Origin of the sequence: Pantoea sp. Cy-639 (assembly GCF_011752525.1) — a bacterium.
Classification (GTDB): Bacteria; Pseudomonadota; Gammaproteobacteria; order Pseudomonadales; family Pseudomonadaceae; genus Aquipseudomonas.
Genome location: NZ_VWXI01000004.1, coordinates 1 through 55,031 on the forward strand (window position 1 = coordinate 1; position 55,031 = coordinate 55,031).

Genomic DNA, 55,031 nt, shown 5'->3' on the forward strand with positions numbered 1-55,031 from the left:
GCAGCGGCGCAGTATATCTTGCCTCATCGACGACCTGATCGTTGGTTCCCGAGAGTAGTTAAGCAACGACCAGCAAAATATCCGACCCGAAAATGAAAATGCCAGTCAGCTTAACTGACTGGCATTAACCTGCGGGTCGCCTTTTTTGTGTCTTGTCGAGCGTGTCTGGCGGCAGGCCGTTCCTGCGCGCCAACCTCACTCGACCCGGGTCTCGCCGCTGTACACCAGGATTTCCCGGCAGCGCCGGCACAGGTAGCGTCGGCCCTGGCGCACCAGCTTGTGGCGCTGCGCGGTGAACGGGAAGTCGCTCTGCGGGCAGGGGCAGCGATAGATGTAGCGCGTGGCCACGCGCCGCTGCACGGCATAGTTGTGGCAGCGGTTCGGCGGCAGTTCGTAGACGCCGCGCATGATCAGTTGCCATTCCTCGCCATGGGCCTGGATGCGGTCGCCGAACAACTGGTGGGCAACCAGGTGGGCGACCTCGTGGGCCACCGTCTGGCGCAGGAAGTCGTCCTGGTTCTCGCGATACAGTTGCAGGTTGAAGCGCAGCAGGTTTTCGTGCAGGTGGGCGACGCCGGCCTTCTGGCCGCGCAGCTTGAAGCTGACTTGCGGGCGCGGGAAGGTGCGCTTGAAGAAGGTTTCGGCTTGCTGGTAACAGGTTTCGACGCGTTGTCTGAGCAGCTCGGGCATGGCGGGGTGGTTCTCCTGGCCCGGCATTATGCCGCAAGCACCGGGAGCCTGCCGAGCCGTCGGTCAGCGCCGCAACGAAACGACGAGGGGCTGCTTGGCAGCCCCTTGAAACACCAGTCAGTTGGTATACACCGGCCCCACGCCCAGCCCCCAGATGATCACCGTGGCGGCCATGATCGCCACCAGCACCACCAGGCCCACCGCCAGCACCGAGCTGGAGAACAGGAAGCCTTCGTCGGACGGGATGTTCATGAAGGTCGGCAAGCCGACATACAGCAGGTACACCGTGTAGCAGATCGCTGCCGTGCCGATCACCATGCCCAGCCACAGGTGCGGGTACAGCGCCGCCAGTCCGCCGACGAACAGCGGCGTGGCGGTGTAGGTGGCGAAGGCGATGCACTGCGCCATGCTCGGGGTGGCGTCGTAGGTGCGTGCCATCCAGTGGATGAAGGCGCCCATCACCGCCACGCCGGCGAGCATCGCCAGGTACGACATGATGCTCATCCAGATCGCGCTTTCCATGGTCAGCATCACTGCCGGCCGGTCGCCGATCACCCAGCCTACCTGGGTGGTGCCGATGAACGCCGAGATGGCGGGGATCGCCGCCAGGATCAGCGTGTGCGTCAGGTACATGTGGCTGATGGATTCTTCTTCGCCACGGATCTCGCGCCATTCCTGGTCGGGATGGGTGAACAGCCCCACAACGTGATGGATCATGCCGGTCTCTCCTATGGTCGTTGCCAAGCGCCCCCAGAGTGGAACGCCAGCGGCCCGAGGCCAGGACACCAATGCAAGCGGTAATGTGGCCTTATGTCGCAGTATAGGAAGCCGTACCTGGCAGAAAACCGGCTTTTTAGAGCAAATTGCGCTGTCAGGGAAACTGCTGATTCCCTTGAAGTCTTTATCGGAATCTCCTACTGCCTCGCGCGGTTTGTGGGTAAAATAGCCGGCTTTTGTCACACCTCGCGGATCCAAGCGCTATGGGCACCCTCTCGGTCAACCAGAACAAACTGCAAAAACGCCTGCGTCGTCTCGCCGGCGAAGCCATCACCGACTACAACATGATCGAGGATGGCGACAAGGTCATGGTCTGCCTGTCCGGCGGCAAGGACAGCTACACCATGCTCGACGTTCTGTTGCACCTGCAGAAGGTGGCGCCGATCAAGTTCGAGATCGTCGCGGTGAACATGGACCAGAAACAACCTGGCTTCCCCGAGCACGTGCTGCCGGCCTACCTCAAGGAACTGGGCGTCGAGTACCACATCGTCGAGAAGGACACCTACTCGGTGGTCAAGGAGCTGGTGCCCGAGGGCAAGACCACTTGCTCGCTGTGCTCGCGCCTGCGCCGTGGCACCCTGTACACCTTCGCCGACGAGATCGGCGCGACCAAGATGGCCCTGGGGCATCACCGCGACGACATCGTCGAGACCTTCTTCCTCAACATGTTCTTCAACGGCGCGCTCAAGGGCATGCCACCGAAGCTGCGCGCCGACGATGGCCGCAACGTGGTGATCCGTCCGCTGGCCTACTGCAGCGAGAAGGACATCCAGGCCTACTCGGACATGAAGGAATTCCCGATCATTCCGTGCAACCTGTGTGGTTCCCAGGAAAACCTGCAGCGCCAGGTGGTCAAGGACATGCTGGTCGAGTGGGAGCGCAAGCACCCGGGCCGCACCGAGAGCATCTTCCGTGCCCTGCAGAACGTTGCCCCGTCGCAGTTGGCCGACCGCAACCTGTTCGACTTCACCAGCCTGAAGATCGACGAGAGCGCTACCCCGCGCTTCCTCGACGTGCTGAACATCTGACCCCGTGCGCGATTATCAGTGGCTGTACGAGTACTGCCTGAACCGCTTCGGTTCGGCCCAGGCGCTCGAGGCCTTCCTGCCGCAGCCGCGCACCCCGGCGCAACTGCGCGAGATTCCCGACGACCGCTACCTGTCGACCCTGGCCCTGCGCGTGTTCCGCGCCGGGCTCAAGCACAGCCTGGTGGATGCCAAGTGGCCGGCGTTCGAGCAGGTGTTCTTCGGTTTCGATCCCGAGAAAGTGGTGCTGATGAGTGCCGAGCACCTGGAGCGCTTGATGCAGGACGAGCGCATCATCCGCCACCTGGGCAAGCTCAAGAGCGTGCCGCGCAACGCGCAGATGGTGCTGGACGTAGCCCGGGAGAAGGGCAGTTTCGGCGCGTTCATCGCCGACTGGCCAGAGACCGATATCGTCGGTTTGTGGAAGTACCTGGCCAAGCATGGCAACCAGCTTGGCGGCTTATCGGCGCCGCGCTTCCTGCGCATGGTCGGCAAGGATACGTTCATTCCGACCGATGACATGACGGCCGCGTTGATCGCGCAAAAGGTGATCGACAAGGCGCCGACCAGCCAGCGCGACCAGGCTCTGGTACAGCAGGCGTTCAACCAGTGGCATGCCGAGAGCGGGCGACCGCTGTGCCAGTTGTCGGTGATGCTGGCGCATACCGTCAACCATTGAGATTGCCGGGGCTGCCAAGCAGCCCCCGCTATTCAGCGCCCTTCGCCCGCCATGCGCCGGTCGAACTGGAAGCGCCAGCGCACGAACAGCAACCCGCTGACGAACAACCCCAGGCTCACCAGCACCTCGATCCAGCCGAACAGCGCCCGTGCCGGGTCGAACGCCGCCAGCACACCCTTGATGAAGTAGATGTTCACCACGAAGCAGGTCCAGGCATGCGCCCGGGCACTGCCCAGCAGCATGCCCGGCAGCAGCAGCAGCAGGGGGATCAGCTCGATGGCCAGGATCACCTCGACCCGTGCGCCATGCAGGTCGGCGAACCCCAGGTTGTTGACCACCAGCAGGGCGATCAGGCCGAAGAAGCAGGCCAGGCTCAGGGCGCGGGTGAAACGTACCCGTGGCGCGAGCCATTCGAGAGGCGGCAGGATCCTGGGCTTCTTAGCCACGCTGGTCCCCCAGGGCCTTGGCGGTGTTCGCCAGGCGTTGTCCCAGGGCCCGGCACAGGGCGATCTCGTGTTGGTCCAGTTCACGCTTGCCGTCGGCGCCGGCATGGTGGCTGGCACCATACGGCGTGCCGCCGCCGCGGGTCTCGAGCAGCGCCGACTCGCTGTAGGGCAGGCCGGTGACCAGCATGCCGTGGTGCATCAGCGGTAGCAGCATCGACAGCAGGGTGGTCTCTTGACCGCCGTGCAGGCTGGCGGTGGAGGTGAACACCGCCGCTGGCTTGCCTACCAGTTCGCCGCCCAGCCACAGGCTGCTGGTGCCGTCGAGGAAGTACTTGAGCGGCGCGGCCATGTTGCCGAAGCGGGTCGGGCTGCCCAGGGCCAGGCCTGCGCAGTGGCGCAGGTCGTCGAGGGTGGCGTACAGCGCGCCGCTGGCCGGGATGTCCGGGGCCACGGCTTCGCACTCGGTGGAAATCGCCGGCACGGTACGCAGGCGGGCCTCCAGGCCGGCCATCTCGACGCCGCGGGCGATATGCCGGGCCATCTCGCTGGTCGAGCCGTGGCGGCTGTAATACAGCACCAGGATGTAGGGCTCGTTCACGGCAGGATCTCCAGCACCTTCTCTGGCGGACGGCCAATCACCGCCTTGTCGCCGGCCACCAGGATCGGCCGTTCGATCAGCTTGGGGTGCTGGACCATGGCGTCGATCAGTTGGGCGTCGGTCAGGGCCGGGTTGGCCAGCTCGAGTGTCTTGTACTCGTCCTCGCCGCTGCGCAGCAACTGGCGCGGGGCGATACCCAGCTTGCCGAGCAGGCGCTCGAGGGTGGCGGCGTCCGGCGGGGTCTCGAGGTAGCGCACGATGGTCGGTGCCAGGCCGCGTGCCTCGAGCAGTTCCAGGGCGCCGCGGGATTTCGAGCAGCGCGGGTTATGATAGAGGGTCAGTTCGGTCATGGCGGGTCGCATCCAGCTGGGTGTGGCGGGTATTCTAACCGCAGCGACCGACTTCAATGCTTGAAAACTTCGAGAAGGATTGACCCATGGCAAGGCGTTTGGCAGCTGCACTGGCCATCACCGCGAGCCTGCTGCTCGGCGGCTGCGGTGCGGACTACGGCGTGGACCAGCACGGCAACACGGTGAAGGCCGAACAGATTGACGGGCACTGGCTGGTGCTCAATTACTGGGCCGAATGGTGCGGTCCGTGCCGGACCGAAATCCCCGAGCTCAATGCCGCGGCCAAGCAGTGGGAGGCCGAGGGCATCAAGGTGGTGGGCGTCAACTTCGACGGCCTGCAAGGGGCAGACCTGAAGGCTGCGGCCGATACGCTGGGCATCGGTTTCATCGTGCTGGCGCAGGATCCGGCCGAGCACTACGAGCTGCCACGCAGCGAGGCGTTGCCGGTGACCTACATCATCGATGACAAGGGCAAGGTGCGCGAGCAGTTGCTGGGCGAGCAGACGCTGGAAGGACTGCAGGCGAAGATCAAGGCGCTGAAAGGCGCTTGATGCTCGGGGGCCGTGCGCCGGCCCTTTCGCGACACAAGGCCGCTCCTGCAGGAGATCGCATTTCCCTGTAGGAGCGACCTTGTGTCGCGCAAGGGCTGCAAGGCAGCCCCGGCTGTCTTCAGCCTTCCTCAGGCCAGAAGCGCAGCGGCTTGCCTTCGGCCGGCCAGAAGCGGATCTGCTCGATCGGCGACACGTCCCAACGCTGCACGGTTTCCAGTGCTTGCAGGAAACGTTTCTCCTGGTCCATCAAGGCTGGTGCGCAGAGCTTGCGGGTCTTGCCGACCTTGCCGAAGCTCAGGCGCTCGCCGTCGAGGGTATACGGCGCGAACCAGTGGTTGCAGCCTGCGTTGCCGTAGGCGCGGCCATCGTTGGCCAGGGTCAGGGTCAGGTGGCTGTAGTCGATCAGCGGTCGTTCGCCGATCCACTCCAGCACATAGCTCTGCTCCTGTTGCAGCGGCGAAGGCTGCGCGGCGCAGCCCATCAGGCCGGTGGCGATCAGCACGCCGGTCAGCAGCGTCTTCACTTACGCACGCTCCCGGCACTGCGGGCACAGGTGCTTGTCGCCCTGGCTGGTCCAGCCCAGTTCCTGGATGCGCGCGCTGGCGGCCGGCGCCTGGCCCTTCTTGCCCAGCTTGGCATCGTTGGCGAACTCGAAGTCCAGCACGGCGTCGCAGTTGTCGCACTTGACCTGCCACTGGAGGATCTCCAGTTCGTTGAACACCGGGCCCTGGGCCACGGCGACCCACTGCCCGTGCGGGTTGATCAGGTGGCGCACGGTCTCCACGGTCAGGCGCATGGACAGGTCCTTGCTGCCCTTGAGGGTGACCAGCAGGACATCGCCTTTCTGGATCGAGCCGCCGTTGCCGGTGACCTGGTAGCGGCCCGGCACCAGTGCGCGGCATTCGATCAGGGTGTGTTGCGGATTGAATAGGGTGTAGCGGAAATCGTGTTCGACCATGGGTCCTCCAAATTGCCGCGTATCCTAGCACTAACCCGTGACCAGATTCTGCGGATTGCCTGCCGCCCAGCGGCTGATGTTGTCCAGCGTGGTGGCGGCGATGGCGTCCAGCGCCTCGCGGGTGAGGAACGCCTGGTGAGCGGTGACGATCACGTTGGGGAAGGTCAGCAGGCGCGCCAGCACGTCGTCCTGCAGCGGCTGGTCGGAACGGTCCTCGAAGAACAACTGCGCCTCTTCCTCGTAGACATCCAGCCCCAGGTAGCCGAGCTGGCCGCTCTTGAGCGCGTCGATCAGCGCCGGGGTGTCGACCAGCGCGCCGCGCCCGGTGTTGATCAGCATGGCGCCGGGTTGCATCTGCGCCAGGCTGGTGGCGTTGACCAGGTGCCGGGTGTATTCGGTTAGCGGGCAGTGCAGGCTGACGATCCGCGCCTCGCGCAGCAAGTCGGGCAATTCCAGGTAGCGGGCGCCGAGGGCGATCAGCTCTGGGTTGGGGCAGGGGTCATAGGCCAGCAACCGGCAGCCGAAGCCGGCCATGATACGGGCGAAGGCCATGCCGATCTGGCCGGTGCCGACCACCCCGACCGTCTTGCCGTGCAGGTCGAAGCCGGTCAGCCCATGCAGGGTGAAGTCGCCCTCGCGGGTGCGGTTGTAGGCCCGGTGCAGGCGTCGGTTGAGCGCGAGGATCAATGCCACGGCGTGCTCGGCGACGGCGTGGGGCGAATAGGCCGGCACGCGGGTCACCGCCAGGCCCAGGCGCTGGGCGGCGGCCAGGTCGACATGGTTGTAGCCGGCCGAGCGCAGGGCGATCAGGCGCGTGCCGCCGGCGGCCAGGCGCTCGAGTACCGTGGCGTCGAGTTCGTCGTTGATGAACGCGCAGACCACCTCGAAGCCATTGGCCAGGGCGGCGGTGTCGAGGGTCAGGCGGGTGGGCTGGTAGTGCAGCTCCAGGGCACTGTCCTGGGCGGCGCGGGCGAAGCTTTCCTGGTCGTAGTGCTGGCTGCTGAACAACAGGGCGCGCATGGTGGGCTCCTTGGGGGCGGTGCGATCAGTCTAGGTCGTCGCTGCTGGCGGGGGCTTGACCTGCGCTAACGCTATTGTGGGATGCCGGGCTTTGTGGGCACAGGGGCATGGGAGCAGGCTTGCCCCGCGATGGCGAGGCTTGCTTGCTGACGAGGTGATCAGGCGCTCTGGCGCGCTTGTTCGGCCAGCCGGTCGATGGCTGCGTCCAGTTCGTCGAGGGCGTGCAGCGCCTGCGGGTTGTCCTGCTTGAGCAGGGTTTCGCTGCGCTGGCAGGCCGCGCGCAACTGCGGTACCCCGCAATAGCGTGAAGCGCCGTTGAGGCGATGCACGCGCTCGATCAGCGCCGAGCGGTCATCGGCCTCCCGGGCGGCGCGGATGGCCTCGCGATCAGCCGCCAACGAGGCCAGCAGCATCGACAGCATATCCGCCGCCAGGTCCGCCTTGCCGGCGGCCAGGCGCAGGCCTTCCTCCGGATCGAGCACCTTCAGCGCGTTGTTCTCGGGCGCAGGCTCGGGGCTGCGCTCTGGTTGCGACGAACCCAGGCTCAGGCCGGTCCACTTCATCACCACCTGGGCCAGCTGGCGCTCGCTGATCGGCTTGGTCAGGTAGTCGTCCATGCCACTGTGCAGCAGGGCGCGCTTCTCGTTGGCCATGGCATGGGCGGTCAGGGCGACGATCGGCAGTGGCTGGCCGCTCTGGCTGCTCTCCCAGCGGCGAATCTGTTCGGTGCAGGCACGGCCATCCATGCCAGGCATCTGCACGTCCATCAGCACCAGGTCGAACGGTTCGTCCTGCACGGCCTGTACTGCCGCATAGCCGTTGTCTACCGCCAGCACCTCGGCACCCATGCCCTCGAGCAGGGTCTGCACCAGCAGCAGGTTGGCCGGGTTGTCGTCGACGCAGAGAATCTTCGGCACGCGCTGGCCATTGGCGTTGCGCGGCTCGCTCAAGGGACGGCGTGGCTGCACCAGCTCGAGCAGCAGGCGACGCAGTTTGCGGGTGCAGGTGGGCTTGGCCAGCAACTGGCTGTGAGCGTTGGGCAGGCACGGGTGGTAGAGCGGTTGTTCGGTGGTCGGACAGAGCACCACGCACTGGCAGCCGAGGCGTTCGAACTGTTGGTGGTACTCGCCGAGTTGCTCGGGCGTCAGGCTGCCCAGGTTGACGCCGACCACGGCAAACTCGAATGGCTGTCCGGCCAGGGCCGCGGCCTGCACACCTTGGAGCAACTGGTCGTAGGAGGAGAACAGGCTGACCGACAGGCCGCAATCCTCGAGCTGGTGCTCGAGGGCCTGGCGAGCCAGGTCGTGGCCGTCGACGATGGCCACGCGGCGCCCATGCAGTACCTGGGCTGGCTGCTCCTCGGCGTCATCATGGGCCTTGGGCAGGTTGAGGCTGATCCAGAACTGCGAGCCTTCCCCAGGAGTGCTGTCGACGCCGATCTCGCCGCCCATCTGCTCGATCAGGCGCTTGGAGATCACCAGTCCCAGGCCGGTCCCGCCGGGCTGGCGCGACAGCGAGTTATCGGCCTGGCTGAAGGCCTGGAACAAGGTGCGCACGTCTTGCGGCGAAAGACCGATACCGGTGTCCTGCACGCTGATCCGCAACTGGACGCTGTCTTCCTGTTCGTCCTCGAGCATGGCGCGCACGACGATGGTGCCTTCCCGGGTGAACTTGATGGCGTTGCTCACCAGGTTGGTGAGGATCTGCTTGAGTCGCAGAGGGTCGCCGACCAGCGACAGCGGGGTGTCGCGGTAGACCAGGCTGAGCAGCTCGAGCTGCTTGGCATGGGCGGCCGGCGCAAGGATGGTCAGGGTGTCCTGGATCAGGTCGCGCAGGTTGAACGGGATGCTGTCGAGCACCAGCTTGCCGGCTTCGATCTTGGAGAAGTCGAGGATCTCGTTGATGATCCCCAGCAAGTTGTCGGCGGACTTCTCGATGGTGCCGAGGTAGTCGAGCTGGCGCGGGGTGAGTTCGCTCTTCTGCAGCAGGTGGGTGAAACCGAGGATACCGTTGAGCGGGGTGCGGATCTCGTGGCTCATGTTGGCCAGGAACTCGGACTTGATGCGGCTGGCCTCCAGGGCCTCCTTGCGTGCCATGTCCAGCTCGATGTTCTGGATCTCGATGGTTTCCAGGTTCTGGCGCACATCCTCGGTGGCCTGGTCGATGCTGTGCTGCAGCTCTTCGTGGGCGCTGTGCAGGGTCTCGGCCATGCGGTTGATGCCCGAGGCCAGTTCGTCCAGCTCGTGGCTGCCCATGGCTGGCAGGCGCTCGTCGAGGTGGCCGTCCTTGAGCTGGTTGACCGTGTGCTTGATGCGGTTGATCGGGTCGTTGATGGTGCGGCTCATGCGCAGCGCCAGCAGGGCGGTCAGGCTCAGGCAGCAGAGGATCAGCAGCAGGCTGGTGAACAGGTTGCGGTAGCCGCGCAGCAGGGTGCCGTCATGGGACAGCTCGATCTCGACCCAGCCCAGCAGGCGCTCGGCTTCGGCGGGCACGGCATCGGTGGCGAGGTCGCGATGGTGGCCGAACACTGGCATCAGGTAGCGAGTGGCGTCGTTGCCGGTGCGTTGCAGCAACTGGGTGCCGGTACCTCCGCTGGGCGCCTGGTTGAGCATGCTCGGACCGGCATGGGCCAGGCGTGCACGATCAGCGCCGAGGAAGGCGACGGCGCGTACGTCCGATTGTTCCAGGGCCTGGGCGGCAATGCGCTCCAGCTGTGCCGGAGACTGGCGAGCCAGTGCCGGTGCGGCCAAGGGGGCCAACTGCTCGGCGATCATCTTGCCGCGTTGCATCAGTTGCGTGCGCAGTTCGTTCTGCTGCAACCAGGTGAAATAGCTTCCCAGCACCAGGGCCATCAGGCTGGCCGGCAGCAAGGCCAGCAACAGCACGCGGCTGCGGATTCCCAAACGATCGAGCACACCTGTCTCCTGTCATGTGCCAACGCGCAGTCGCGCTCCAGCGGGAACGTTACTCCGCGAGTGCGGGCAATGCACTCATTTGTATCTGTTTTTGCAAGCGGCGAGGGCGACACGGCAGGCGCCGGCTCGCACCAGCGGTGCGCGCGGTCGCTGCGACATCGGTCGTATCCTGGTTGCCTTGCCCGGAGCGCTTGCACAATAATCGCGCAACTGAGAATTGATGGCAGTTGCCAATGAATCCTGAAGCTATTCACGCCTCGAGCATCCTCGCCATCGAGGACGACCCGGTGCTCGGTGCTTATCTGCACGAAGAGCTGCAGCGCGGCGGTTTCCAGGTGACCTGGTGCCGCAATGGCCTGGAGGGATTGGAGGTCGCAGGCCGGCAGGTCTTCGACCTGGTGTTGATGGATATCCTGCTACCCGGCCTCAATGGCCTGGACGCCCTGACGCGGCTGCGTAGCCACAGCGCCACGCCAGTGATCCTGATGTCGGCCCTGGGCGCCGAGGCGGATCGGATCAGTGGCTTCCAGCGCGGCGCCGATGATTACCTGCCCAAGCCGTTCAGTGTCGCCGAACTGAAGGTGCGCATCGAGGCGATCCTGCGTCGGGTGGCGCTCGAGCGTTGTCGCCAGGCGCCGCGCGAGGATGCGTGCGGTGGCCTGCGCTTCGACGAGACGAGCAGCGACGTGTGCCTGGATGGCCGCTGGGCGGGGCTGACACCCAGCGAGTTCCGCCTGTTCGACACTCTCTATCGCAGCCAGGACGAAGTCCTGAGCAAGCCCTTCCTTTACCAGCAGGTACTGCAGCGTGGCTATTCGCGCCACGACCGCAGCCTGGACATGCATGTCAGCCAGATCCGCCGCAAGCTCAAGGCCATCGGCTACCACGAGCGGCAGGTGCGCACGGTCTGGGGCAAGGGGTATGTGTTCGGCGCGGGCGAGGCTGACTGACGCATGCTCGACCGCCATTCGCTGTTCTGGAAGCTGGCCATCCTGCTGGTGGGGTTCTGCCTGCTGATGATCGGCCTGAGCTACACCTGGGGCCGGCACATGGATACCCGCAATGCCTTTATCGCCGAACCGGCCCGGCAGGTGCTGCGTGGTTATGCCACCGAGGCCGAGCAAGCCTGGCGCAGCGGTGGGCGCGAGGGGGTCGATCGCTGGCTGGCCGGGATGCGCCAGCGCGAGCCTGGCTGGATCAATGTGCTCGATGGCGAGCTGCAACCGCTGGGCACTGGCGAGCTCGGCGCCGAGGCGCTCCAGCACCTGACGCGTTTGCGTGGGGTCGACTGGCCGATGAGTCTGCGCAGTGTCGGCCAGCCCTGGTTGCGCCTGCCGTTCCCGCAGGCGCCCGAGCAGGGCATGCTGGTGATCGAGCTGCCCGAGCGCTTCAATCCGGGCGAGTATCGGTTGCTCTGGCGAGTGGTGATCAACGGCATCATCCCCGGGCTGTTCACCCTGTTGCTGTGCGTGGGCCTCTACCGGATGCTCATCGTGCCCCTGAACCAGTTGCGCGAACAAGCCAATGCCTGGCGTGCCGACCAGCTTTCGGCGCGCCTGGACCCGCACACCACCCGGCGCCGGGACGAGCTCGGCGAGCTGGCGCGGGCGTTCGACCAGATGGCCGAGCGTCTGCAGGGCACGGTGGCGTTGCAGCAACAGCTGCTGCGCGATCTATCCCATGAAATGCGCACGCCGCTCAGCCGCTTGCGGGTGGCCTGCGATGGTGAGTCCGATCTGCCGCGCCTGCGCGAGCGCCTGCACCGTGAGGTCGACGGCATGCAGCAACTGGTCGAGGACACCCTGCAACTGGCCTGGCAGGACGCCGAGCGTGGGCCGACGAGCCTTGAACCGATCCAGTTGCCGGTGCTCTGGGACATGCTCAGCGAGAACGCCTGCTACGAGAGCGGTTGGCCGACGTGGCGGTTGCACTGCGAGCTGCCGGCTGGCTGCGTGGTGCAGGGCAATCTCAACGACCTGGCCCAGGCGCTGGAGAACGTGTTGCGCAATGCCATCCGTCATTCCCCAGGCGATGGTGTGGTGCGCCTGAACGGGCGGCGCGAGGGCGGTTATTGGCGCATCGACCTGGAGGATGAGGGGGCGGGTGTGGCCGAGGAGGACCTGGAGAGGATCTTCGCGCCGTTCTCGCGGCTCGATGGCTCGCGACCGGGAGACGGAGGTTTCGGTCTGGGCTTGAGCATTGCCCGCAGCGCCATACAGCGTCAGGGCGGGCGGGTCTGGGCAGAGAACGGCGAGCGGGGCCTGCGGGTGTGCATGCGCCTGGTGGCCTGTGAGTCGCCGGTTGGGGCCGCTGCGCAGCCCATCGCCGGCTGACGCCAGCTCCCACAGGCAGGCAGTGCCTTCAGGCTGACGCCAGCTCCCACAGGCAGGCAGTGCCTTCAGGCTGACGCCAGCTCCCACAGGCAGGCAGTGCCTTCAGGCTGACGTCAGCTCCCACAGGCAGGCAGTGCCTTCAGGCTGACGCCAGCTCTCACAGGCCGACCGGTACCTCTTCAGGCTGACGCAGACTCTGTGGGAGCCGGCGTCAGCCGGCGATGGGCTGCGCAGCAGCCCTTGGCACGGATTCCCAGCATTTGTCAGACATCGCTTATAGCCATCCGCTATAGCATCCGACGATTGCGTGATATGGCCGCGAAGGGTTTGCCGGTATGATAGGCGCCCCTGCCGTCCGGATTGCGAAAACGCCCATGACCCTGCAGTACCCAACCATCGCCGATTGCGTCGGCCACACGCCACTGGTGCGCCTGCAGCGCCTGCCCGGGCAGACCAGCAACACGCTGCTGCTCAAGCTCGAAGGCAACAACCCGGCCGGTTCGGTCAAGGACCGGCCGGCGCTGTCGATGATCACCCGCGCCGAACTGCGCGGCCAGATCAAGCCCGGCGACACGCTCATCGAGGCCACCTCCGGCAATACCGGTATCGCCCTGGCCATGGCAGCGGCGATCAAGGGCTACAAGATGATCCTGATCATGCCGGACAACTCCACCGCCGAACGCAAGGCGGCGATGACCGCCTATGGCGCCGAGTTGATCCTGGTGGCCAAGGAAGAGGGCATGGAGGGCGCGCGCGACCTCGCCGAGAAACTGCAGGCCGAAGGCCGTGGCCTGGTGCTCGACCAGTTCGCCAATGGCGACAATCCGATCGCCCACTACAACAGCACCGGCCCGGAAATCTGGCAGCAGACCCAGGGCACCATTACTCATTTCGTCAGCTCCATGGGCACCACCGGTACCATCATGGGCTGCTCGCAATACCTCAAGGAGCAGAACCCGGCGGTGCAGATCGTCGGCCTGCAGCCCATGGAGGGTTCGGCCATCCCGGGCATCCGCCGCTGGCCGCACGAATACCTGCCGAAGATCTTCGACGCCAGCCGTGTCGACCAAGTGGTCGACATGTCGCAGCAGGAGGCCGAGGACACCACCCGCCGCCTGGCCCGCGAAGAAGGCATCTTCTGCGGCGTGTCCTCCGGCGGCGCGGTGGCGGCGATGCTGCGCCTGTCCCGGGACGTCGAGAACGCGGTGATGGTCGCCATCATCTGCGACCGCGGCGACCGCTACCTGTCCACCGGCCTGTTCGATCCGACCTGATGTCCAGAAAGAAAAGCAACGGCGGCCTGCGCTTCCAGCCAGCCGGTGGCGAGCGTGCCGCACAAGTGCCCGTAGGCAAGAAACAGCGCCTGCGCATCGAGCGTGTGTCCGGAGACGGCCGCGGTATCGCCTTCCTCGAAGGGCGTACCTGGTTCGTCAGTGGCGCGCTGGGCGATGAAGAGGTCGAGGCCCGGGTGCTCGCGGCCCGTGGCAAGGTGGTCGAGGCGCGCCTGGAGCGGGTGTTCCTGGCCAGTCCTGAGCGCCGCGAGGCGCCTTGCCGGCACTATGCCCGCTGTGGCGGTTGCAACCTGCAGCACTTGCCGCACGAGGGGCAGTTGGCGCTCAAGCAGCGTCTGTTGGCCGAGCAGTTGCAACGTGTCGCCGGTCTGCAGCCCGAGGCCTGGGCCGCCCCGTTGAGTGGCCCTGAGTTCGGTTACCGGCGTCGGGCGCGAGTCGCCGTGCGCTGGGACGTCAAGGCACGCCAGCTCGATGTCGGCTTTCGTGCCGAGGCCAGCCAGGACATCGTCGCCATCGACGACTGCCCGGTGCTGGTACAACCCTTGCAGAATATTCTCCGCCACCTGCCGACCGTGCTGCGCAGCCTGAGCAAGCCGCAGGCGCTGGGGCACGTGGAACTGTTCAGCGGTACCGCCGAGGCGCTGCTGGTACGTCACGTGGCACCATTGCCTGCTGAAGACCTGGCGCGGCTCGAGGCATTCTGTGGCGAAGCCGGTGCCCAACTGTGGCTGCAGGGCGAAGGCCAGCCGGCGCCGGTGGACGGCGCCGCGAAACTGGGCTTTGCCCTCGAGCCCTGGGGGCTGGAGCTGGCGTGGCGTCCGGGTGACTTCGTCCAGGTCAACGCTCAGGTCAACACGCTGATGATCGGGCAGGCGCTGGACTGGCTGGCACCCCAGGTGCACGAGCGGGTACTGGACCTGTTCTGCGGCCTGGGCAACTTCGCCCTGCCGCTGGCCCGGCAGGCCCGCGAGGTGGTGGCGGTGGAGGGCGTGCAGGCGATGGTCGAGCGTGCCGAAGCCAATGCCCGCGACAACAATGTGCATAACGTGCAGTTTTTTCAGGCCGATTTATCGCAGCCTTTGGCCGGCGCCGGATGGGCCGCCGAGGGTTTTTCTGCGGTACTCTTGGACCCACCGCGGGACGGCGCTTTCGAGGTGGTGCAAGGCATCGCCCGGCTGGGGGCGAAGCGGCTGGTCTATGTATCGTGCAACCCGGCCACGCTGGCGCGAGACGCGCAAGTGCTGGCGGGGCAGGGGTACCGGTTAAAAAGGGCCGGGATTCTCGACATGTTTCCTCAGACGGCACATGTCGAGGCCATGGCGTTGTTCGAAGCGGACTAGCCGGGGTCATGAGGCCCCGGCTGGTCCTCTTGGTGCCGTCCTCAGGGATTGAAGGCGACACAGGTGATTGCCAGCGCACCCGAGTGGTGCGCTGTATGGAAAGGTAGAACAAAGATGGTACAGGTGAGAGTGCACCAGCCGGTCAACAACGACGGCAGTATCAATCTCGAAGCATGGCTCGATCATGTGGTCAGCGTCGATTCCCAGCTTGACCGCACGGCGCTCAAGGACGCCTGCGAGTTCACCCAGGAGATCGAGAAGAAGGGCAACCCGGCCAAGCATTCCTGGGCCGACGGCACGTCCAGCTTCCAGGCCGGACTGGAGATCGCCGAGATCCTCGCCGACCTCAAGCTCGACCAGGACTCGCTGGTGGCGGCGGTGATCTACCGCTCGGTGCGCGAAGGCAAGGTGACCTTGGCCGAAGTCGGCCAGCGCTTCGGTCCGGTGGTGTCCAAGCTGATCGACGGCGTGCTGCGCATGGCCGCCATCAGCGCCAGCCTGAGCCCGCGCCAGTCGCTGGTGCTGGGCTCGCAGGCGCAGGTGGAGAACCTGCGCAAGATGCTCGTGGCCATGGTCGATGATGTGCGGGTGGCGTTGATCAAACTCGCCGAACGTACCTGTGCCATTCGCGCAGTCAAGGCCGCCGATGACGAAAAGCGCCTGCGGGTGGCCCGCGAAGTCTTCGATATCTATGCGCCGCTGGCTCACCGCCTGGGCATCGGCCATATCAAGTGGGAGCTCGAGGACCTGTCGTTCCGCTACCTCGAACCCGACCAGTACAAGCAGATCGCCAAACTGCTGCATGAGCGGCGGCTGGACCGTGAGCGGTTCATCAGCGATGTGATGAACCAGTTGCAGAACGAGCTGCTGGCCACCGGCGTCAACGCCGATATCAGCGGTCGGGCGAAACACATCTATTCGATCTGGCGCAAGATGCAGCGCAAGGGCCTGGAATTCAGCCAGATCTACGATGTGCGCGCGGTGCGCGTGCTGGTGCCGGAGGTGCGTGACTGCTACACCGCTCTGGGCATCGTCCATACCCTGTGGCGGCACATCCCCAAGGAGTTCGACGACTACATCGCCAACCCCAAGGAGAACGGCTACCGCTCGCTGCACACGGCAGTGATCGGCCCCGAAGGCAAGGTGCTCGAGGTGCAGATCCGCACCCACTCGATGCACGAGGAGGCCGAGCTGGGAGTCTGCGCCCACTGGCGCTACAAGGGCACCGACGTCAAGTCCGGTTCCAACCACTACGAAGAGAAGATCTCCTGGCTGCGCCAGGTACTCGAGTGGCACGAGGAACTGGGTGACATCGGTGGCCTGGCCGAGCAGCTGCGGGTCGACATCGAGCCCGACCGGGTCTACGTGTTCACCCCCGACGGCCATGCCATCGACCTGCCCAAGGGCGCCACGCCGCTGGATTTCGCCTACCGCGTGCACACCGAGATCGGCCACAATTGCCGCGGCGCCAAGATCAACGGGCGCATCGTGCCGCTCAACTACAGCCTGCAGACCGGCGAGCAGGTGGAGATCATCACCAGCAAGCACGGCAGCCCGAGTCGCGACTGGCTGAACTCCAACCTCGGCTACGTGACCACCTCGCGGGCGCGGGCCAAGATCGTCCATTGGTTCAAGCTGCAGGCCCGCGACCAGAACGTCGCCGCCGGCAAGACCCTGATCGAGCGTGAGCTGGCGCGACTGGGCCTGCCACAGGTGGACTTCGAGCGCCTGGCCGAGAAGGCCAACGTCAAGACCGCCGAGGACATGTTCGCCGCGCTGGGCGCCGGCGACCTGCGCCTGGCGCACATGGTCAACGCTGCCCAGCAATTGCTCGAGCCGGAGCGTATCGAGCCGGTCGAGCTGATCCCGCGCCAGGCCCGTGGCATTCGCGCGGGCAAGCGCAGCGATATCCAGATCCAGGGGGTCGGCAACCTGCTCACGCAGATGGCCGGTTGCTGCCAGCCGCTGCCAGGTGATGCCATCGTCGGCTACATCACCCAGGGGCGTGGCGTGAGCATCCACCGCCAGGATTGCGCCTCGGTGCTGCAACTGGCCGGCAAGGAACCGGAGCGGATCATCCAGGTCAGCTGGGGGCCGATCCCGGTACAGACCTATCCGGTGGATATCGTCATCCGTGCCTATGACCGTCCGGGTTTGCTGCGTGATGTGTCGCAGGTGCTGCTCAACGAGAAGATCAACGTGCTGGCGGTCAACACCCGCTCGAACAAGGAAGACAACACCGCGCTGATGTCGCTGACCATCGAGATTCCCGGCCTGGATGCCCTTGGGCGCTTGCTCGGCAGGATCTCGCAATTGCCCAACATCATCGAGACGCGGCGTAACCGTACCCCTTGATATCGACATCGCGGGGCATGCCCCGCGATGAGGCCGGTAAGGACAATCCATGACCTACACCCTCGACGACCTCCTGCACCTGATGGCCCGCCTGCGTGACCCGCGCCACGGTTGCCCCTGGGACCTGAAGCAGGATTACGCCAGCATTGTCCCGCACACGATCGAAGAGGCCTACGAAGTCGCCGATACCATCGAACGCGGTGATTTCGAGCACTTGCAAGGCGAGTTGGGCGACCTGTTGTTCCAGGTGGTCTACTACAGCCAGCTGGCGCGGGAAGAAGGGCGCTTCGCTTTCGCCGGCGTGGTCGACTCGATCACCCGCAAGCTGATCCGCCGCCACCCCCATGTCTTCCCTACGGGCGATCTCTATGCGCCCCTGGACACCCCGGCCTTGAGCGAGACCCAGATCAAGTCGCGCTGGGAGGCGATCAAGGCCGAGGAGCGCGCCGAGAAAAGCGCGCCCGAGCAGTTGTCGCTGCTCGACGATGTGCCGGCAACCCTGCCGGCCTTGTCGCGTGCCGCCAAGTTGCAGAAGCGTGCGGCGACGGTCGGTTTCGACTGGCCCGAGGCCCTGCCGGTGCTGGACAAGGTGCGCGAGGAGCTCGACGAAGTGCTGCAGGCCATGGCCGATGGCGATGGTGACGCGCTGGAGGACGAACTGGGCGACCTGCTGTTCGCCACCGTCAACCTGGCCCGTCACCTGCAACACGACCCGGAAAACGCCCTGCGCCGTGCGAACCGCAAGTTCGAGCGACGCTTTCGCTTCATCGAACAGGCATTGCGCGAGCAGGGCCTGTCCATCCAAGATCGTACCCTCGACGAACTGGACGCCCTGTGGGGCGAGGCCAAGCGTCAGGAAAAGAACCTGCCCAGCTGCGGCTGAGCCGATGCATAAGTGAGTGAACACCCATGAGCCTTTCCCTTCGCGATCAATTGCTCAAAGCCGGTCTGGTCAACCAGAAACAGGTTTCCCAGACCAACAAAGCCGAGAAGAAACAAAAGCGCCTGGAGCACAAAGGCCAGGTCGAGGTGGATGACACCCAGCAGCGCCAGGCCAAGGAGGCCATGGCCGAAAAGGCCAGGAAGGACCAGGAGCTGAATCGCCAGGTCCAGGAAAAAGCCGAGCAGAAGGCCCGCGCGGCGCAGATCAAGCAGCTGATTGAGGCGACCCGCCTGCCCAAGCTGACGACCGAGGACTACTACAACTTCGTCGACGACAAAAAGGTCAAGCGTATCGCCGTCAATGCCCTGATGCGCAGCAAGCTGAGTAACGGCGCGTTGGCGATCGTGGCGCATGGCGGCGGCTACGAGGTGATTCCTCGCGAGGCGGCGGTGAAGATCCAGGAGCGTGACCCCAATCGCATCCTGCTGCTCAACACCCACGTCGAGGAGGCGGACGAGGACGACCCGTACGCGGCCTACAAGATCCCTGACGATCTGATGTGGTAAACACGAAAACCCCGCCTAGGCGGGGTTTTTCATGGGAAGACCGGGGTCATTGCGACTCGCGCTGGTGCTCGAGGGTTTCCAGTTCCTGGCGATACTGGTGGGCCTGGTGTTCTTCGTGGAACATGCCGACCAGTTGGCCTTGCTGATGCACTTCCCAGATCCGCACGCCAGCGGCCAGGCCTTCGTGGGACATTTTCGATTCGTCGCGTTCGATTACTTGGACTGTCATCGCTAAACTCCACTTCTTCAGTTGGCTGCGACAGTGTGTCGCACACCCTCTTTATAGAATTTGTTAGCAGGCTAAGTAAATAAAACGGCGATGAAACAAGTTTCATGTACGGGCCCTGTCGCGGCAGCGGGCTTGCCCTGCGACAGCGTGACGAAGGCATGAAAAAGCCCCGCACGAGGCGGGGCTTCGGGTATTGCCGGGTGGCGATCAGTTGCCCTTGACCGCCTTGCCGTCGACCGTGCCGTCCTGCAGCACGATCACGTACTCCTTGCCGTCGGTCTCGACCTGGCGCAGTTGTACCAGCAGATAGTCCCAGTCCTTGGCGAACCACAGCTCGGTGATGCGCTTGTTCTGGCTCGGGTCGCGCACGCGCTCGACCTTGACCGCATCGACATGGCCGGCCTTGGTGGCGACTTTCTCGGTACCCAGCACGCGGAAGTCGTAGGTGTCGATTTCGTCGCCGTCGACCACCTGGTAGGTCATGCTCTTCTTGCCAGCGGCCACGTCATGCTGCAGGGCCAGCTGGTACGAAGACTTGTCCAGAACGCCGCGGTTCAGCGGCAGGTTGACCGGGTTGCCACGGTCGCTGCCGGTGACTTTCTTGCTGGTCCAGTCGAAGTCGAGGTCGATCTTCTTCGCCTTGCCCAGGCCGCCGCGCTCGAAGTGATACGTCTGCGGCAGCAGGGTATCGTTGTCCAGGCGCAGGGTGCTTTGCTCGGTCAGGCTGGCGATCATCATCGAGGCCTTGAAGTTGAGCCCCCAGAGACCGTTGGCTTTCTTTTCCAGGCTGCGTTCAGCGGTGCCGCTCATGGGCAACTGCTTCCAGTCGGCCGTGTAGCTGGCCGTGAAGGGCTTCAGATCAGCTGCCTGGAGGGGCAGGGCGAGCACGGCGAGTGCCAAGAGCAGGGCGCGACGCATAAGTTCTCCTAGGATCGAATCAAGTGACCGCTGGCCGGCAGCGGCAGGCCATCCAGTAATGCACCCTGTTCGCCCAGACGCAAGCGTCCTTCGGCGAACCAGCGCACCGCCAGCGGGTAGATCTGGTGTTCCTGCAGGTGCACGCGCTGGGCGAGCGCCTGTGCGGTGTCGTCCGTGGCCACCGGAACCACAGCCTGTACGACCAGAGGCCCTCCGTCGAGTTCCTCGGTGACGAAGTGCACGCTGCAGCCATGTTCCGCATCGCCGGCCTCGAGGGCACGCTGATGGGTGTTCAGGCCTTTGTACTTCGGCAACAGTGACGGATGTATGTTCAGCAGTCGGCCCTGGTAGTGGCGCACGAAGCCGCCACTGAGAATCCGCATGAAACCGGCCAGGACCACCAGGTCGGGCTTGAAACCGTCGATCAGCGCCATCAGCGCGGCATCGAAGGCTTCACGGCCGGCGAAATCGGTGTGCGGCAGTACCGCCGTATCGATGCCGGCCGCCTTGGCACGTTCCAGTCCGTAGGCGTCGGCGCGGTTCGAGATCACCGCGCCGATGCGTACCGGGCTGTCGCTGCTGCTGTTGCTGTCGATCAGCGCTTGCAGGTTGCTGCCGGAGCCCGACAGCAACACGACTACGTTACAGGGCATCAGTGTGCCTTGAGGTTGTGCAGCTCGACCTGGGCGGCGCCTTCGGCGGCCTCGGCGATCTGGCCGATGACCCACGGCTGCTCACCAGCGGCACGCAGCACGTTCAGGGCGTTGTCGACCTGGTCCTGGGCCACGCAGATGACCATGCCCACGCCGCAGTTCAGCACGCGGTGCATTTCGTGCTCGTCGACGTTGCCTTTTGCCTGCAGGAAGTCGAACACCGCCGGGCGCTGCCAGCTGGCCACGTCGATGATGGCCTGGGCGTTTTCCGGCAGTACGCGCGGGATGTTGTCCAGCAGGCCGCCGCCGGTGATGTGGGCCATGGCCTTGACCGCGCCGGTCTGCTTGATCAGTTGCAGCAGCGGCTTGACGTAGATGCGGGTCGGTGCCATCAGCAGGTCGGCCAGCGGCTTGCCGTCGAGCTGGGTGTTGGCGATGTCGGTACCGGACACTTCGAGGATCTTGCGGATCAGCGAGTAGCCGTTGGAGTGCGGGCCGGAGGACGGCAGGGCGATCAGGGCGTCACCGGTGACCACTTTCGAGCCGTCGATGATTTCCGATTTTTCCACCACGCCGACACAGAAACCGGCCAGGTCGTAGTCCTCGCCCTCGTACATGCCCGGCATCTCGGCGGTCTCGCCACCGACCAGCGAGCAGCCGGCCAGTTCGCAACCGGCGCCAATGCCGGTGACCACGGTGGCGGCCACGTCGACGTTGAGCTTGCCGGTGGCGTAGTAGTCGAGGAAGAACAGTGGCTCGGCGCCGCACACCACCAGGTCGTTGACGCACATGGCGACCAGGTCCTGGCCGATGCTGTCGTGCTTGTTCAGGTTCAGTGCCAGGCGCAGCTTGGTGCCGACGCCGTCGGTGCCGGAGACCAGCACCGGCTGCTTGTAGCCGGCCGGGATCTCGCAGAGGGCGCCGAAGCCGCCCAGGCCACCCATGACTTCAGGGCGTGCGGTGCGCTTGGCGACGCCCTTGATGCGTTCGACCAGTGCTTCGCCGGCGTCGATGTCTACACCGGCGTCTTTGTAGCTCAGGGAGGGTTGCTTGCTCATTGATCCAGGCCTTTAGAGGGAGGGACTCATAGAAAACGACCGGGACGGCCAAGGCCGACTGGAAAGAGTGCGGCTGCCTGTTCGTCACTGGTCTGCGAAGGCGCGCGATTTTATCAGGGTTGCCTTCAAGCGGCCATCCTCAGGCCGACGGGCAGGCTGCAATTGTGGGCAAAAAACGGTGTTTCACGGTCTGTGGCTGGTTGCCGTGCCAGGGCCTGTATAAGGTATACGCATGGCGATGCGTATCCTGCTGAGCATTTTCCGTGGCCGCGCGGTCACAGCGACAGGTTCGGGCGTATCGCCCCTTGGTCATCTGGACAGGAATCCTTCATGCGTCTTTTCAATCTCCTCGCCGCCGGTTGCCTGGCCGCGGTCTGCACCGTGGCGCAGGCCGAAGCGGTTTCCGGCCTCTACCAGGTTCGCGAGCCCCTCGAAGGGCAGGGCGGCGAGGCCCGTGCCCAGGCCACTGCCAAGGCCCTGGACACCCTGGTGCTGCGCCTGACCGGCGAGCCCAAGGCTCTGCAGAGCCCGGCACTGGCCGCCCTGCGCAAGGATCCGCAGCAGATCATCAATCAGGTCGGCAGCGAAGCCGGCCCGCCCGAGTCGGTGCTGGTCGAGTTCGATCCTGGCAGTACCGAGCGCGCCCTGCGCCAGGCCGGCCTGGCGCTGTGGGGTAGCAATCGGCCGTCCATTCTCGGCTGGTGGCTGAACGATAGCGTCGACGGCAGCAGCCTGATCGGCGACGGTCAGACCAGCGCCGAGCCGCTGCGCCGCGCCGCGCAGCACCGTGGTTTGCCGCTGCGCCTGCCGCTGGCCGACCTGCAGGAGCAACTGGTGGCCACGGCCAGCACGTTGGAGGGCACCGATCCGGCACCGTTGCGCGAAGCCTCCGAGCGCTACGGCGCCAATGCATTGCTGGCCGTGCACGCCCACGAGGCCGATGGCAAGTGGCAGGGCAAGTGGCAGTTGTGGCTGGGCGACCAGCGTGAGCAGGGCAATGCCGAAGGTGCCGACCAGGCGGCCCTGGCCGATGCGGTGATGCTGGCGGTGAGCAACCGCCTGGCGCCACGCTATGTCACTCGCCCGGGCGCCAGCAGCGACCTGCAGGTGCAGGTACAGGGCATGAACCTGGCCCATTACGCCGAACTGGGACGGGTGCTGGAACCCTACGGGGCCCGCTTGCTGATGGCTGACGGCGCTACCCTGACCTACGCGGTAAGCGGCAATCGCGAACAATTGCGTGCTCAGCTGGGCCTGGCCCGGTTGCAGGAACTACCGGCACAACCCGTTGCCGCCACGCCGCCGGTGCCCGAGGGCTCGCCGGCCGCACCATCCAAACCTTTCGATGGCCTGCGTTTTCGTTGGTAAGGAGTACCGCGAATGATCGACACTCGTCGCTGGATCGGCCTGGGGGCTGCCCTGCTGATCGCCGTGCTGCTGTACCTGTTGCACAACATCCTGTCGCCGTTCCTGGTGGGCATCCTGCTGGCCTACCTGGCCGATCCGCTGGTCGACCGCCTGGAGCGTGCCGGCCTGTCGCGGACCTGGGGCGTGGTGGTGGTGTTCAGCCTGTTCACCCTGGTGTTCCTGGCCTTGCTGCTGGTGCTGATCCCGATGCTGGCCAAGCAACTGGTGCGCTTGTACGAACTGGCGCCACAGATGCTCGACTGGCTGCAGCACGTGGCCCTGCCCTGGGTGCAGAGCCGCCTGGGCCTGGCTGATGGCTTCTGGAAGTTCGACAAGATAAAGGCGGCCATCGGCGAGCACGTCGGGCAGACCACCGACATCGTCGGCGTGCTGCTGTCGCAGGCCACCGCGTCGAGCCTGGCGCTGATCGGCTGGCTGGCCAACCTGGTGCTGATCCCGGTGGTGGGGTTCTACCTGTTGCGTGATTGGGACTTGATGATGGCCAAGCTGCGCAGCCTGCTGCCTCGTCAGCGCGAGGCGCAGGTGGTAGGGCTGGCCGGTGAATGCCATGAAGTGCTCGGCGCCTTCGTGCGTGGCCAGTTGCTGGTGATGCTGGCCCTGGGTGTCATCTATTCCACCGGGCTGATGCTGGTGGGGCTGGAACTGGGCCTGCTGATCGGCATGCTCGCCGGGCTGGCGGCGATCGTGCCGTACATGGGGTTCATCATCGGCATCGGTGCGGCACTGGTTGCCGGGCTGTTCCAGTTCGGCGGCGAGCTGTACCCGATGCTGGCGATCGTTGCCGTGTTCCTGGTCGGCCAGGCGCTCGAGGGCATGGTGCTGACGCCACTGCTGGTGGGGGATCGCATCGGCCTGCACCCGGTGGCGGTGATCTTCGCGATCCTGGCCGGTGGCGAGCTGTTCGGCTTCACCGGTGTGCTGCTGGCGCTGCCGGTGGCGGCGGTGATCATGGTGCTGCTGCGGCATGTGCACGGCTTGTACAAGGAATCGGACATGTACGCCGGGGATATCGATCCGGACCTATGACCCTCCCTGGTAGGCGCCGACGCGGTTGGCGTCTACCGATTCTTGTCGTGATTGCAGCGCAACTGCTTGATTTTCCTTGTGCTATTCCCCTCGCCGATTGTGCCGTTCGCGTTGCGGGTATAGACTTTGCACACTGTTCACCAAAGGCCCCCTGCGGTCCCCGCGACCGCCCGCGAGCATGAAACCGATCCAGTTGCCCCTGGGTGTGCGTCTGCGTGACGACGCCACCTTCATCAACTACTACCCGGGCGCCAATGCCGCGGCATTGGGCTACGTCGAGCGGCTATGCGAAGCCGACGCCGGCTGGACCGAGAGCCTCATCTACCTGTGGGGCAAACAGGGCGTAGGCCGTACTCATCTATTGCAGGCCGCCACCCATCGTTTCCAGCAACTGGGTGAACCTGCCGTCTACCTGCCGTTGGCACAACTGCTCGACCGTGGCGTCGAACTGCTCGATCACCTCGAGCAGTACGAACTGGTGTGCATCGATGATCTCCACGTGATCGCCGGCAAGGCTGATTGGGAGGAGGCGATGTTCCACCTGTTCAACCGCTTGCGCGACAGTGGCCGGCGCCTGTTGCTGGCAGCGTCCAGTTCGCCGCGGGAATTGCCGATCAAGCTGGCCGACCTCAAGTCACGCCTGACCCTGGCACTGATCTTCCAGATGCGCGGCATGTCCGACGAAGACAAGCTGCGCGCCTTGCAGCTACGCGCCTCGCGTCGCGGACTGCACCTGACCGACGAGGTCGGACACTTCATCCTGACCCGGGGGACGCGCAGCATGAGCGCGCTGTTCGACCTGCTCGAGCGGCTCGACCAGGCGTCGTTGCAGGCCCAACGCAAGCTGACCATCCCTTTCCTCAAGGAAACCCTGGGCTGGTAAGCCCCTGAAAACACGGCACCAGAGCTTCAAAACGGAAAAGTCACATCTTTTTCGATAAAATTTGCAAATGGTCCTGATAGAAGGCATAGTTTCCCCCTTCTAAAGGATTACAGACACGGTCGTGCCCATGCTGAAGCGCTTCGCACCCCTCGTGCCACTTGCACTTGTCACCCTGTTGTTCGGTTGCGCCTCCCAAGGCCCGGTCTCGCAACAGCAGGATCCACATCAGATCGCCGCACAGTCGACCAAGGCCAAAGCGTCGGCTTCCTCCGTATTCAGCGAGGAAGACCTGGCCACCGAGGAAGACATGGACGCCTTCTCCAGCAACGGCAAGCCCTACCAGCTGCCGGTCCTGGCGGACAGCATCCTCGAGCGTGGCATGGCGTTGATCGGCACCCGCTATCGCTTCGGCGGTACCTCGGAGAAGTCCGGTTTCGACTGCAGCGGCTTCATCGGCTATCTGTTCCGCGAGGAAGCCGGCATGAACCTGCCGCGTTCGACCCGCGAGATGATCAACGTCGATGCGCCGAAAGTCGCGCGCAACAAACTCAAGCCGGGTGACCTGCTGTTCTTCAGCACCAATGGCCGTGGCCGCGTCAGCCATGCCGGCATCTACCTGGGCGACAACCAGTTCATCCACTCCAGCAGCCGCCGCAGCGGTGGCGTGCGTATCGACAGCCTGGGCGACCGCTACTGGAGCAAGACCTTCATCGAGGCCAAACGTGCGCTCGCCATGGCGCCGACCACGATCTCGCGCAATTGATTTGATATCAAATTGCTGTACCCTGCCACGGCGGCGTAGCTGAAAAAAGCTCGCCGCCGTGCGCATTTACAGAAAGCGTCTAATCTAATTTCTCAACTCTTTTCATCTTCGGCCGCGGCCGCAAGGTTTTGACAGGACGTTCCCATCATGGCGATGTTGGCGCGCTTCGCACTTCTCAGCTTCGTGGCCCTGCTCGCGGCCTGTTCCGGCCGTGCGCCGACCCAGATGCCGCCGAGCAAGCCGGTCGTGACCTTCAGCCAGCAGCCTTCCTCGCCTGCGGCGGACGACGTGCTGTTCCGCGCCATCGGCCTGGTGGGCACGCCTTATCGCTGGGGTGGCAACACGCCGGACTCGGGCTTCGATTGCAGCGGCCTGATTGGCTATGTCTACCGTGACGCCGCGGGCATCAGCTTGCCGCGTACCACCCGTGACATGATCGTCATGCGTGCCCCGAACGTGGATATCGCCGCCCTGCAGTCCGGCGATCTGGTGTTCTTCGCCACCGGCGGAGGTTCGCAGGTCAGCCATGCGGGCATCTATGTGGGCGAGGGGCGTTTCGTGCATGCGCCGTCCACCGGCGGTACCGTGCGGCTGGACTACCTGTCCAGCAACTACTGGTCCCGTGCCTACCTGCAGGCCAAGCGCGTGCTGCCGCCCGGGCACCTGGCGCAGAACCCCTGACAAGACGGGTGGCCCCTTGACTGGGTCCGCCTGCACTATCCCTCTACCGCTCTTTGCCGCGTTGCCCCGGTCAGGATGTCTGTTCGATAAAGACATCCCCGGAGCGGTTCATGAGCACCATCAAGGAACGGGTCGAGCGCAGCCTCGACGTACTGGACGCAGGGCGGCCGCTGGCGGCCCTGGTGGACGAGATCGTCCGTGAATATCCTGATCCCTATGTCCTGGCGAACCGAGAAGCGGCGCGCATCCTGCTCAAGCATACCGGCAAGGCGATGGATCCTCGTTTCGTCTGGTGGCACCAGTTCGACAGTGGCAGTAGCAGTCCGAACACCTTCAATGGCTGGAAACACTCGCAGGCGCCGACCAGGTCGGTACACCTGACCGAGTTGGTGATCGAGCGCTTCGATGTGTACTTTCAGGATGCCTCCGATGAACTGGATCAGGTCGGTGGCTTCTACAGGCAGGGGGCGTGGGTTGGGCAGTTCGACGAGCGAAATGAAGTTCGCCTGTTGGGGCGCGAGGTGCAGAAAGACCTTTGGGCGCTGGACTTTGCCGAGGTCTACCAGGCTGCGATCCAGCACTTCTGGTCCAGTTACGGGGAACACTTCCGAGTCATGGCCAAGATCAATCTGCTCGGGCAGGCCGCAGCAGCGCTGAGCAGTGGCTTTATAACCCAGCTAGACTGGGGGCGCTTGCGCGCGGTGGTGGCGGATGGCTTGACGACAGGCGTGCTGCCGACCCTGGCGTTATTGCGCGAGGACGCGACCCGCTCGCCGTTGACTGTCAGCCGCTATGTCTTTGGCGAGGCCGACCGGGGGAGCCTGTACAGCCTGATGGCTACGGATGGCCGCGTCGTGCTGTACATGCCTTGGTCGCATGAGGCCGTGCGTGGATTCGCATCCGAGTTGGCCATGGCCCGCTGGCTGCGCAAGCATCTGCAATCTGCCGAGGCGCTGCAGGCCTTTGTCGAAGGGGCGCACGTCAATCCGCGTGATGCCGCCGGCAGGCAGTTGATCAAGGTGTGCTTGCAGGGAATTGCCGATAGTCGCTCCGATGAGATGGCCATTGTGGCGCTATCGCTGTTCAAGCGTGAGCCGAACAAGTCGTTGTTTGATGTGCTGGTCGATCAGGTGTCAATCGAGATGCGCCAGGCCGAGCAGGTCATCCAGAGCAATGCCGACCTGCGCAAGGCGATGTGGCGTGGGTATCTGTCGGCGTTTCTCAAGGTGTTCGGTGGCTTCGCACCGTTGGGTTGGCCCATGAGCCTCACGCTCTTGGGGGCCGGTATCGGTAAGGTGGGGTTGGATGTGGACGCCGCAGTCGGTGCCGCAGACGAGCAGGCGCGCCGCGGGGCGTTGCGTGACGCAATGCTCGATAGCCTGTACACGGCCTTGAACATGGTCGAGATCAGTTTTACCTCAAGTTTCGCCTCGCTCGCCTATGAAGCGCCGCCCCACGAGTTGAGGGCGTCGTTGGGGCAGTGGCAGGAGGTCCGCAGCGCCAGCCTGCCGGTCGAGGGGCTTGAGGTCAATGGGTTGGTGGCGGGCGAGCTGGTGCAAAGCGGTCGTTTGCGTGGTGTGCGTGTAGGTAATGACGGCAGTTGCTGGATCACCCTCAATGGCTTGGTCTATCGAGTGCGCTATAGCCATGAATTGTCCTGTTGGTTGATTGTGCCGTCGGACAACCCGTTCGCATTCGCAGCACTGCATCCCGTGCGGCTGAGCGCTCGGGGCGAGTGGGAGTTGCTGGAGCCGCCCCGGTTGCTCGGTGGCGCTCCCCCGGTGCCTGCGCAGCTGTCCAGTCTGCGCTCGGAGCTTTGGGATACCTACTGCCGGACAGATCAGTGGCAGAGCGCCAAGCTGTCGACCAAGGCCATCGTGCGGCAGAAAGACGTGTTGATTGGCGCCGGGGTTGTCGAGCTTCTGCCCGGGCAGGCCTTCAATCTTGATTCCCGTGGTTTGCCATGCGTACTGGTCGAAGGTCAGCCGGTGTATTCCTTTCGCCAGGGGCGGCAGTTCTCCAACGCGTTGATCGAGGATTACACCCACAAGGCTTCGAACGTCAACGATGTGTTCCGCTACGGCACCTACGCGCATCCGGACATGGATGACTATATCGGGCGTCTTGCCGACACCTTGGAGGCGCTGCCCAGGAGCAACGCGGCCACGCTGTATCGCGGCGGTAACGCTGCGCGGGGCACCGGGGGCGAAGGTTATCGCAGCGGTCGCCTGCAAGTGGGGGATGTTCTGGTCAATAGCGATGTGAGTTCCTTTACCGAGAATCCCTTCAAGGCCAGCGAGTTCGCTTCCACCGGCAGCGGAGAAGAAGCGGATGGCGCGATCCGCAGTTTCGATGACAGCTCGGTGATTTTCGAACTGCCGGCGCAGCGGTACCAGAGTGGAATACCGATCAGCCCGTTCTCGATCTACCCGATGGAAGCGGAAACCCTGTTTCTGCCAGGGAACTACTTTCGGATCGAGGGACTGCAGCAGGTATACGGGGAGGGCTACCGGTTCATCCGTGTACAGCTTGGCCAGGTGGCCGGGCCTGGCACGGCAATCGTGCATGACCTGCGGACCGGCCAGCCCTTCAATCGGGCAGCCTACCTTGGGCATTTCCGGAGCCAGGCGGTGGCGCAGCGGTTCTTCCCTGCCGATGGTGGTCGGCGCTGAGGCATAGTCACCCGCAGTGGCGTGTCCTCAGCCCTGCTTGAGCAGCAGCGCCACGCCTGGGTAATACTGCCCCAGCTCGTTGTGCAGCTTGCGATAGGCGTAGGGGAAGTACCAGGCGATGGCGCAGGCGGTGTGCTTTTGCAAGTCGTCGACCAGATCCTGCAACTCCTCGGGGCTGGCGTGCTGGCCGGCCTTCCAGGGCGTGACGAACAGGGCGCCGGCCTTGAGCTGGCTGGCGTAGGCGAGGGCCTTGGCGGTACTGGTGGTCTCCTGCAGCGCCGCTGTCAGGTCAAGGCGGGCGATGCGCGGCCAGCGCTGGCTGGCGTGCAAGTGAATGGACTCCTCGGCGCTGCTGATGGACAGGTCGCCGCGTCCCTCGCGTTCGCCTTCGTCGCGCTGCTTTTTACTCAGGTATTGTTGCAGCGCCACCAGCTCGGCCTGCCACGCGGCGGCGGCGAGCAACCCGGTGTTGGCTGCTGCGCCATGCCAGTACGGGGCTTCGTTGTCGCCCTGGACCTGATTGAAGCGGTCGATGCAGTCGACCCAGCGTTCCAGGGCGGGGCGCAGGAACTCCAGGCGCGGGTTGTTGATGATCAGGCCTTGCATGTTGCGCGCTCCTTGTCATTGTTCTCGGGATCAAAATGATGGCTATGTGATATCACTGCTTTGAGTGTGGCACAAGCTGGCAGATTGGCCATTGATCCAGGCCAGATCGGCCCACGCTCGATTGACGCTCCCGGTGCAACCCTCTAACCTTCGCGGCGTGTTTCAGGTGCCCTGCGAGCTGCCGCTCGACAGGGTGAAACTGGGAAGCCGGTGGGCGCCATGATGGGCGCGATTCCGGCGCTGCCCCCGCAACGGTAGGTGAGTCGAAGGCCGCGCAGGGCCACTGGATCAAAGTGTCCGGGAAGGCGCGCAGGCACGGGCCAGGCGCCCGCTCACAAGCCCGGAGACCGGCCTGCAACAGCCAACGGCATCACGGAGGGTGATGCGCGGAGCGATGTGGCGTACGCCACGGTCCCTGCGCGTTCTCCGTCTGCCGCCTTTTACCTGCCGCCCGGCGCGGCAGCCAGCGGAGACCCCTGATGAGCGAATCCCCCGAACGCGACGAACGCCACCTGGCGCGTATGCAGCGCAAGAAAGCGCTCATTGACGAGCGTATCGCCAGCGCCCCCAATGAATGCGGCCTGCTGCTGGTGCTGACCGGCAACGGCAAGGGCAAGAGCAGTTCGGCCTTCGGCATGCTCGCCCGCGCCCTTGGGCATGGCATGCAGTGTGGTGTGGTGCAGTTCATCAAGGGCCGCAACAGCACCGGCGAGGAGCTGTTCTTCCGGCGCTTCCCCGAGCAGGTGCGTTACCACGTGATGGGCGAGGGCTTCACCTGGGAAACCCAGGACCGCCAGCGCGACATTGCCGCCGCCGAGGCGGCCTGGGCCGTGTCTCGGCAGTTGCTGCAGGACTCGTCGGTACAGTTCGTGGTACTCGATGAACTGAATATTGCCCTCAAGCATGGCTACCTCGACCTCGACCAGGTGCTTGCCGATATCCAGGCGCGTCCGCCGATGCAGCATGTGATCGTCACCGGTCGCGCCGCCAAGCCTGAAATGATCGACCTGGCCGATACCGTGACCGAGATGGGCATGCTCAAGCACGCCTTCCAGGCCGGTATCCGCGCGCAGAAGGGCGTCGAGCTGTGAGTGGACCCCGTCACTGCCCCGCGGTGCTGATCGCCGCGCCGGCTTCTGGCCAGGGCAAGACCACCGTCACCGCCGCCCTGGCGCGATTGCATCGCAACCTCGGGCGCAAGGTACGGGTGTTCAAGTGCGGCCCGGACTTTCTCGACCCGATGATCCTCGAACGTGCCAGCGGCGCGCCGGTCTACCAACTGGACCTGTGGATGATCGGTGCCGACGAGAGCCGGCGGCTGTTGTGGGAAGCGGCAGCCGATGCCGACCTGATCCTGATCGAAGGGGTCATGGGGCTGTTCGACGGCACGCCGTCCAGCGCCGATCTGGCGCGGCATTTCGGCGTACCGGTGCTGGCGGTGATCGACGGCACGGCCATGGCTCAGACTTTCGGCGCCCTGGCCTTGGGCCTGGCGCGCTACCAGCCTGACCTGCCGTTCGCCGGGGTGCTGGCCAACCGGGTCGGCAGCCTGCGCCATGCGCAATTGCTCGAAGGCAGCCTCACCGAAGGCCTGCGCTGGTATGGCGGGTTGTCCCGTGAACGTGGCATCGAGCTGCCCAGCCGTCACCTCGGGCTGGTACAGGCCAGCGAGCTCAATGATCTGGACATGCGCCTGGATGCCGCCGCCGAAGCGCTGGGTGCGAGCTGCGATGCGGCCTTGCCGCCGCCTGTGAGCTTTGCCGCGCCTGAGCACCAGGACGTGGTCGCTGCGTTGGCGGGGGTACGTATCGGCGTGGCTCGCGACGAGGCCTTCGCCTTCACCTACGGCGCCAACCTTGACCTGCTGCGAGGGCTTGGCGCAGAGCTCGCGTTCTTCTCGCCGTTGCATGATCGTGAGTTGCCGGCAGTGGACAGCCTCTACCTGCCAGGCGGCTATCCGGAGCTGCATCACCACGCGCTGGCGGCCAATGCGCCGATGCTCGAGGCGATCCGCGCCCATCATGCCCAGGGCAAGCCTCTGCTGGCCGAATGCGGCGGCATGCTCTACCTGCTCGATGCGTTGACCGATGTGGCGGGCGAACGCGCCGAGTTGCTCGGCCTGCTGGCAGGCGAGGCGACCATGCAGAAACGCCTGGCGGCATTGGCCCTGCAGGCCGTGGAACTGCCGGAAGGCACGCTGCGTGGGCATACCTATCATCACTCGCTGACCAGCACCGAGCTGGCGCCGATCGCCCGTGGCTCGAGCCCCAACGGCGGGCGAGGCAACGAGGCGGTGTACCGCCAGGGGCGCTTGACCGCTTCCTACGTGCATTTCTACTTTCCTTCCAACCCCGATGCGGCGGCGGCGCTGCTGCGACCATGAGCGATCACGCCTACAGTGCTGCCGACCGCGCGGCGATCTACCGGGCTATCGGCGAGCGTCGGGACATGCGCCATTTCGCCGGGGGCGAGGTAGCGCCCGAGTTGCTGCAGCGCCTGCTGGCCGCGGCCCACCAGGCACCCAGTGTCGGCCTGATGCAGCCGTGGCGGTTCATCCGTATCAGCCAGAGCGAGCTGCGCGCGCGCATCCAGGCGCTGGTGGAGCAGGAGCGGGTGCGGACTGCCGAGGCGCTGGGCGAACGCTCCGATGAGTTCATGAAGCTCAAGGTCGAAGGCATCAACGACTGCGCCGAAGTGCTGGTGGCTGCGTTGATGGACAACCGCGAACCGCACATCTTCGGGCGGCGCACTCTGCCCGAGATGGACCTGGCATCGCTGGCCTGCGCCATCCAGAACCTGTGGCTGGCGGCCCGTGCCGAAGGCCTGGGCATGGGCTGGGTGTCGCTGTTCGACCCGCAGGCGCTGGCCCGACTGCTGGGCATGCCGGCAGGGGCCAAGCCGGTGGCGGTCCTGTGCCTGGGCCCCGTGGAGGCGTTCTATCCGGCGCCGATGCTGGTGCTGGAGCAGTGGGCCGAACAACGGCCCCTGAGCGAGATGCTGTACGAGAACCAATGGGGAGAGCGCTCATGAGCATGGCCTTGCTGATGGTTGCGGGCGTGGCGCTGGACGCCCTGCTCGGCGAGCCGCGTCGCCGTCACCCGTTGGTGGGCTTCGGCAACCTGGCGGCGAGCCTGGAGCGGCGCTTCAATGCGGGTGGTCGGGGCTGGCGCAGCCATGGCGTCAGTGCCTGGTTCCTGGCGGTGATCCCGCTCACGGTGCTGGCGCTGCTGTTGTCCTGGCTACCCTACGTCGGCTGGCTGGTCGACGTGCTGGCGCTGTACTGCGCGCTGGGCCTGCGCAGCCTGGGCGAGCATGTGTTGCCGGTGGCCCAGGCCCTACGTCAGGGCGACCTCGAAGAAGCGCGGCGGCGGGTGGGTTATCTGGTCAGCCGCGAAACCCGTGAACTGGACGAACCTGCCGTGGCCAGGGCCGCCACCGAATCGGTGCTGGAAAACGGCAGCGATGCGGTGTTCGCCGCGTTGTTCTGGTTTGCCGTCGCAGGTGCGCCCGGGGTGGTGCTGTATCGCCTGAGCAATACCCTCGACGCCATGTGGGGCTACCGTAACGAGCGCTTCGAGCGCTTCGGCTGGTGCGCGGCGCGTATCGACGATGTACTCAACTATATTCCGGCCCGCCTGGTGGCCCTGACCTATGCACTACTGGGCAAGACGTGCCTGGCCCTGGACTGCTGGCGTCGCCAGGCACCGCTGTGGGACAGCCCCAACGCCGGTCCGGTGATGGCCGCCGGTGCCGGGGCGCTGGGGGTGGAACTGGGGGGGGCGGCGGTCTATCACGGCGAGTTGCACGAGCGACCGCGCCTGGGCGATGGCCCCATGGCCGACGCCGAATCCATCGCCCGTGGCTGGAGGCTGGTACAGCGTGGTGTGTGGCTGTGGCTACTGGTGGTCGTCCTGGGAGCGTATCTGGATGCTTGAGCACGGAGGCCGCCTGCTGAAGGCGGTGAGGCAGTACGGGATCGCCCGCGAGCAATGGCTCGATCTGTCCAGTGGAATCGCACCCTGGGCCTACCCGGTGCCTGATATTCCCCTGGACGCCTGGGCCCGTCTGCCGGAGACCGAAGATGGCCTGGAGCAGGCGGCGCGAGGCTACTATGGCGTCAGCGCGCTGCTGGCCGTGGCGGGTTCGCAGGCGGCGATCCAGGCGTTGCCGCTGTTGCGCCCTGCAGGCCGGATTGGCGTGCTGTCGCCGTGCTACGCCGAGCACCCACATGCCTGGCAGCGCGCCGGACATGTGCTGGTCGAGCTGGACGAGACCCAGGTCGAAGCGGCGCTCGACAGCCTTGGCGTGCTGCTGCTGGTCAACCCCAACAACCCCACTGGCCGCCGCGTGTCTCGCGAGCGCCTGCTGGCCTGGCATGCGCGCCTGGCCGAGCGCGGTGGTTGGCTGGTGGTGGACGAAGCGTTCATGGACAACACGCCGCAGTACAGCGTGGTCGAGCAGGCCGGGCGGCCAGGGCTGATCGTGCTGCGCTCGTTCGGCAAGTTCTTTGGCCTGGCCGGTGTGCGACTGGGCTTTGTCATGGCCCAGGCACAGGTGCTGCAGGCGCTGGCCGAGGCCCTCGGGCCCTGGACCGTCAGTGGTCCGACCCGGGTGCTGGGGCAGGCCTGCTTCGCCGATCAGGCCGCGCACCTGGCGCAGATCGACCGTTGCCACCTCGCCAGCGAGCGCCTGGCGCGCCTGCTCGGCGACGCCGGCCTGGCCCCCAGCGGCGGCTGCGATCTGTTCCAGTACGTGCGTGGCGAACAGGCCGCGCACCTGCATGACTTTCTCGCCCGGCGCGGCATCCTGGTACGCCTGTTCGAACAGCCGCCAGCGCTGCGCCTGGGCCTGCCGCCCAGCGCGGCGGACGAGCAACGCCTGGCCCTGGCCCTGGCGGACTACCAGAAGGAATCGGCATGACCACCCTCATGGTGCAAGGCACCACCTCCGATGCCGGCAAGAGCACGCTGGTCACCGCGCTGTGTCGCTGGTTGCTGCGCCAGGGCATCGCCGTGGTGCCGTTCAAGCCACAGAACATGGCGCTCAACAGCGCAGTGACCGCCGACGGTGGCGAGATCGGTCGTGCCCAGGCGGTACAGGCCCAGGCCTGCCGGTTGGCGCCGCACACCGATATGAACCCGGTGTTGCTCAAGCCCAACAGCGACACCGGCGCCCAGGTGATCGTCCATGGCCGCGCGGTGACCAGCATGAACGCAGTCGCCTACCACGACTACAAGGCGATCGCGATGCAGGCAGTGCTGGCGTCCCATGAGCGGCTGCGCACGGCTTACCCGGTGGTGATGGTCGAAGGCGCGGGCTCGCCGGCCGAGATCAACCTGCGTGCCGGGGACATCGCCAACATGGGCTTCGCCGAAGCCGTCGACTGTCCGGTGATCCTGGTGGCCGACATCAACCGCGGCGGGGTCTTCGCCCATCTGGTCGGTACCCTCGAGCTGTTGTCGCCGAGCGAGCAGGCGCGGGTCAAGGGCTTCGTCATCAACCGCTTCCGCGGTGACATTGCCTTGCTGCAACCAGGTCTGGACTGGCTGGAGCAACGCACGGGCAAACCGGTGCTGGGCGTGCTGCCCTATGTCACCGACCTGCACCTGGAGGCCGAGGACGGCATCGACACGCGTCAAGCGGCCAAGGGCGGGCGTTTGCTCAAGGTGATCGTCCCGGTGCTGCCGCGCATCAGCAACCACACCGATTTCGACCCGCTGCGCCTGCACCCCCAGGTGGACCTGCAGTTCATCGGGCCTGGCCAAGCGATTCCACCTGCCGACCTGATCATCCTGCCCGGTTCCAAGAGCGTGCGCGGCGACCTGGCGCAATTGCGCGAGCGCGGCTGGGATACGGCCATCGCCCGTCACTTGCGCTATGGCGGCAAGCTGATCGGCATCTGCGGCGGGCTGCAGATGCTGGGCATGCAGATTCATGATCCGCTGGGCCTGGAGGGACCGGCCGGTTCCAGCGATGGCCTTGGCCTGCTCGACTACAGCACCGTGCTCGAGGCCGAGAAGCAGTTGCGCAATGTATCGGGCATCCTCGGGCTCGAGCAGGCGCCGGTCTCGGGCTACGAGATTCATGCGGGCGTCACCCAGGGCGTGGCGTTGCAACGGCCTGCCGTGCAACTGGCCGATGGACGAGCCGACGGTGCGCTCAGTGCCGATGGGCAGATCCTTGCCACCTATCTGCACGGGCTGTTCGAAGGCAGCCAGTCGTGCGCTGCATTGCTGCGCTGGGCAGGATTGGCCGAGGCGCAGAGCATCGACTACGAAGCCTTGCGCGAGCGTGACATCGAGCGCTTGGCCGATCTGGTCGAGCGACACCTGGATACTGCGCGTTTGCGCCAATTGTGCGGAGTCGTCGAGCATGCATAGCCTGATCCTCGGCGGTGCCCGCTCGGGCAAGAGCCGCCTGGCCGAACAATTGGCCAGCGACAGTGGCCTGGCGGTGACCTATATCGCTACCAGCCAGCCGCTGGACGGTGAAATGAACGAGCGCGTGCGCCTGCACCGCGAGCGGCGTCCGGAGGCATGGGGGCTGATCGAAGAGCCCCTGGCTCTGGCCCGTGTGCTGCGTGCAGAGGCCGGCGAAGGGCGTTGCCTGCTGGTGGACTGCCTGACCCTGTGGCTGACCAACCTGCTGATGCTCGAGGACGAGCAGCGCCTGGTCGAGGAGCGCGACGCGCTGCTTGACTGTATTGAACACCTGCCCGGCACGCTCATCCTGGTCAGCAACGAAACCGGCCTGGGCGTGGTGCCCATGGGCGAGCTGACCCGGCGCTATGTCGATCTCGCCGGCTGGCTGCACCAGGCCGTGGCCGCGCGTTGTCAGCGCGTGGTACTGACCGTGGCCGGTCTTCCCCTCATGCTCAAAGGACCCGCTCTATGACCCAGATGTGGTGGCGCGATGCCTGCCAACCCCTCGATACCGCCGCCATGGACCAGGCCCGTCTCCGTCAGCAGCAACTGACCAAACCCGCCGGTTCCCTCGGCCAGCTCGAAGACCTGGCGGTCCGCCTGGCCGGCCTGCAGGGCCGTGAGCGTCCGCGCCTGGAGCGGGTCGCCATCAGCATCTTCGCTGGCGATCATGGCGTGGTGGAGGAGGGTATTTCCGCCTATCCGCAGGCAGTGACCGGACAGATGCTGCGCAACTTCGTCGGCGGCGGTGCCGCGATCAGCGTGCTGGCGCGCCAACTGGAGGCCAGCCTGGAGGTGGTCGACCTCGGCACCATCGAGCCAGGTCTTGCCCTGGCGGGGGTGCATCATCTGCGTCTGGGCGCCGGTACCGCCAACTTTGCCCGTCAGCCGGCCATGACCGACACTCAGCTGGCCGCGGCCCTTCAGGCGGGGCGAGACAGTGCGCTGCACGCCTTCGATGACGGCGCCCAATTGTTCATCGGCGGCGAGATGGGCATTGGCAACACCACTGCCGCCGCCGCCCTGGCCAGCACCTTGCTGGGTTGTCCGGCGCGGGAGCTGAGCGGCCCGGGCACCGGCCTGGACAGCGCGGGTGTGCGTCACAAGGCAGACGTGATCGAGCGTGCCCTGGTGCTGCATGGCCTGCGCGCGGACGAGCCATTGCGGGCGCTGGCGTGCGTTGGCGGCTTCGAGATCGCCGCGTTGGTCGGCGCCTACCTGGCCTGTGCCCAGCAAGGCGTGGCGGTGCTGGTAGACGGTTTCATCTGCAGTGTCGCGGCCCTGGTGGCGGTGCGCCTGAATCCACAATGCCGCCCTTGGCTGTTGTTTGCCCATCAAGGGGCAGAGCCCGGGCACAAGGCGCTGCTGGCCGCGCTCGAGGCCGAGCCCTTGCTGGCCCTGGGGCTGCGTCTGGGCGAGGGCAGTGGCGCTGCCCTGGCGGTGCCGCTGATCCGGCTGGCCTGCGCCCTGCATGGGCAGATGGCGACCTTTGCCGAGGCTGCAGTGGCGGATCGGCCGGCATGATCCTCGACCTGTTGCGTCACGGCGAGACCGAGCAGGGCGGCGGCTTGCGCGGCAGCCTGGACGACGCCCTGACGCCGGCCGGTTGGGCGCAGATGCGCCAGGCGGTGGCTACGGCGGGGCCTTGGGACGCGCTGATCAGCTCGCCCTTGCAGCGCTGCGCGCTGTTCGCCGACGAGCTGGGCGCGCGCCTGGGCTTGCCGGTACGGCGCGAGGCCGCGCTGCGCGAACTGCATTTCGGCGACTGGGAAGGGCGCAGCGCGGCGCAGATCATGCAGACCGAGGCGGATGCCCTGGGCCGGTTCTGGAGCGATCCCTACGCATTCACGCCGCCGGCTGGCGAGCCCGTCGCGGCGTTTGCCGAGCGGGTTATCGCGGCCATCGACGCGCTGGCCGTGAGCCACGCAGGCCGGCGCGTGCTGCTGGTCACCCATGGCGGCGTGATGCGCCTGTTGCTGGCGCGGGCCCGGGGCCTGCCGCGCGAACAACTGCTGCAGGTCGAGGTCGGGCATGGGGCCTTGGCACGCCTGGCCCTGGCTGCGGACGGCCGCTTGCTCGAGGTGGTGTGAGATGACGCCGTTCTGGATCGCCCTGCAGTTCCTCAGCAGCCTGCCGGTGCGTCTGCCGGGTATGCCGGAGCCCCGCGAGATGGGGCGTTCGCTGCTGTGGTACCCGGTGGTCGGGCTGCTGTTCGGCTTGTTGCTGTGGTTGGCCAGCGGGCTCTTGCAGGGTGTGGCGGTGCCCTTGCATGCGGCACTGCTGCTGGCGCTGTGGGTACTGCTCAGTGGCGGGCTGCACCTCGACGGTCTGGCCGACAGCGCCGATGCCTGGCTGGGTGGATTCGGCGATCGCGAGCGCACGCTGCAGATCATGAAGGACCCGCGTAGCGGGCCGATCGCCGTGGTGACCCTGGTGCTGGTGCTGCTGCTCAAGTTCTGTGCGCTGTGGGTACTGGTCGAGCAAGGGGCCGCAGGCCTGTTGCTGCTGGCCCCGGTGATAGGGCGGGCGGCGATGCTTGGATTGTTCCTGGGCACACCTTATGTGCGGGCCGGTGGCTTGGGGGCGGCGCTGGCCGAGCACGTGCCGCGACGGTCCGCTTGTTGGGTGTTGCTGGCCTGCACATTGGCCTGCCTGGCACTGGGTGGCCGCGCCGCGTTGTTGAGCCTGCTGTCTGCGGGGCTGGCGTTCGGCTGGCTGCGACACCTGATGTGCAAGCGTCTGGGGGGCACCACCGGCGATACGGCGGGCGCGTTGCTCGAGTTGCTGGAGCTGGTGGTGGTGGTGAGCCTGGCACTGGCCGTCTCGTAGGCGCCTGCTCGACGGTCAGGCTGGATCTACCATTCCCAGGAACGATCTGACATCTGATCCGGAAAGCGCTACCAGCTATCGCGCTTATGCTCGTGTCCTCCTTCCCTCCGCCAGGACGTCAAGCCATGCACTGCCGTATCCTTGCCTTCGTGTTGATCTTGGCCGCCATGCCAGCCAGCGCCGCCGACCTGATCAATTTCTGGAACACCCCCCGCCACGGCGGCAACAGTTTCAATCGCCTGCCGCCGGACCAGGCCTATTTCGATGCGCTCAAAGGCTATGGCGCCAGTTGGGTGCGCCTTTCCTATGACAAGTGGCGGCCGGCTGGCCGTGACTTCCTGCTCGGTAATGCCGATGACTATCAGGGCCTGTCTTCTGCCGACCTGAAGCAATTGATCGCGGTCCTCGATCGCGCTCACGCAGCCGGCCTCAAAGTGGTGATCACGCCGCTGTCGTTGCCTGGCATGCGCTGGGCGCAGAACAACCACGACCAGTTTGACGACCGCCTGTGGCAGGACAAGCGCTATTGGGCCCAGGCCGGGCGTTTCTGGCATGACCTGGCGCTGGCACTCAAGAACCATCCGGCCGTGGCCGCCTATAACCTGATCAACGAGCCAGCGCCGGAAAAGCAGGGTGGCCTGGCCGAACACGCCAGCCAGGCGGCGATGCGCCAGTGGTATGCCCGCCAGCAAGGCACTGCGCGGGACCTGCCGGCGCTGTACCGGCAGCTGCTGTCGGCGATCCGTGAAGTCGACGGCAAGACCCCGGTGATGGTCGATGCCGGCTGGTATGCCGCTGCCGATGCCTTCGGCTACTGGCCGCAGGCGCTGGACGATGCGCGGGTGCTGTACAGCGTGCACATGTATGAACCCTATGCCGCCACCAGCGCGCCCAATCTCTTGCGCAAGCGTCCCAACGACTACCCGGGCATGGTGCCTTTCGCAGGCTGGCGGCAGCAGTGGAATGGCGCGCGAGTCGCCGACTATCTGCGCTTGCCGGTGGATTGGGCCGACGCCCACTCAGTGCCAAGGTCGCGCCTGGTGGTCGGAGAGTTCGGCTGCATGCGCCGCCTGCCAGGTTGTCGGCAGTACCTGGAGGATGTCCTGAGCGTGCTGGATCGTCAGCATTTGCACTGGGCGTTCTACAGCTTTCGCGAAGACAGCTGGGACGGCATGGACTACGAGCTGGGCACCGCCAAGGTGCCATGGCGCTACTGGAAGGCCGTGGAGGAGGGCACTCGGGATCCTCTGGCACGTCAGCCCACGGTGCTGTTCGAGCCGATACTGCGCCGTTTGCGGGCCTCTGGACAGCCTTGAAACTTCTTGCAACATCCAAGGTGCGGGTATATACACGTAACCATGCTGACCAGTGAATGCATCTGTACCCACCTGCGTCGCGCTGCCCGTGGGGTGAGCCGGCATTACGACGAAGCCCTTGCTGGCTTCGACATCAATGTCGCCCAGTTTTCCCTGCTGCGTCACGTGCAGCGGCTCGATCGTCCGAGTATCACCAGCCTGGCCGAGGCCATGGGCCTGGAGCGCAGTACCTTGGGGCGCAACCTGCGAGTGCTCGAGGCCGAAGGGCTGGTGCAGTTGGCCGACGGTGACGACCAGCGCAACCGCCTGGTGCTGCTGAGCGAGGCGGGCAGGGCGCGGCTGGAGGCTGCTCACCCGGCCTGGGAGCGGGCCCAGGCCCAACTGGTGGCAAAGTTGGGAGAAGGCGCGCGCGACGAACTGGTGCGTCTGCTGGAGCGCCTGGCCTGATGAATCACGACTAAAAGCGGGTATATACCCGTATAGCCCTTGCGATGTGCTGGAGACAACGACAATGACTTCCGTATGGCGGACCAGTGGGTGGGTGTTACTGGGGGCGGCGCTGATCCTGGCGCTGTCGCTGGGTGTTCGGCATGGTTTCGGGCTGTTCCTGGCGCCGATGAGCGGCGAATTCGGCTGGGGGCGTGGGGTATTTGCCTTCGCCATCGCCCTGCAGAACCTGATCTGGGGGCTGACCCAGCCGTTCACCGGGGCCCTGGCCGATCGTCTCGGCGCGGCCAAGGTGGTGATCGTCGGAGGCATTCTCTACGCCGCCGGCCTGGTGTTGATGGCTCTGGCTGACTCGCCCTGGTCGTTGTCGCTGAGCGCTGGCCTGCTGATCGGTATCGGCCTGTCCGGCACTTCGTTCTCGGTGATCCTGGGCGTGGTCGGACGGGCGGTGGCGCCCGAGAAGCGCAGCATGGCCATGGGCATCGCCAGTGCCGCGGGCTCCTTCGGCCAGTTCGCCATGCTACCGGGCACCCAGGGCCTGATCCAGTGGTTGGGCTGGTCGTCCGCGCTGTTGGTGCTGGGGTTGCTGGTGGCCTTGATCGTGCCTTTCGTTGGCCTGTTGCGCGACCGTCCGCTGCCCAGCCATGGCGCCGAGCAGACCTTGGGCCAGGCGCTGCGCGAGGCCTGTTCGCACTCCGGTTTCTGGCTGCTGGCGCTGGGATTTTTCGTCTGTGGCTTCCAGGTGGTGTTCATCGGCGTGCACCTGCCGGCCTATCTGGTCGACCAGCACTTGCCGGCGACCACCGGCACCACGGTGCTGGCGCTGGTCGGGCTGTTCAATATCGTCGGCACCTACACCGCCGGCTGGCTCGGCGGGCGGATGTCCAAGCCGCGCCTGCTGACTGCGCTGTACCTGTTGCGGGCGGTGGTCATCGTGTTGTTCCTGTGGGCGCCGGTGACGCAATACAGCGCCTACCTGTTCGGTATCGCCATGGGCCTGTTGTGGCTTTCGACGGTACCGCTGACCAACGGCACCGTGGCCACGCTGTTCGGTGTGCGCAACCTGTCCATGCTGGGCGGTATCGTCTTCCTGTTCCACCAACTGGGCGCCTTCCTGGGGGGCTGGCTGGGGGGCGAGGTGTATGACCGCACCGGCAGCTATGACCTGGTCTGGCAGATCTCGATTCTGCTCAGTCTGCTGGCCGCAGTGCTCAATTGGCCGGTGCGCGAGCGTCCGGTCGCGCGCCTTGAGGCTGGAATGGCATGAGTAGGCTGATGGCGCGCCTGTTGCTGGTCGCCGCTGCATTACTGGTGTTGGCGGTGGTGTGGTGGGGCTGGCATGCGAGCGGGCTGGCGCTGATGCAGTTAGGCATGAGCCTGTGTTAGGCGTTACCCTGCAGGATTAAAGGACTGTCTGCAGGAGAACCCTCATGATGCATGCACGCTGGCTGACGATACCCGTGCTCATGTTTGCCGCCGCCACCACCAGTCTGGCGGCGGATTGCCCGGCGCTGCTGCAGGGGAGCTTGCCGGAACTGCGCGGCAAGGGGCAGATCGACCTGTGCGAGCGGTATGCCGGCAAGCCGCTGGTGGTGATCAATACCGCCAGCTATTGCGGATTCGCCCCGCAATTCGAAGGGCTCGAGGCAACTTACAAGGACTACCACGGCAAAGGGCTGGAGATGCTCGGGGTACCGTCCAATGACTTCAAGCAGGAAGACGCCGACAGCGAGAAGACCGCCAAGGTCTGCTATGCCAACTACGGCGTGACCTTCAGCATGGCCAAGGTCCAGCCGGTACGTGGCAAGGACGCTATCCCGCTGTTCGTCGAGCTGGCGCGCCAGAGCAGTGCGCCAAAGTGGAACTTCTACAAGTACGTGGTGGATCGCAAGGGCAAGGTGATCGGCAATTTCTCCAGCCTGACCAAGCCGGATGATCCCGAGTTCAGGGCGGCAATCGAGAAGGCAATTGCCTCGAAGCCTTGAGCGGCAGGGCGGTCTTGCATGCGGCGGTAGGCTGTCGAGCCGCCGCCGATCACCGTGGGTGCACGGTCAGCGCCACCAGGCGCACCACCACCGGCCGCACCATCAGTACGCAGACGAACGCCACTGGCATGGCCAGTTGATATGCCTTGAGCACATTGCCCAGATAATCGGCGTCGACCCCTGCATTGGCAGCGGTGATCACGAAGCACATCAGCAGTGCCATGATCGCCGACATGTAGAAGGCGAAGACGTAAGGTGTCGTGCCTGCATGCAACTTGCGCCGACGGCGGATCGAAGACAACTCGTTCATTGAGACTCCAGTGCAAATGAGTGGAAGCGCAGGTTAGCAATGGCTGAGTGCGCCCCTGTAGACCGGTCTTGTTGAGTTCTTTATAAAGAGAAACTTACGAATCCCAAGGGCGCGACATGGACCTGCTCAACGCCATCCGCAGTTTCATCAAGGTGGTCGAGGCCGGCAGTATCGCTGGTGGCGCCAGGGCGCTGGGCCTCAGCCCGGCGGCAGTCAGTCAGAACCTGGCACGCCTGGAAGCGCATCTGCAGGTGCGCCTGCTCACGCGTACCACCCGCAGCATGGCACTCACGCCTCCCGGGCAGCTGTATTACGAGCGTGTCCGCCATGTCGAACGCGATCTCGCGCAGGCCGAACAGGCGGTCGTCACGCCGGATAGCGAGCCTCAGGGGCGCCTGTGCATCGCCTCTACCTCGGCCTTTGGCCGCCATGTCCTGGCGCCGCTCATCCCTGCCTTCAGCGCCCGCTTTCCGCTGCTTTCGATAGAGTTGGCGATGGCTGATCGCAAGGTCAATCATGCCCGCGAGGATGTCGACGTGAGCCTGCGGATCGCTCCACAGCTCGAGGACAACCTGCTGGCCCGGCATATCGCCAGGATTCCCTTCGTCTGCTGTGCTTCGCCTGGGTATCTGGCTCGGGCTGGCTGGCCGGACAGCCCTGAGGCTTTGCGCGAACACAGTTGCCTGGTATTCCGCTATCCGGTGGACGGGCGCTTTCTGCCTTGGGGGTTCATGCGTGACGGGCTGCGCTTCGAGCCGCGTTTCGGCAAGGTGCTGGTCAGTGACGACATCGAGGCGCTGACCCAGATGGCCTTGCACGATGGCGGCATCACCCGTCTGGCGGAGTTCATTGTGCGCCCGCACCTGGATGCCGGCCGCCTGGTGCCGTTGTTCGAGTTCAAGCACAGTGGCCAGGCCTATGCCCAGGCCGAACCAATGGATATCTATCTGTGCTTGGCCGACCGCTACGCGATGACCACCAAGGTACGGGCTTTCATGGATTACCTGCAGCAATGCCTGGGCGAGCGCTGGCGAGTGCAGGCATGAAAAAACCGCCACGAGGGCGGTTCTTTCATGCTGCGACAGTGACTCAGAAGCGGTAGGTGAGCGAAGCACCGACGCCGTGAGCGCTGTTTTCGTACTTGGCCTGGTAAGTACCCTTGGTCGGGCTTGCCAGGTTGACCTTGGTGTCTTCCTCCCACAGGTAGGAGTAGGCCACGTCGATGGTCATGTCGTCGTTCGGGCTCCAGCCGGCGCCCAGGCTGAAGATCTTGCGATCGCCAGTCGGGATGCGCGGCGACCGGTCCTGGTTGTTGGTCGGCGACTGGTCCATCGAGAACCCGGTACGCAGGGTCCACTGCTTGTTGACCTTGTAGGACGCACCAACGGCGCCTGCCCAGGTGTCGTGCCAGTTCTGCTCCTCGGAGATGGTGCCGAACTGCGCGCGCAACGGTGCAGGTACATCGTTGTTGACGGTGATGTCCTTCAGGCGGCTCCAGCGGGTCCAGGTGGTACCTGCGTACAGGGTCCACTGGTCGTCAAGCTCGTGGGTGACCGAGAAGTCCACCGACTCGGGGGTCTTGATCTTCAGGTCGGCATCGAACTTGCTGCCGCTGTACGGGCCGATCAGCGCGCTGTTGACCTTGGTCTTGCCTTCGAGCTTGTAGTCCACCATCGAGTGGTAGGTCAGGCCGAGGCGAGTGTGGTCGGTGGCCTGTACCAGGATACCGATGTTGTAGCCTACCGCGGTGTCGTCGCCCTTGATCTTCACTTCGCCATCGTTACGACCGGGGGTGAAGCGGTTGATGATGTTCGAACCGAGCTCGCCCTTGATCTTGTTGATGGTCGGACCGAAGCCGATCGACACCTTGTCGTTGAACGCATAGCTGATGGTCGGCTGGAAGGTCACGACTTCGACGCGGCTTTTCTTGCCCCAGTAGCGGGCGGCGTTGCCGCTGTCATAGTCGGTGACCAGGCCGAATGGCACGTATACACCGAAACCGACGGCCCAGTGGTCGTCGATAGGCTTGACGTAGTAACCCATCGGTACGCCGACGGTCGGCACCATGTCACCGTGGGTTCTCCCCCCCAGATTGCTGCCAGGGCCCGAGATATCGGATTTGGCGAAAATGCCTGCGCCACCCACGGTCACTTCCTGACGTTTGAGGCGTGACATGCCTGCCGGGTTTCCATAAAGCGTGGTGGCATCATCGGCAGACGAAGAACGCCCCGCAAAACCTGTCCCCATGCCGCTGACACTTTGTTCGTTCAGCGCGAAACCGCTGGCGAGCAAGTGGCTGGAAGCGAGGGTAACGGCAATACCGAGGGAGGTTTTGAGCATAACTTTTTTCATTATTAGAAACTCCTTGGGATCTCCGGGGCGAAAAGCTACCAACAAATCTCGCTCCACGCTATAGGCTGCAACGCAGGAGATAGAGCTGTTTTGTAGGACAATCCGACCAAAATTCCTTTTTTTCCGGTTTTTATTAGACCAACTCTTAGGACGCCTGAGTCAGTATCGGTTCGATGCAGTGTTGCCAGGCGCGGGTGAAATCATGCAGGCGGCCTTGAGGATTGAAGGTCTGGCGCCATATTTTCGCCAACCCCAGCAGGTCATCGGCCGCGGGCAATGGCGTGGCCTGCTGCTCGATGAGCATCCAGGCGATGGCCGTTGCATAGCGCAGGTTGACTGTCAGTTCGAGGTGCGGGCCGCCAAGAAAGGCATGCTGGCTGGCCAGCCCGCGGACCAGGCTGGCCAGTTCCGGGTCGCGGGCGAGATAGTCGTCCCAGAGGCTGCGGTGACGCTGCTCGGCGATCCGGTACAGGCCGTGCCCGCGACGGTCGTGCAGGGCGCAGCCCAACGCCGACTGGCTGGCGGCAACCCCCAGTAGCAAAGCCTCGGCGCTGGCGCTGTGGCGGTTCAGGTAGATCAGGGTCGGCCTGATCACATAGCGACTCAACTCGTTCGCAGCGATGCCCATGATGCCCCTCGCACTGGGTGTCCTTGCGGTGAACAGGGCCGACGGGCGCTGGTGCTTGGCAGCTGGTGAATGGGTCAGGCCCGTCGGAAGCGGCCCGGGCCGCTCGAGTTGAAGTGTAGTGTGATAACCATGATGTAAAGGGCTGTTTTTAAATCAATTGCTGCCTGAGGGCGCGGGCTATATGCCCGCTGGCGATTAAGCCGGTTGCCTTCAGGCTGCTTTGTCCGGGCGAGTATTCATGGTGTGAATCTGCCGTTATTCGTTCATGCGGTCAGCGACTGGCGAGTGCGGTCGATCACCGCCTGCAGGGGTTCTGCCCGGGTGTACTGGTCTGGATAGAGTCGCTCGGTGTGACAGGCAACGCCATGTTCGTCGACCAGGGTGAAACTGAAGCTGCCCTTGCGTGGGGCAACGATAAGGCACTTCAGTGGTGCGAAGGCCTGGGAGAGGGTGCCGAAGGCAGCCTGGATCTGTTGTTGTTTGCTCATCTTGTTGGATGTTCCTGCGTAAGACACGGGTTTCGATCCGTGCACAATAGAAACGTTCCAGTGACGTCTTTATTAAGGAGACGCAGAACCTGACTGGAACAGGGCAGCCAGAGGGGCGCATGCAATGGTTGGCGCTGGGCTGACTGGTAGGTACGGCAGAAGGCAGGCAGCACTCCGGGGCCAGGGTTCTGGGCACCGGGGAAGATCCTGATCAATCTGATACGTGATTCGTGCTTGAGCAGCCTGGGCTGCCGAGTGAACCATCGAATGGGCCGGTCCCGATGGGGCAGCGCTGGCTCATGATGAGTGGGCTGCGGGGACTGAGTGGCCAGAATTGACTTTCAGCTGGGTACTAACGGGGCGCAAACCTACAGGAATAATTTCGGTTTGGCAAGTGTTTGGTTTTTCTTTCGCGAAGCCGACCAGTATGTCGTCTCTTGTGGCGATTGTGAAGAGGGGCATTTGCCCACTATTCGCCCGGATGTGCTGTTTTCGTGCGGCATATGCCGTTTGATGGTGCACTTGTACACATTCGTTCGGGTATTTGTCGCTGACTTGCAACGCGTTGTGGATCGCTCGCCAATGCCTTGACTGAGGGTGTAAGTCAATGAAAAAAAACACTAATTTCTACTGGTGAAAAAATCGTCAGTTTGACTGCAGGCCCCATTTCACAGGGGTTTGCGGGCGGTGCGAGGGGGTTGTCCACCGAGTTATCCACAGGATCTGTGGATTGTCCGGGGCGCTTGCTCTAGCACGGGCGTGCCAGCAGTTTCATGAAGTGTCCGACAATCGGCTGGCATGGGCCAGGCACTGCACTCGGGGCGTAAAACCGTCAAGAAAAAAACCTTAAATTTTTTTGCACTAGGCCAAAAGTCGGTCGGGCCATGGCATCGAAAAAGGAGTACAGTGGCGCGCCTCTCGAGTCACCAATGCTGTCGGTCATGAAGCTTCGCGGTAAACACCTCGCCAGTCCTGCTGCATCCCCAACGCTACCTCCCCCCAAGCGCTTTTCCCTCAAGGTAGCCCTGTGGCTGCTCGACAGCCCGCGCCTGGGCGACAAGCCCAGCGTCAAGCACCTGGCCGGGCGCATGCTCAAGCAACCCGCGCGCCAAGGCGTGGTTGTGGCCCAGAGCCGGTTGGGGCAGATGCTTTGCCGCGACTGTGGCAATGCCCGTGACCGGCGCATCGGTCACGACCTGCTGCGCCAGGCGGCCCGTGCCGGTGATCGGTGTGCGCAACTGGAGTATGCCCGCCTGTGCCAGGCCCAGGAGCCGGAACAGGCCCGTTACTGGTTGGAACTGGCGGCGGGGCAGGGCTCGCAGGAAGCCCGGCGGCTGCTCAAGCAACTGTCTCTTTCGGCGTAAGCTCCCGGCATACCGAGTCCACAGGGCCAGCACGTCGCCGAGCTGATAAGCTGCGCAGCATTCGTCAATGTTCGATCGGGGTAAGCATGACAGTGGATCTGACCAGCATTCTGCTGGGCTTGGTAGCAGGTGCCGTGCCTTGTCTGGGTTGGGTCATGCAGGTCCAGCGCAGTCAGGGCGCACGCAAGGCCGAGCAGGCACTGCTCGAGGAGCGTCTGAACGCCGCCTTGCTGGCCCAGGACGGCTTGCAGGCGCAGCTGGATGCCGGGCGTGACGAAATCAGCGATCTCAGCGAGGCCAACACCGTCAAGCAGACCCAACTGGCGGCCCAGGGGCGTGAGCTGGAACTGTTGCAGATCGACCGCGACAACGCCCGCGACGCGGCCCATGCCTGGAGCCTCGAACGTGCCAGTCGCGAAGCCGAACAGCGCCGCCTCGAGGCCCAGGCCGCTCGCCTGGAGGCCGAGCTGCGTGAACAGCAGGAAAGCCACCAGCAGCGCCTGGAAGACCTGCAGGAAGCCCGCGACACCTTGCGTGCGCAGTTCGCCGAAATGGCCACGAAGATCTTCGACGAGCGCGAGCAGCGCTTCGCCCAGACCAGCCAGCAGCACCTCGGCCAGTTGCTCGACCCGCTCAAGGAGCGTATCCAGGCGTTCGAGAAGCGTGTCGAGGAAAGCTACCAGCAGGAGGCACGCGAGCGATTTTCCCTGGGCAAGGAACTGGAGCGCCTGCAGCAGCTCAACCTGCGCCTGTCCGACGAGGCGACCAACCTCACCCAGGCGCTCAAGGGTCAGAAGACCCAAGGCAACTGGGGCGAGCTGATCCTCGAGCGGGTGCTCGAGCACGCCGGACTGGAGAAGGGGCGCGAGTACCAGACCCAGGTCAGCCTCAAGAGCGCCGACGGCGAGCGTTTCCAGCCTGACGTGCTGATCATGCTGCCCGGTGACAAGCAGGTGGTGGTCGACGCCAAGGTCAGCCTCACGGCCTATCAGCAGTTCGTCGGCAGCAACGACGAAACTGCGCTCAAGCAGCACGTGCAATCGTTGCGCAACCATGTCAAAGGCCTGTCGAGCAAGGACTACAACCGGCTGGACGGGCTTCACAGCCTCGATTTCGTGCTGTTGTTCGTGCCCATCGAGGCGGCGTTCTCGGCGGCCCTGCAGGCCGAGCCGAACCTGTTCCAGGAGGCCTTCGACCGACAGATCGTGATCGTCAGCCCGACCACCCTGCTGGCCACCCTGAGGGTCATCGACAGCCTGTGGAAACAGGAGCGCCAGAGCCAGAATGCCCGCGAGATCGCCGAGCGGGCCGGCTGGCTGTACGACAAGTTCGTGCTGTTCATCCAGGACCTGGACGAGCTGGGCGCCCGCCTGCAGCAGGTGGACAAGGCCTATGCCGCCGCACGCAACAAGCTCTGCGAAGGACGCGGCAACCTGGTCAGTCGCAGCGAGCAACTCAAGCTGCTCGGCGCCCGGGCCAGCAAGAGCCTGCCGGGCGAGCTGCTCGAACGCGCTCTGGCGGACGAGGCGGTTACTGCACCAGGCTCAGATGCCGATTGAGCAGGGCGCGCAGGGCTGCCGGCTTGACCGGCTTGGCCAGGTAGTCCAGGCCGGCGGCGTGGACCATGGCGATGGTTTCGTTGCGCCCGTCGGCGCTGATCACCACGCCCGGCACCGGCTCGCCCAGGCGCGCGCGTAGCCAGCCCATCAAGCCGGTGCCGGTCTCGCCATCGTCCAGGTGGTAGTCCACCAGCGCCAGGTGCGGGCGCAGCCCCTTGTCCAGCAGCGTCTCGCATTCGGCTTGGTTGCGCGCGGTCCACACCTGGCAGCCCCAGCGGCTGAGCAGGCTGTTCATGCCGATAAGGATGCTGTCCTCGTTGTCGATGCACAGCACCTGCAGCCCGGCCAAAGGCTGCCCGGCCTGTTCCACCGGTGCCGGTGCCGCCGGTGCCGGGCTGTGGGCAATGGGCACGCTGACGCGGAACACGCTGCCCTTGCCTGGCCATGAGCGCACCTCCAGTGGATGCCCGAGCACCCGGCACAGGCCGTCGGCGATCGCCAGGCCCAGGCCCAGGCCTTTCTCGGCGCGGGTCTGGTGGCTGTCCAGGCGCTTGAACTCCTGGAAGATCACCTGCAGCTTGTCGTCGGCAATCCCCGGGCCGCGGTCCCACACTTCCAGCCACAGGCGTTCGCCCTGGCGGCGTACGCCGAGCAGCAGCGGGCTCTTGCCGTAGCGCAGGGCATTGGTGAGGAAGTTCTGCAGCACCCGGCGCAGCAGCTTCATGTCGCTGTCGACGCGCAGGCGGCTGCCGCGCAGGCGGAACTCCAGGCCCTTCTCGGCAGCCAGCACCTTGAACTCGGCGCCGAGGGTGTCGAACAGTTCGTTGAGGGCGAACGGCTTGATATCGGGGGTGACCCTGCCGTTCTCCAGGCGCGAGATGTCCAGCAGGTCGCTGATCAGTTCTTCGGCCGAGCGCAGCGAGCTGTCCATGTGCTGGACCAGTTGGCGGGCCTCGTCGTTCATGCCTTCAGCCTGCTGCGACAGGGCGGCGGAGAACAGCCGCGCGGCGTTCAGTGGCTGCATCAGGTCATGGCTGACGGCGGCGAGGAAGCGAGTCTTGGACTTGCTCACCGCTTCGGCGCGGCTCTTGGCCTCGGTCAGCGCCTGGTTGAGCTGCGACAGCTCGTGGGTACGCTCGGCTACCCGCTGCTCCAGCCCTTCGTTGGCGTCGCGCAGGGCTTGTTCGGCCTCGCGGAACGGGGTGATGTCGGTGAAGCTCATGACGAAACCGCCACCGGGCATCGGGTTGCCGATCAGTTCGATCACCCGGCCATTGGGGAACAACCGTTCGGAGGAGTGGGCCCGGCCTTGGCGCATCCAGTGCAGGCGCCGTGCCACATGCACCTGGGCCTCGCCCGGGCCGCACAGGCCGCGCTCGGCGTTGTAGCGGATGATGTCGGCGATCGGCCGGCCGACGCTGATCAGCCCGTCGGGGTAGTTGAACAGCTCCAGGTAGCGGCGGTTCCAGGCCACCAGGTGCAGGTTCTGGTCGACCACGCTGATGCCCTGGTTGATGTTCTCGATGGCGCCTTGCAGCAAGGCGCGGTTGAACTGCAGCACCTCGCTGGCCTCGTCGGCGATGCGCACCACGTCCTCGAGCTGCATCTCGCGGCCTTCGATGGCGGCCTTGACCACGGCACGGGTCGAGGAGGTGCCTAGTACGCCGGCCAGCAGGCGCTCGGTGTGTTCGATCCAGTCGCCGTCGGCGTTCTGGTTGGGGTTGAAGCCCTTGCCCTGGCGGTAGGCGAAGCGGATGAAACTCTGCCGCGCACGCTCCTCGCCGACGAATCGCGCGGCGAGCTTGAGCAGGTCGTCGATCTGCACCGCCAGCAACGGCTTGCTGGAGGGGCGGGCGCTGGTCTGCTGGCCGATGAAGCGACCGGCCTGCCAGTGTTCGGAAACCCGTGTCCGCGAGAGGATCGAGACCCAGGCGAACAGGGTGAAGTTGCCCGCCAGCGACAGCACCACCCCCTGGGTGAGCGGGGTGATCGGCAGGTTCAGCGGGTTGCCGTGCAGCCAGGCCAGGCCGGGGAACAATGACAGCGACCAGCCCAGGCTGTGGGCGGTGATCGGCAGCACCAGGGTGTAGAACCACAGGAAGATCCCGGCGGCGAGGCCGGCGAACACGCCGCGGCGGTTGGCCTGCTTCCAGTACAGCGCGCCGAGCATTGCCGGGGTCAGCTGGGTGACCGCGGCAAAGGCGATCTGGCCGATGGTCGCCAGGCTGGCGGTGGATCCGAGCAGGCGGTAACTGACATAGGCCAGCAGGAGGATGACCACGATGGTCACCCGGCGTACCGACAGCATCCAGTGGCGGAACGCCTCGAACGGCCGCTCGGCGTTGTTGCGCCGCAGCAGCCAGGGCAGCAGCATGTCGTTGGAGACCATGGTCGACAGCGCCACGGCCTCGACGATGACCATGCCGGTGGCCGCCGAGGCGCCGCCGATGAAGGCCAGCAGGGCCAGGCTCGGGTGCGCCTCGGCCAGCGGCAGGCTGATGACGAAGGAGTCGGAAATCACCGTGCCTGGCAGCAGCATCTGCCCGGCCAGGGCGATCGGCACCACGAACAGCGCGGCCAGCGCCAGGTACAGTGGGAACACCCAGCGCGCCAGGCGCATGTCCTGGGGCTCGATGTTCTCCACCACGGTGACGTGGAACTGCCGTGGCAGGCAGATGATCGCCATCATCGCCACGGCGGTCTGCACCACCATCGACGGCCAGTTGACGGTCTCCTGCCAGTAGCTGTCCAGTTGCACCGACTGGCGAGCCTGGGTGAACAGGTCGTCGAAGCCGTCATACAGGTTGAATACCACGAAGGCGCCGACGGCGAGGAACGCCAGCAGCTTGACCAGCGACTCGAAGGCAATCGCCAGGACCATGCCGCGGTGGTGCTCGGTGACGTCCAGGCTGCGAGTGCCGAAGACGATGGCGAACAGTGCCAGCACCAGCGAGATCACCAGCGCGGTGTCCTGTACCCGGCTGCCGGTGGCGTCGGCGCTGGCGCCGATCAGCAGGTTGACGCCGAGCACGATGCCCTTGAGCTGCAGGGCGATGTAAGGCAGCACGCCGACCAGGCAGATCAGCGCCACCACCACGGCGAGGGACTGCGACTTGCCGTAGCGGGCGGCGATGAAGTCGGCGATGGAGGTGATGTTCTGCTGCTTGCTGATCAGCACCATCTTCTGCACCACCCAGGGCGCGAAGATCAGCAGCAGCATCGGCCCGAGGTAGATGGGCAGGAACGCCCACAATTGTTCGGCGGCCTGGCCGACCGCGCCGAAGAAGGTCCAGCTGGTGCAGTACACTGCCAGCGACAGGCTGTACACCCATGCACGCAGACGCGGCGGCAACGGCGTGCTGCGGCGGTCGCCGTAGAAGGCGATGGCGAACATGATGGCCATATAGGCCAGGGCGACCACGGCGATCAGCCCGCTGGACAACGACATGCAAACTCCGGAGCAAGAAAAGTAACGCGGTCACGATCAGTCAGTCTGGCACGCGAGGCCCGCTTCGTCAGCGCCGACCATGGTCGCAGTGGCAGGACGTCGCAGGGGCCGCGCGCCTTGGCGCGAGCATGGCGTTGGCGTGGGGGCGGGCTGGACCGGTACTGCCTATGACTGCCGCGCCCCGCGGGTACCCAACCCATAGAACACTGCCGCCAGTATCACCGACCCGATCAACAGATAGAACACCGCCACCGGCACAATGTGCTCCAGCGCCAGGCCCACCAGGATCGGCCCCAGCCCCGCGCCGAGGTTGGAAAGGTTCTGCGCCCCGTAATAGACCCCGCGCAGATGCTCCGGCGCAATCAGGTCGATGAACATGAATTCTGCTGGAATCACGATGATCTCACCCAGGGTGAACACCAGCATGGCCAGGCACCAGGCCGGTGCCGACGCGGCCATCGAGAACCCCAGCAGTCCGGCGATGAACAGGAGCATGCCGGCCATCAGCCAGGGCATCAGCTGCTGGCGGTCGATACGCCGGCCGATCAGGTACTGCAGGCCGATCACCGTCAGGGCGTTGCTGGTCACCAGGTAGCTGGCCAGGCGCGCTACCTCGGCGGGATCCTGCAGGGTCACCACCAGGTATTGCGACAGGTACGCGGTGAATTGCCCGAACACCACGGCGCTGAGTGCCCCGCCCAGGGTGAAGCAGACCAGCCGCCGGTCGCGCAACAGGCTCAGGACGACCTGGGCGAAGCCCACCGCCGGCCCGCCTTCGCGCTGACTCCTCAGGTCGCGTTCGCCCAGGCGGTAGTAGACCAGGCCGAGGCCGAGGCCGATCAGCGCCGAGACCAGGAACGGCAGGTGGTCGTCGGTTTCGATCAGCAGCACGCCGAGCATCGGTCCGACGGCCCAGGCAATGTTGTTGAAGGTGTACTTGATGGCGAACACTTCGCCGCGCCGGTCTTCGGGCAGCAAGGCGCAGAACCCAGCCTTGGCGGCGATGTCGACCACGGTCTGGGCCAGGTAGGCCAGCACCAGGAACGCGAAGAACGGCACGGCCGAGGTACTGGCGACGATGCCGACGAAGGCCAGGGCGAATATCACCGAGCTGGCGACGATCAGCGTATGGCTGCGCAAGGTGTCGACCAGGTGCCCGCCATAGAGGCTGAGCAGCGAAGCCAGGAACATGGCGCCACCGACCAGCAGGCCGGTTTCGCCGATCGACAGGGCCATGTGCGTGGACAGGTACACCACCAGGTAGGGCAGGGTGATCGCCCGGGCCGTGGTCAGGGTGAAGGTGGTGAACAACAGCAGGCGTACCGCGGCGGGGTAGCCTTTCAGGGCGCGGAGCATCGACGGTTCCTTGTCGTTGTTTGCGCTGAAGCATATGCCAGGCGCTGGGCTTGGCGCTATATCTTTAAAATCGATAACAGATAGAGAAATTACCCGTTATATAGATATTCTTTGCGGACATAAGATATCTCTACCTTACACAAGGCCAGGAGACTTCCTCATGCCATGCACCCAGACCCGTACGCCATCCTGGCGTCCGCTCAGCCAGTTGGCCCATCCCCGTGAAGTGATTCGCCAGTTCACCCCCAACTGGTTCGCCGCGACCATGGGCACCGGGGTGCTGGCCCTGGCCTTTCATCAGGTCCAGGTGCCTGGGCTGGATGTCGTGGCCGAAGGCCTGTGGTGGCTGACGATTGGCCTGTTCACCCTGTTCAGCGTCCTTTATGGCGCGCGTTGGCTGATGTTCTTCGACGAAGCACGGCGGATCTTCGCCCATTCCACGGTTTCGATGTTCTTCGGCACCATCCCCATGGGCCTGGCTACCATCCTCAACGGCGCCCTGGTGTTCGGCCTGGCGCGCTGGGGCGAAGCGGTGGTGCCCTGGGTCGAGACACTTTGGTGGCTGGACGTGGGCCTGGCGTTGCTGTGTGGCGTGGCTATCCCGTACCTGATGTTCACTCGCCAGGAGCACAGCATCGACCAGATGACCGCTGTCTGGCTGCTGCCGGTGGTGGCGGCCGAAGTCGCCGCCGCCAGTGGCGGCCTGCTGGCGCCGCACTTGGTGGACGCGCACCGGCAGTTCCAGGTGCTGGTCACCAGCTACGTGATGTGGGCGGTGTCGCTGCCGGTGGCGTTCAGCATCCTCACCATCCTCATGCTGCGCATGGCCTTG

At 65.1% G+C, this 55,031-nt stretch carries 55 protein-coding genes and 1 riboswitch (1 of these 56 running past the window's edge); of the genes, 35 read left to right on the plus strand and 20 right to left on the minus strand.

Annotated features, from left to right (window positions below; genetic code table 11):
- Positions 1–195 precede the first annotated feature (195 nt).
- Together F3J43_RS06220 and F3J43_RS06225 are read right to left on the minus strand one after the other, a co-directional pair.
- Positions 196–690, minus strand: a complete 495-nt coding sequence (locus F3J43_RS06220; protein WP_166883940.1) for a SprT family zinc-dependent metalloprotease — start codon at positions 688–690, stop codon at positions 196–198.
- A gap of 117 nt (positions 691–807) precedes the next feature.
- Positions 808–1,404: a Yip1 family protein gene (locus tag F3J43_RS06225; RefSeq protein WP_353618209.1), complete on the minus strand. Its 597-nt coding sequence runs from the start codon at positions 1,402–1,404 to the stop codon at positions 808–810.
- A gap of 266 nt (positions 1,405–1,670) precedes the next feature.
- Between F3J43_RS06225 and ttcA the strand changes: the two genes are divergently transcribed.
- Together ttcA and F3J43_RS06235 are read left to right on the plus strand one after the other, a co-directional pair.
- Positions 1,671–2,495: a tRNA 2-thiocytidine(32) synthetase TtcA gene (ttcA, locus tag F3J43_RS06230; protein WP_166883942.1), complete on the plus strand. Its 825-nt coding sequence runs from the start codon at positions 1,671–1,673 to the stop codon at positions 2,493–2,495.
- A gap of 4 nt (positions 2,496–2,499) precedes the next feature.
- Complete coding sequence (locus tag F3J43_RS06235) at positions 2,500–3,171, plus strand: DNA-3-methyladenine glycosylase I (RefSeq protein ID WP_166883943.1); 672 nt, start codon at positions 2,500–2,502, stop codon at positions 3,169–3,171.
- A 32-nt stretch (positions 3,172–3,203) separates the two neighbouring features.
- Here F3J43_RS06235 and F3J43_RS06240 read toward each other — a convergent pair whose 3' ends face one another.
- The 3 genes from F3J43_RS06240 to arsC are packed head-to-tail and all read right to left on the minus strand — an operon-like array spanning position 3,204 to position 4,565.
- Complete coding sequence (locus F3J43_RS06240; protein ID WP_166883944.1) at positions 3,204–3,617, minus strand: DUF2069 domain-containing protein; 414 nt, start codon at positions 3,615–3,617, stop codon at positions 3,204–3,206.
- Positions 3,610–4,215 carry an NAD(P)H:quinone oxidoreductase gene (gene wrbA, locus F3J43_RS06245; RefSeq protein WP_166883945.1) on the minus strand — a complete coding sequence of 202 codons (606 nt, stop codon included), beginning with the start codon at positions 4,213–4,215 and terminating at the stop codon, positions 3,610–3,612. Before wrbA ends, F3J43_RS06240 begins: the two co-directional genes overlap by 8 nt.
- Entirely contained in the window at positions 4,212–4,565 is a 354-nt protein-coding gene (arsC, locus tag F3J43_RS06250) for an arsenate reductase (glutaredoxin) (RefSeq protein ID WP_166883946.1), read from the minus strand. The genes wrbA and arsC overlap by 4 nt, the downstream gene beginning before the upstream one ends.
- A gap of 86 nt (positions 4,566–4,651) precedes the next feature.
- Between arsC and F3J43_RS06255 the strand changes: the two genes are divergently transcribed.
- On the plus strand, positions 4,652–5,116 hold the full coding sequence (locus F3J43_RS06255) for a TlpA family protein disulfide reductase (protein WP_166883947.1): 465 nt from the start codon (positions 4,652–4,654) through the stop codon (positions 5,114–5,116).
- Positions 5,117–5,234: 118 nt separating this feature from the next.
- On the opposite strand, the gene F3J43_RS06260 is transcribed toward F3J43_RS06255, so the two are convergent.
- From F3J43_RS06260 to F3J43_RS06275, 4 genes are all read right to left on the minus strand, one after another.
- The gene (locus tag F3J43_RS06260; protein WP_166883948.1) at positions 5,235–5,639 is read right to left on the minus strand and encodes an META domain-containing protein; all 405 of its coding nucleotides are present in this window, start codon (positions 5,637–5,639) and stop codon (positions 5,235–5,237) included.
- Complete coding sequence (locus F3J43_RS06265) at positions 5,640–6,074, minus strand: hypothetical protein (RefSeq protein ID WP_166883949.1); 435 nt, start codon at positions 6,072–6,074, stop codon at positions 5,640–5,642.
- Between the two features lie 30 nt (positions 6,075–6,104).
- A complete protein-coding gene (locus F3J43_RS06270) occupies positions 6,105–7,094 on the minus strand; it encodes a 2-hydroxyacid dehydrogenase (RefSeq protein WP_166883950.1) in 990 nt (329 codons plus the stop codon).
- A 158-nt stretch (positions 7,095–7,252) separates the two neighbouring features.
- Positions 7,253–10,009, minus strand: a complete 2,757-nt coding sequence (locus F3J43_RS06275) for a response regulator (RefSeq protein ID WP_166883951.1) — start codon at positions 10,007–10,009, stop codon at positions 7,253–7,255.
- Positions 10,010–10,242: 233 nt separating this feature from the next.
- Here F3J43_RS06275 and F3J43_RS06280 point away from each other — a divergent pair, with 233 nt between their 5' ends.
- The 7 genes from F3J43_RS06280 to F3J43_RS06310 all read left to right on the plus strand — a co-directional run bounded on the left by F3J43_RS06280 (position 10,243) and on the right by F3J43_RS06310 (position 18,778).
- Positions 10,243–10,959 carry a response regulator transcription factor gene (locus F3J43_RS06280; RefSeq protein WP_166883952.1) on the plus strand — a complete coding sequence of 239 codons (717 nt, stop codon included), beginning with the start codon at positions 10,243–10,245 and terminating at the stop codon, positions 10,957–10,959.
- A gap of 3 nt (positions 10,960–10,962) precedes the next feature.
- A complete protein-coding gene (locus F3J43_RS06285) occupies positions 10,963–12,342 on the plus strand; it encodes a HAMP domain-containing sensor histidine kinase (protein ID WP_166883953.1) in 1,380 nt (459 codons plus the stop codon).
- Between the two features lie 374 nt (positions 12,343–12,716).
- Entirely contained in the window at positions 12,717–13,616 is a 900-nt protein-coding gene (gene cysM / locus F3J43_RS06290) for a cysteine synthase CysM (RefSeq protein WP_166883954.1), read from the plus strand.
- On the plus strand, positions 13,616–14,974 hold the full coding sequence (gene rlmD, locus F3J43_RS06295) for a 23S rRNA (uracil(1939)-C(5))-methyltransferase RlmD (RefSeq protein ID WP_166883955.1): 1,359 nt from the start codon (positions 13,616–13,618) through the stop codon (positions 14,972–14,974). The genes cysM and rlmD overlap by 1 nt, the downstream gene beginning before the upstream one ends.
- Positions 14,975–15,088: 114 nt before the next feature.
- A complete protein-coding gene (gene relA / locus F3J43_RS06300; RefSeq protein ID WP_166883956.1) occupies positions 15,089–17,329 on the plus strand; it encodes a GTP diphosphokinase in 2,241 nt (746 codons plus the stop codon).
- 49 nt (positions 17,330–17,378) lie between these two features.
- Positions 17,379–18,212 carry a nucleoside triphosphate pyrophosphohydrolase gene (gene mazG, locus F3J43_RS06305; protein ID WP_166883957.1) on the plus strand — a complete coding sequence of 278 codons (834 nt, stop codon included), beginning with the start codon at positions 17,379–17,381 and terminating at the stop codon, positions 18,210–18,212.
- A 26-nt stretch (positions 18,213–18,238) separates the two neighbouring features.
- Positions 18,239–18,778: a DUF2058 domain-containing protein gene (locus F3J43_RS06310; RefSeq protein ID WP_166883958.1), complete on the plus strand. Its 540-nt coding sequence runs from the start codon at positions 18,239–18,241 to the stop codon at positions 18,776–18,778.
- Between the two features lie 46 nt (positions 18,779–18,824).
- Here F3J43_RS06310 and F3J43_RS06315 read toward each other — a convergent pair whose 3' ends face one another.
- The 4 genes from F3J43_RS06315 to purM all read right to left on the minus strand — a co-directional run bounded on the left by F3J43_RS06315 (position 18,825) and on the right by purM (position 21,636).
- Positions 18,825–19,007: a hypothetical protein gene (locus tag F3J43_RS06315; RefSeq protein ID WP_166883959.1), complete on the minus strand. Its 183-nt coding sequence runs from the start codon at positions 19,005–19,007 to the stop codon at positions 18,825–18,827.
- Positions 19,008–19,214: 207 nt separating this feature from the next.
- Positions 19,215–19,925, minus strand: coding sequence for a DUF3108 domain-containing protein (locus F3J43_RS06320; RefSeq protein ID WP_166883960.1), 711 nt, complete (start codon positions 19,923–19,925; stop codon positions 19,215–19,217).
- Positions 19,926–19,933: 8 nt separating this feature from the next.
- On the minus strand, positions 19,934–20,578 hold the full coding sequence (purN, locus tag F3J43_RS06325) for a phosphoribosylglycinamide formyltransferase (RefSeq protein ID WP_166883961.1): 645 nt from the start codon (positions 20,576–20,578) through the stop codon (positions 19,934–19,936).
- Positions 20,578–21,636 (minus strand): phosphoribosylformylglycinamidine cyclo-ligase, encoded by a 1,059-nt coding sequence (gene purM, locus F3J43_RS06330; RefSeq protein WP_166883962.1) that lies wholly within the window; start codon positions 21,634–21,636, stop codon positions 20,578–20,580. Before purM ends, purN begins: the two co-directional genes overlap by 1 nt.
- A gap of 330 nt (positions 21,637–21,966) precedes the next feature.
- Between purM and F3J43_RS06335 the strand changes: the two genes are divergently transcribed.
- From F3J43_RS06335 to F3J43_RS06360, 6 genes are all read left to right on the plus strand, one after another.
- Positions 21,967–23,004 carry a DUF2066 domain-containing protein gene (locus tag F3J43_RS06335; protein ID WP_166883963.1) on the plus strand — a complete coding sequence of 346 codons (1,038 nt, stop codon included), beginning with the start codon at positions 21,967–21,969 and terminating at the stop codon, positions 23,002–23,004.
- A gap of 12 nt (positions 23,005–23,016) precedes the next feature.
- Complete coding sequence (locus tag F3J43_RS06340) at positions 23,017–24,090, plus strand: AI-2E family transporter (RefSeq protein WP_166883964.1); 1,074 nt, start codon at positions 23,017–23,019, stop codon at positions 24,088–24,090.
- 178 nt (positions 24,091–24,268) lie between these two features.
- On the plus strand, positions 24,269–24,973 hold the full coding sequence (hda, locus tag F3J43_RS06345; protein ID WP_133331767.1) for a DnaA regulatory inactivator Hda: 705 nt from the start codon (positions 24,269–24,271) through the stop codon (positions 24,971–24,973).
- Between the two features lie 127 nt (positions 24,974–25,100).
- Positions 25,101–25,736 (plus strand): C40 family peptidase, encoded by a 636-nt coding sequence (locus F3J43_RS06350; protein WP_166883965.1) that lies wholly within the window; start codon positions 25,101–25,103, stop codon positions 25,734–25,736.
- Positions 25,737–25,883: 147 nt separating this feature from the next.
- Entirely contained in the window at positions 25,884–26,417 is a 534-nt protein-coding gene (locus tag F3J43_RS06355) for a C40 family peptidase (protein WP_166883966.1), read from the plus strand.
- A gap of 110 nt (positions 26,418–26,527) precedes the next feature.
- The gene (locus F3J43_RS06360; protein ID WP_166883967.1) at positions 26,528–29,089 is read left to right on the plus strand and encodes a dermonecrotic toxin domain-containing protein; all 2,562 of its coding nucleotides are present in this window, start codon (positions 26,528–26,530) and stop codon (positions 29,087–29,089) included.
- Positions 29,090–29,116: 27 nt separating this feature from the next.
- Here F3J43_RS06360 and F3J43_RS06365 read toward each other — a convergent pair whose 3' ends face one another.
- A complete protein-coding gene (locus F3J43_RS06365; RefSeq protein WP_166883968.1) occupies positions 29,117–29,695 on the minus strand; it encodes a hypothetical protein in 579 nt (192 codons plus the stop codon).
- Positions 29,696–29,842: 147 nt separating this feature from the next.
- Positions 29,843–30,065: riboswitch (cobalamin riboswitch) on the plus strand.
- Positions 30,066–30,174: 109 nt separating this feature from the next.
- On the opposite strand from F3J43_RS06365, the gene cobO reads away from it, so the two are divergent.
- The 15 genes from cobO to F3J43_RS06435 all read left to right on the plus strand — a co-directional run bounded on the left by cobO (position 30,175) and on the right by F3J43_RS06435 (position 42,694).
- Complete coding sequence (gene cobO, locus F3J43_RS06370) at positions 30,175–30,786, plus strand: cob(I)yrinic acid a,c-diamide adenosyltransferase (RefSeq protein WP_166883969.1); 612 nt, start codon at positions 30,175–30,177, stop codon at positions 30,784–30,786.
- Entirely contained in the window at positions 30,783–32,078 is a 1,296-nt protein-coding gene (locus F3J43_RS06375) for a cobyrinic acid a,c-diamide synthase CobB (RefSeq protein WP_166883970.1), read from the plus strand. Before cobO ends, F3J43_RS06375 begins: the two co-directional genes overlap by 4 nt.
- The gene (gene bluB / locus F3J43_RS06380) at positions 32,075–32,725 is read left to right on the plus strand and encodes a 5,6-dimethylbenzimidazole synthase (protein ID WP_166883971.1); all 651 of its coding nucleotides are present in this window, start codon (positions 32,075–32,077) and stop codon (positions 32,723–32,725) included. The genes F3J43_RS06375 and bluB overlap by 4 nt, the downstream gene beginning before the upstream one ends.
- Positions 32,722–33,630 (plus strand): adenosylcobinamide-phosphate synthase CbiB, encoded by a 909-nt coding sequence (gene cbiB, locus F3J43_RS06385; RefSeq protein WP_166883972.1) that lies wholly within the window; start codon positions 32,722–32,724, stop codon positions 33,628–33,630. The genes bluB and cbiB overlap by 4 nt, the downstream gene beginning before the upstream one ends.
- Complete coding sequence (cobD, locus tag F3J43_RS06390; RefSeq protein WP_166883973.1) at positions 33,623–34,615, plus strand: threonine-phosphate decarboxylase CobD; 993 nt, start codon at positions 33,623–33,625, stop codon at positions 34,613–34,615. Before cbiB ends, cobD begins: the two co-directional genes overlap by 8 nt.
- A complete protein-coding gene (locus F3J43_RS06395; protein WP_166883974.1) occupies positions 34,612–36,075 on the plus strand; it encodes a cobyric acid synthase in 1,464 nt (487 codons plus the stop codon). The genes cobD and F3J43_RS06395 overlap by 4 nt, the downstream gene beginning before the upstream one ends.
- Positions 36,068–36,589, plus strand: a complete 522-nt coding sequence (gene cobU, locus F3J43_RS06400) for a bifunctional adenosylcobinamide kinase/adenosylcobinamide-phosphate guanylyltransferase (protein WP_166883975.1) — start codon at positions 36,068–36,070, stop codon at positions 36,587–36,589. Before F3J43_RS06395 ends, cobU begins: the two co-directional genes overlap by 8 nt.
- Positions 36,586–37,641, plus strand: a complete 1,056-nt coding sequence (cobT, locus tag F3J43_RS06405; RefSeq protein WP_166883976.1) for a nicotinate-nucleotide--dimethylbenzimidazole phosphoribosyltransferase — start codon at positions 36,586–36,588, stop codon at positions 37,639–37,641. Before cobU ends, cobT begins: the two co-directional genes overlap by 4 nt.
- Entirely contained in the window at positions 37,638–38,207 is a 570-nt protein-coding gene (cobC, locus tag F3J43_RS06410) for an alpha-ribazole phosphatase family protein (protein WP_166883977.1), read from the plus strand. Before cobT ends, cobC begins: the two co-directional genes overlap by 4 nt.
- 1 nt (position 38,208) lies before the next feature.
- Positions 38,209–38,946 carry an adenosylcobinamide-GDP ribazoletransferase gene (locus F3J43_RS06415; RefSeq protein ID WP_166883978.1) on the plus strand — a complete coding sequence of 246 codons (738 nt, stop codon included), beginning with the start codon at positions 38,209–38,211 and terminating at the stop codon, positions 38,944–38,946.
- A gap of 125 nt (positions 38,947–39,071) precedes the next feature.
- Positions 39,072–40,262, plus strand: a complete 1,191-nt coding sequence (locus F3J43_RS06420) for a glycoside hydrolase family 5 protein (protein WP_166883979.1) — start codon at positions 39,072–39,074, stop codon at positions 40,260–40,262.
- A 42-nt stretch (positions 40,263–40,304) separates the two neighbouring features.
- Positions 40,305–40,709: a MarR family winged helix-turn-helix transcriptional regulator gene (locus tag F3J43_RS06425; protein WP_166883980.1), complete on the plus strand. Its 405-nt coding sequence runs from the start codon at positions 40,305–40,307 to the stop codon at positions 40,707–40,709.
- Positions 40,710–40,773: 64 nt separating this feature from the next.
- Positions 40,774–41,976, plus strand: a complete 1,203-nt coding sequence (locus F3J43_RS06430; RefSeq protein ID WP_166883981.1) for an MFS transporter — start codon at positions 40,774–40,776, stop codon at positions 41,974–41,976.
- The gene (locus F3J43_RS24000; RefSeq protein ID WP_286184378.1) at positions 41,973–42,095 is read left to right on the plus strand and encodes a hypothetical protein; all 123 of its coding nucleotides are present in this window, start codon (positions 41,973–41,975) and stop codon (positions 42,093–42,095) included. The genes F3J43_RS06430 and F3J43_RS24000 overlap by 4 nt, the downstream gene beginning before the upstream one ends.
- A 44-nt stretch (positions 42,096–42,139) precedes the next feature.
- Positions 42,140–42,694, plus strand: a complete 555-nt coding sequence (locus tag F3J43_RS06435; RefSeq protein WP_205297683.1) for a glutathione peroxidase — start codon at positions 42,140–42,142, stop codon at positions 42,692–42,694.
- A gap of 49 nt (positions 42,695–42,743) precedes the next feature.
- Here the strand turns inward: F3J43_RS06435 and F3J43_RS06440 are convergent, their stop codons facing one another.
- Entirely contained in the window at positions 42,744–43,004 is a 261-nt protein-coding gene (locus F3J43_RS06440; RefSeq protein ID WP_166883982.1) for a DUF2798 domain-containing protein, read from the minus strand.
- Between the two features lie 116 nt (positions 43,005–43,120).
- Between F3J43_RS06440 and F3J43_RS06445 the strand changes: the two genes are divergently transcribed.
- Entirely contained in the window at positions 43,121–44,050 is a 930-nt protein-coding gene (locus F3J43_RS06445; RefSeq protein ID WP_166883983.1) for a LysR family transcriptional regulator, read from the plus strand.
- Between the two features lie 43 nt (positions 44,051–44,093).
- On the opposite strand, the gene F3J43_RS06450 is transcribed toward F3J43_RS06445, so the two are convergent.
- From F3J43_RS06450 to F3J43_RS06460, 3 genes are all read right to left on the minus strand, one after another.
- Entirely contained in the window at positions 44,094–45,356 is a 1,263-nt protein-coding gene (locus tag F3J43_RS06450; protein WP_166883984.1) for an OmpP1/FadL family transporter, read from the minus strand.
- Positions 45,357–45,501: 145 nt separating this feature from the next.
- Positions 45,502–45,984: a hypothetical protein gene (locus F3J43_RS06455; protein ID WP_166883985.1), complete on the minus strand. Its 483-nt coding sequence runs from the start codon at positions 45,982–45,984 to the stop codon at positions 45,502–45,504.
- 263 nt (positions 45,985–46,247) lie between these two features.
- The gene (locus F3J43_RS06460; protein WP_166883986.1) at positions 46,248–46,472 is read right to left on the minus strand and encodes a hypothetical protein; all 225 of its coding nucleotides are present in this window, start codon (positions 46,470–46,472) and stop codon (positions 46,248–46,250) included.
- A gap of 941 nt (positions 46,473–47,413) precedes the next feature.
- On the opposite strand from F3J43_RS06460, the gene F3J43_RS24005 reads away from it, so the two are divergent.
- Both F3J43_RS24005 and F3J43_RS06470 read left to right on the plus strand, forming a co-directional pair.
- Positions 47,414–47,836, plus strand: coding sequence for a tetratricopeptide repeat protein (locus F3J43_RS24005; RefSeq protein WP_166883987.1), 423 nt, complete (start codon positions 47,414–47,416; stop codon positions 47,834–47,836).
- A gap of 86 nt (positions 47,837–47,922) precedes the next feature.
- The gene (locus tag F3J43_RS06470; RefSeq protein ID WP_166883988.1) at positions 47,923–49,395 is read left to right on the plus strand and encodes a DNA recombination protein RmuC; all 1,473 of its coding nucleotides are present in this window, start codon (positions 47,923–47,925) and stop codon (positions 49,393–49,395) included.
- Here the strand turns inward: F3J43_RS06470 and F3J43_RS06475 are convergent.
- Together F3J43_RS06475 and F3J43_RS06480 are read right to left on the minus strand one after the other, a co-directional pair.
- Positions 49,367–52,843, minus strand: coding sequence for a PAS domain-containing hybrid sensor histidine kinase/response regulator (locus F3J43_RS06475; protein WP_166883989.1), 3,477 nt, complete (start codon positions 52,841–52,843; stop codon positions 49,367–49,369). The genes F3J43_RS06470 and F3J43_RS06475 overlap by 29 nt on opposite strands.
- 165 nt (positions 52,844–53,008) lie before the next feature.
- The gene (locus tag F3J43_RS06480; RefSeq protein ID WP_166883990.1) at positions 53,009–54,199 is read right to left on the minus strand and encodes an MFS transporter; all 1,191 of its coding nucleotides are present in this window, start codon (positions 54,197–54,199) and stop codon (positions 53,009–53,011) included.
- A gap of 160 nt (positions 54,200–54,359) precedes the next feature.
- On the opposite strand from F3J43_RS06480, the gene F3J43_RS06485 reads away from it, so the two are divergent.
- Positions 54,360–55,031 carry the 5' portion of a TDT family transporter gene (locus F3J43_RS06485; RefSeq protein ID WP_166883991.1) on the plus strand. The gene runs 468 nt beyond the window's last position, so the window shows 672 of its 1,140 coding nt (coding positions 1–672); it begins with the start codon at positions 54,360–54,362; its stop codon lies off the right edge, out of view.

Excerpts from the sequence above, each read along its gene's own strand:
- F3J43_RS06220 (WP_166883940.1), bottom strand. The coding sequence starts at position 690 with ATGCCCGAGCTGCTCAGACAACGCGTCGAAACCTGTTACCAGCAAGCC.
- ttcA (WP_166883942.1), top strand. The coding sequence starts at position 1,671 with ATGGGCACCCTCTCGGTCAACCAGAACAAACTGCAAAAACGCCTGCGT.
- arsC (WP_166883946.1), bottom strand. The coding sequence starts at position 4,565 with ATGACCGAACTGACCCTCTATCATAACCCGCGCTGCTCGAAATCCCGC.
- F3J43_RS06255 (WP_166883947.1), top strand. The coding sequence starts at position 4,652 with ATGGCAAGGCGTTTGGCAGCTGCACTGGCCATCACCGCGAGCCTGCTG.
- F3J43_RS06265 (WP_166883949.1), bottom strand. The coding sequence starts at position 6,074 with ATGGTCGAACACGATTTCCGCTACACCCTATTCAATCCGCAACACACC.
- F3J43_RS06270 (WP_166883950.1), bottom strand. The coding sequence starts at position 7,094 with ATGCGCGCCCTGTTGTTCAGCAGCCAGCACTACGACCAGGAAAGCTTC.
- F3J43_RS06280 (WP_166883952.1), top strand. The coding sequence starts at position 10,243 with ATGAATCCTGAAGCTATTCACGCCTCGAGCATCCTCGCCATCGAGGAC.
- F3J43_RS06285 (WP_166883953.1), top strand. The coding sequence starts at position 10,963 with ATGCTCGACCGCCATTCGCTGTTCTGGAAGCTGGCCATCCTGCTGGTG.
- cysM (WP_166883954.1), top strand. The coding sequence starts at position 12,717 with ATGACCCTGCAGTACCCAACCATCGCCGATTGCGTCGGCCACACGCCA.
- rlmD (WP_166883955.1), top strand. The coding sequence starts at position 13,616 with ATGTCCAGAAAGAAAAGCAACGGCGGCCTGCGCTTCCAGCCAGCCGGT.
- relA (WP_166883956.1), top strand. The coding sequence starts at position 15,089 with ATGGTACAGGTGAGAGTGCACCAGCCGGTCAACAACGACGGCAGTATC.
- mazG (WP_166883957.1), top strand. The coding sequence starts at position 17,379 with ATGACCTACACCCTCGACGACCTCCTGCACCTGATGGCCCGCCTGCGT.
- F3J43_RS06310 (WP_166883958.1), top strand. The coding sequence starts at position 18,239 with ATGAGCCTTTCCCTTCGCGATCAATTGCTCAAAGCCGGTCTGGTCAAC.
- F3J43_RS06315 (WP_166883959.1), bottom strand. The coding sequence starts at position 19,007 with ATGACAGTCCAAGTAATCGAACGCGACGAATCGAAAATGTCCCACGAA.
- F3J43_RS06320 (WP_166883960.1), bottom strand. The coding sequence starts at position 19,925 with ATGCGTCGCGCCCTGCTCTTGGCACTCGCCGTGCTCGCCCTGCCCCTC.
- purN (WP_166883961.1), bottom strand. The coding sequence starts at position 20,578 with ATGCCCTGTAACGTAGTCGTGTTGCTGTCGGGCTCCGGCAGCAACCTG.
- purM (WP_166883962.1), bottom strand. The coding sequence starts at position 21,636 with ATGAGCAAGCAACCCTCCCTGAGCTACAAAGACGCCGGTGTAGACATC.
- F3J43_RS06335 (WP_166883963.1), top strand. The coding sequence starts at position 21,967 with ATGCGTCTTTTCAATCTCCTCGCCGCCGGTTGCCTGGCCGCGGTCTGC.
- F3J43_RS06340 (WP_166883964.1), top strand. The coding sequence starts at position 23,017 with ATGATCGACACTCGTCGCTGGATCGGCCTGGGGGCTGCCCTGCTGATC.
- hda (WP_133331767.1), top strand. The coding sequence starts at position 24,269 with ATGAAACCGATCCAGTTGCCCCTGGGTGTGCGTCTGCGTGACGACGCC.
- F3J43_RS06350 (WP_166883965.1), top strand. The coding sequence starts at position 25,101 with ATGCTGAAGCGCTTCGCACCCCTCGTGCCACTTGCACTTGTCACCCTG.
- F3J43_RS06355 (WP_166883966.1), top strand. The coding sequence starts at position 25,884 with ATGGCGATGTTGGCGCGCTTCGCACTTCTCAGCTTCGTGGCCCTGCTC.
- F3J43_RS06360 (WP_166883967.1), top strand. The coding sequence starts at position 26,528 with ATGAGCACCATCAAGGAACGGGTCGAGCGCAGCCTCGACGTACTGGAC.
- F3J43_RS06365 (WP_166883968.1), bottom strand. The coding sequence starts at position 29,695 with ATGCAAGGCCTGATCATCAACAACCCGCGCCTGGAGTTCCTGCGCCCC.
- cobO (WP_166883969.1), top strand. The coding sequence starts at position 30,175 with ATGAGCGAATCCCCCGAACGCGACGAACGCCACCTGGCGCGTATGCAG.
- bluB (WP_166883971.1), top strand. The coding sequence starts at position 32,075 with ATGAGCGATCACGCCTACAGTGCTGCCGACCGCGCGGCGATCTACCGG.
- cbiB (WP_166883972.1), top strand. The coding sequence starts at position 32,722 with ATGAGCATGGCCTTGCTGATGGTTGCGGGCGTGGCGCTGGACGCCCTG.
- cobD (WP_166883973.1), top strand. The coding sequence starts at position 33,623 with ATGCTTGAGCACGGAGGCCGCCTGCTGAAGGCGGTGAGGCAGTACGGG.
- F3J43_RS06395 (WP_166883974.1), top strand. The coding sequence starts at position 34,612 with ATGACCACCCTCATGGTGCAAGGCACCACCTCCGATGCCGGCAAGAGC.
- cobU (WP_166883975.1), top strand. The coding sequence starts at position 36,068 with ATGCATAGCCTGATCCTCGGCGGTGCCCGCTCGGGCAAGAGCCGCCTG.
- cobT (WP_166883976.1), top strand. The coding sequence starts at position 36,586 with ATGACCCAGATGTGGTGGCGCGATGCCTGCCAACCCCTCGATACCGCC.
- cobC (WP_166883977.1), top strand. The coding sequence starts at position 37,638 with ATGATCCTCGACCTGTTGCGTCACGGCGAGACCGAGCAGGGCGGCGGC.
- F3J43_RS06415 (WP_166883978.1), top strand. The coding sequence starts at position 38,209 with ATGACGCCGTTCTGGATCGCCCTGCAGTTCCTCAGCAGCCTGCCGGTG.
- F3J43_RS06420 (WP_166883979.1), top strand. The coding sequence starts at position 39,072 with ATGCACTGCCGTATCCTTGCCTTCGTGTTGATCTTGGCCGCCATGCCA.
- F3J43_RS06425 (WP_166883980.1), top strand. The coding sequence starts at position 40,305 with ATGCTGACCAGTGAATGCATCTGTACCCACCTGCGTCGCGCTGCCCGT.
- F3J43_RS06430 (WP_166883981.1), top strand. The coding sequence starts at position 40,774 with ATGACTTCCGTATGGCGGACCAGTGGGTGGGTGTTACTGGGGGCGGCG.
- F3J43_RS24000 (WP_286184378.1), top strand. The coding sequence starts at position 41,973 with ATGAGTAGGCTGATGGCGCGCCTGTTGCTGGTCGCCGCTGCATTACTG.
- F3J43_RS06435 (WP_205297683.1), top strand. The coding sequence starts at position 42,140 with ATGATGCATGCACGCTGGCTGACGATACCCGTGCTCATGTTTGCCGCC.
- F3J43_RS06440 (WP_166883982.1), bottom strand. The coding sequence starts at position 43,004 with ATGAACGAGTTGTCTTCGATCCGCCGTCGGCGCAAGTTGCATGCAGGC.
- F3J43_RS06445 (WP_166883983.1), top strand. The coding sequence starts at position 43,121 with ATGGACCTGCTCAACGCCATCCGCAGTTTCATCAAGGTGGTCGAGGCC.
- F3J43_RS06450 (WP_166883984.1), bottom strand. The coding sequence starts at position 45,356 with ATGAAAAAAGTTATGCTCAAAACCTCCCTCGGTATTGCCGTTACCCTC.
- F3J43_RS06455 (WP_166883985.1), bottom strand. The coding sequence starts at position 45,984 with ATGGGCATCGCTGCGAACGAGTTGAGTCGCTATGTGATCAGGCCGACC.
- F3J43_RS06460 (WP_166883986.1), bottom strand. The coding sequence starts at position 46,472 with ATGAGCAAACAACAACAGATCCAGGCTGCCTTCGGCACCCTCTCCCAG.
- F3J43_RS24005 (WP_166883987.1), top strand. The coding sequence starts at position 47,414 with ATGAAGCTTCGCGGTAAACACCTCGCCAGTCCTGCTGCATCCCCAACG.
- F3J43_RS06470 (WP_166883988.1), top strand. The coding sequence starts at position 47,923 with ATGACAGTGGATCTGACCAGCATTCTGCTGGGCTTGGTAGCAGGTGCC.
- F3J43_RS06475 (WP_166883989.1), bottom strand. The coding sequence starts at position 52,843 with ATGTCGTTGTCCAGCGGGCTGATCGCCGTGGTCGCCCTGGCCTATATG.
- F3J43_RS06480 (WP_166883990.1), bottom strand. The coding sequence starts at position 54,199 with ATGCTCCGCGCCCTGAAAGGCTACCCCGCCGCGGTACGCCTGCTGTTG.